At 69.5% G+C, this 55,160-nt stretch carries 59 protein-coding genes and 1 pseudogene (2 of these 60 cut by a window edge); 27 read left to right on the top strand and 33 right to left on the bottom strand.

What is annotated here, in order from left to right; all coding sequences use genetic code 11:
* The 3 genes in view from FG385_RS07305 to FG385_RS07295 are tightly spaced (at most 33 nt apart) and all read right to left on the bottom strand, a layout consistent with a single transcriptional unit that may run on beyond the window.
* Positions 1–654, bottom strand: the 5' portion of a protein-coding gene (locus tag FG385_RS07305) for a metal-dependent transcriptional regulator (protein WP_139095837.1). The gene continues 33 nt to the left of window position 1, outside the view; only the first 654 of its 687 coding nucleotides appear in the window; its start codon is at positions 652–654; its stop codon lies off the left edge, out of view.
* Between the two features lie 33 nt (positions 655–687).
* The gene (locus FG385_RS07300) at positions 688–1,137 is read right to left on the bottom strand and encodes a GNAT family N-acetyltransferase (RefSeq protein WP_139095836.1); all 450 of its coding nucleotides are present in this window, start codon (positions 1,135–1,137) and stop codon (positions 688–690) included.
* Positions 1,124–2,725: an amidohydrolase gene (locus FG385_RS07295; protein ID WP_139095835.1), complete on the bottom strand. Its 1,602-nt coding sequence runs from the start codon at positions 2,723–2,725 to the stop codon at positions 1,124–1,126. Before FG385_RS07295 ends, FG385_RS07300 begins: the two co-directional genes overlap by 14 nt.
* Positions 2,726–2,771: 46 nt before the next feature.
* Between FG385_RS07295 and FG385_RS07290 the strand changes: the two genes are divergently transcribed.
* From FG385_RS07290 to FG385_RS07270, 5 genes are all read left to right on the top strand, one after another.
* Complete coding sequence (locus FG385_RS07290) at positions 2,772–3,503, top strand: enoyl-CoA hydratase/isomerase family protein (protein ID WP_139095834.1); 732 nt, start codon at positions 2,772–2,774, stop codon at positions 3,501–3,503.
* On the top strand, positions 3,500–5,026 hold the full coding sequence (locus FG385_RS07285) for an AMP-binding protein (protein WP_139095833.1): 1,527 nt from the start codon (positions 3,500–3,502) through the stop codon (positions 5,024–5,026). Before FG385_RS07290 ends, FG385_RS07285 begins: the two co-directional genes overlap by 4 nt.
* The gene (locus FG385_RS07280; RefSeq protein WP_139095832.1) at positions 5,017–5,658 is read left to right on the top strand and encodes a TetR/AcrR family transcriptional regulator; all 642 of its coding nucleotides are present in this window, start codon (positions 5,017–5,019) and stop codon (positions 5,656–5,658) included. Before FG385_RS07285 ends, FG385_RS07280 begins: the two co-directional genes overlap by 10 nt.
* A gap of 57 nt (positions 5,659–5,715) precedes the next feature.
* Entirely contained in the window at positions 5,716–6,039 is a 324-nt protein-coding gene (locus tag FG385_RS07275) for a hypothetical protein (protein WP_139095831.1), read from the top strand.
* Positions 6,040–6,197: 158 nt separating this feature from the next.
* Entirely contained in the window at positions 6,198–8,372 is a 2,175-nt protein-coding gene (locus FG385_RS07270) for a hypothetical protein (protein WP_139095830.1), read from the top strand.
* Between the two features lie 306 nt (positions 8,373–8,678).
* Here the strand turns inward: FG385_RS07270 and FG385_RS07265 are convergent, their stop codons facing one another.
* Positions 8,679–9,848 (bottom strand): acyl-CoA dehydrogenase family protein, encoded by a 1,170-nt coding sequence (locus FG385_RS07265; protein ID WP_139095829.1) that lies wholly within the window; start codon positions 9,846–9,848, stop codon positions 8,679–8,681.
* A gap of 85 nt (positions 9,849–9,933) precedes the next feature.
* Here FG385_RS07265 and FG385_RS07260 point away from each other — a divergent pair, with 85 nt between their 5' ends.
* Positions 9,934–10,623: a 4'-phosphopantetheinyl transferase family protein gene (locus FG385_RS07260; protein ID WP_139095828.1), complete on the top strand. Its 690-nt coding sequence runs from the start codon at positions 9,934–9,936 to the stop codon at positions 10,621–10,623.
* A 200-nt stretch (positions 10,624–10,823) separates the two neighbouring features.
* Here FG385_RS07260 and FG385_RS07255 read toward each other — a convergent pair whose 3' ends face one another.
* Positions 10,824–11,933 carry an isochorismate synthase gene (locus FG385_RS07255; protein WP_139095827.1) on the bottom strand — a complete coding sequence of 370 codons (1,110 nt, stop codon included), beginning with the start codon at positions 11,931–11,933 and terminating at the stop codon, positions 10,824–10,826.
* Positions 11,934–11,998: 65 nt separating this feature from the next.
* Positions 11,999–12,310 carry an integration host factor, actinobacterial type gene (mihF, locus tag FG385_RS07250; RefSeq protein WP_154759096.1) on the bottom strand — a complete coding sequence of 104 codons (312 nt, stop codon included), beginning with the start codon at positions 12,308–12,310 and terminating at the stop codon, positions 11,999–12,001.
* Positions 12,311–12,573: 263 nt separating this feature from the next.
* On the opposite strand from mihF, the gene FG385_RS07245 reads away from it, so the two are divergent.
* From FG385_RS07245 to FG385_RS35280, 4 genes are all read left to right on the top strand, one after another.
* A complete protein-coding gene (locus FG385_RS07245) occupies positions 12,574–14,202 on the top strand; it encodes a long-chain fatty acid--CoA ligase (protein WP_139095826.1) in 1,629 nt (542 codons plus the stop codon).
* Positions 14,203–14,305: 103 nt separating this feature from the next.
* Positions 14,306–15,982, top strand: a complete 1,677-nt coding sequence (locus FG385_RS07240; protein ID WP_139095901.1) for a TIGR03767 family metallophosphoesterase — start codon at positions 14,306–14,308, stop codon at positions 15,980–15,982.
* A gap of 4 nt (positions 15,983–15,986) precedes the next feature.
* A complete protein-coding gene (locus tag FG385_RS07235) occupies positions 15,987–16,385 on the top strand; it encodes a PaaI family thioesterase (RefSeq protein WP_139095825.1) in 399 nt (132 codons plus the stop codon).
* Between the two features lie 5 nt (positions 16,386–16,390).
* Positions 16,391–16,525 carry a hypothetical protein gene (locus tag FG385_RS35280; protein ID WP_268815907.1) on the top strand — a complete coding sequence of 45 codons (135 nt, stop codon included), beginning with the start codon at positions 16,391–16,393 and terminating at the stop codon, positions 16,523–16,525.
* A 2-nt stretch (positions 16,526–16,527) separates the two neighbouring features.
* Here the strand turns inward: FG385_RS35280 and FG385_RS07230 are convergent, their stop codons facing one another.
* The gene (locus FG385_RS07230) at positions 16,528–17,007 is read right to left on the bottom strand and encodes a DinB family protein (RefSeq protein WP_139095824.1); all 480 of its coding nucleotides are present in this window, start codon (positions 17,005–17,007) and stop codon (positions 16,528–16,530) included.
* A gap of 96 nt (positions 17,008–17,103) precedes the next feature.
* Here FG385_RS07230 and FG385_RS07225 point away from each other — a divergent pair, with 96 nt between their 5' ends.
* The 6 genes from FG385_RS07225 to FG385_RS07200 all read left to right on the top strand — a co-directional run bounded on the left by FG385_RS07225 (position 17,104) and on the right by FG385_RS07200 (position 22,947).
* On the top strand, positions 17,104–18,258 hold the full coding sequence (locus FG385_RS07225; RefSeq protein ID WP_139095823.1) for a peptidase C39 family protein: 1,155 nt from the start codon (positions 17,104–17,106) through the stop codon (positions 18,256–18,258).
* 99 nt (positions 18,259–18,357) lie between these two features.
* The gene (locus tag FG385_RS07220; protein ID WP_139095822.1) at positions 18,358–19,458 is read left to right on the top strand and encodes an S-(hydroxymethyl)mycothiol dehydrogenase; all 1,101 of its coding nucleotides are present in this window, start codon (positions 18,358–18,360) and stop codon (positions 19,456–19,458) included.
* Positions 19,459–19,583: 125 nt separating this feature from the next.
* A complete protein-coding gene (locus tag FG385_RS07215; RefSeq protein ID WP_456061868.1) occupies positions 19,584–20,054 on the top strand; it encodes a gamma-glutamylcyclotransferase in 471 nt (156 codons plus the stop codon).
* Positions 20,055–20,092: 38 nt separating this feature from the next.
* Complete coding sequence (locus FG385_RS07210) at positions 20,093–20,788, top strand: TetR/AcrR family transcriptional regulator (RefSeq protein ID WP_139095821.1); 696 nt, start codon at positions 20,093–20,095, stop codon at positions 20,786–20,788.
* Positions 20,789–20,860: 72 nt separating this feature from the next.
* Positions 20,861–21,763 (top strand): ABC transporter ATP-binding protein, encoded by a 903-nt coding sequence (locus FG385_RS07205; RefSeq protein WP_139095820.1) that lies wholly within the window; start codon positions 20,861–20,863, stop codon positions 21,761–21,763.
* The gene (locus FG385_RS07200; protein WP_139095819.1) at positions 21,760–22,947 is read left to right on the top strand and encodes an ABC transporter permease; all 1,188 of its coding nucleotides are present in this window, start codon (positions 21,760–21,762) and stop codon (positions 22,945–22,947) included. Before FG385_RS07205 ends, FG385_RS07200 begins: the two co-directional genes overlap by 4 nt.
* Positions 22,948–22,988: 41 nt before the next feature.
* Here the strand turns inward: FG385_RS07200 and FG385_RS07195 are convergent, their stop codons facing one another.
* From FG385_RS07195 to FG385_RS07185, 3 genes are all read right to left on the bottom strand, one after another.
* Entirely contained in the window at positions 22,989–24,299 is a 1,311-nt protein-coding gene (locus tag FG385_RS07195) for a citrate synthase (RefSeq protein ID WP_139095818.1), read from the bottom strand.
* A gap of 191 nt (positions 24,300–24,490) precedes the next feature.
* Positions 24,491–25,411 (bottom strand): carbohydrate kinase family protein, encoded by a 921-nt coding sequence (locus tag FG385_RS07190; protein WP_139095817.1) that lies wholly within the window; start codon positions 25,409–25,411, stop codon positions 24,491–24,493.
* Between the two features lie 9 nt (positions 25,412–25,420).
* Entirely contained in the window at positions 25,421–26,023 is a 603-nt protein-coding gene (locus FG385_RS07185) for a TetR/AcrR family transcriptional regulator (RefSeq protein WP_139095816.1), read from the bottom strand.
* A gap of 70 nt (positions 26,024–26,093) precedes the next feature.
* Between FG385_RS07185 and FG385_RS07180 the strand changes: the two genes are divergently transcribed.
* A complete protein-coding gene (locus tag FG385_RS07180; protein WP_139095815.1) occupies positions 26,094–27,239 on the top strand; it encodes an acyl-CoA dehydrogenase family protein in 1,146 nt (381 codons plus the stop codon).
* Positions 27,240–27,296: 57 nt separating this feature from the next.
* Here FG385_RS07180 and FG385_RS07175 read toward each other — a convergent pair whose 3' ends face one another.
* Genes FG385_RS07175 through FG385_RS07165 form a run of 3 tightly spaced genes read right to left on the bottom strand, consistent with a single transcriptional unit; the run spans position 27,297 to position 29,912 of the window.
* Complete coding sequence (locus tag FG385_RS07175; protein ID WP_139095814.1) at positions 27,297–28,508, bottom strand: amidohydrolase; 1,212 nt, start codon at positions 28,506–28,508, stop codon at positions 27,297–27,299.
* Between the two features lie 11 nt (positions 28,509–28,519).
* Complete coding sequence (locus FG385_RS07170; protein ID WP_139095813.1) at positions 28,520–29,017, bottom strand: GNAT family N-acetyltransferase; 498 nt, start codon at positions 29,015–29,017, stop codon at positions 28,520–28,522.
* Positions 29,004–29,912 (bottom strand): aldose 1-epimerase family protein, encoded by a 909-nt coding sequence (locus tag FG385_RS07165; protein ID WP_139095812.1) that lies wholly within the window; start codon positions 29,910–29,912, stop codon positions 29,004–29,006. The genes FG385_RS07170 and FG385_RS07165 overlap by 14 nt, the downstream gene beginning before the upstream one ends.
* A 57-nt stretch (positions 29,913–29,969) precedes the next feature.
* Between FG385_RS07165 and FG385_RS07160 the strand changes: the two genes are divergently transcribed.
* Together FG385_RS07160 and FG385_RS07155 are read left to right on the top strand one after the other, a co-directional pair.
* Positions 29,970–30,545, top strand: coding sequence for a TetR/AcrR family transcriptional regulator (locus tag FG385_RS07160; protein WP_139095811.1), 576 nt, complete (start codon positions 29,970–29,972; stop codon positions 30,543–30,545).
* Entirely contained in the window at positions 30,545–31,363 is an 819-nt protein-coding gene (locus FG385_RS07155; RefSeq protein ID WP_139095810.1) for an MBL fold metallo-hydrolase, read from the top strand. The genes FG385_RS07160 and FG385_RS07155 overlap by 1 nt, the downstream gene beginning before the upstream one ends.
* A 3-nt stretch (positions 31,364–31,366) precedes the next feature.
* Here FG385_RS07155 and FG385_RS07150 read toward each other — a convergent pair whose 3' ends face one another.
* The 14 genes from FG385_RS07150 to FG385_RS07085 form a co-directional block, all read right to left on the bottom strand.
* Entirely contained in the window at positions 31,367–31,786 is a 420-nt protein-coding gene (locus FG385_RS07150; protein ID WP_139095809.1) for a YbaB/EbfC family nucleoid-associated protein, read from the bottom strand.
* On the bottom strand, positions 31,783–32,079 hold the full coding sequence (locus FG385_RS07145; protein WP_139095808.1) for a hypothetical protein: 297 nt from the start codon (positions 32,077–32,079) through the stop codon (positions 31,783–31,785). The genes FG385_RS07150 and FG385_RS07145 overlap by 4 nt, the downstream gene beginning before the upstream one ends.
* Positions 32,076–33,146 (bottom strand): C40 family peptidase, encoded by a 1,071-nt coding sequence (locus FG385_RS07140; RefSeq protein WP_139095807.1) that lies wholly within the window; start codon positions 33,144–33,146, stop codon positions 32,076–32,078. Before FG385_RS07140 ends, FG385_RS07145 begins: the two co-directional genes overlap by 4 nt.
* A gap of 10 nt (positions 33,147–33,156) precedes the next feature.
* Positions 33,157–33,510, bottom strand: coding sequence for a hypothetical protein (locus tag FG385_RS07135; RefSeq protein ID WP_160148739.1), 354 nt, complete (start codon positions 33,508–33,510; stop codon positions 33,157–33,159).
* Positions 33,511–33,636: 126 nt separating this feature from the next.
* Complete coding sequence (locus FG385_RS07130) at positions 33,637–34,917, bottom strand: MFS transporter (protein ID WP_139095805.1); 1,281 nt, start codon at positions 34,915–34,917, stop codon at positions 33,637–33,639.
* A gap of 91 nt (positions 34,918–35,008) precedes the next feature.
* Positions 35,009–35,419 (bottom strand): type II toxin-antitoxin system VapC family toxin, encoded by a 411-nt coding sequence (locus tag FG385_RS07125; protein WP_139095804.1) that lies wholly within the window; start codon positions 35,417–35,419, stop codon positions 35,009–35,011.
* Positions 35,419–35,688: a hypothetical protein gene (locus tag FG385_RS07120; protein ID WP_139095803.1), complete on the bottom strand. Its 270-nt coding sequence runs from the start codon at positions 35,686–35,688 to the stop codon at positions 35,419–35,421. The genes FG385_RS07125 and FG385_RS07120 overlap by 1 nt, the downstream gene beginning before the upstream one ends.
* A 69-nt stretch (positions 35,689–35,757) precedes the next feature.
* Positions 35,758–36,429: a pyridoxamine 5'-phosphate oxidase gene (pdxH, locus tag FG385_RS07115; RefSeq protein WP_139095802.1), complete on the bottom strand. Its 672-nt coding sequence runs from the start codon at positions 36,427–36,429 to the stop codon at positions 35,758–35,760.
* A gap of 95 nt (positions 36,430–36,524) precedes the next feature.
* Positions 36,525–37,247 carry an urease accessory protein UreD gene (locus FG385_RS07110; protein WP_139095801.1) on the bottom strand — a complete coding sequence of 241 codons (723 nt, stop codon included), beginning with the start codon at positions 37,245–37,247 and terminating at the stop codon, positions 36,525–36,527.
* Positions 37,244–37,933 carry an urease accessory protein UreG gene (ureG, locus tag FG385_RS07105; protein WP_139095800.1) on the bottom strand — a complete coding sequence of 230 codons (690 nt, stop codon included), beginning with the start codon at positions 37,931–37,933 and terminating at the stop codon, positions 37,244–37,246. The genes FG385_RS07110 and ureG overlap by 4 nt, the downstream gene beginning before the upstream one ends.
* Entirely contained in the window at positions 37,923–38,603 is a 681-nt protein-coding gene (locus tag FG385_RS07100; protein WP_139095799.1) for an urease accessory protein UreF, read from the bottom strand. The genes ureG and FG385_RS07100 overlap by 11 nt, the downstream gene beginning before the upstream one ends.
* A complete protein-coding gene (locus tag FG385_RS07095; protein WP_139095798.1) occupies positions 38,603–40,321 on the bottom strand; it encodes an urease subunit alpha in 1,719 nt (572 codons plus the stop codon). The genes FG385_RS07100 and FG385_RS07095 overlap by 1 nt, the downstream gene beginning before the upstream one ends.
* Before the next feature lie 73 nt (positions 40,322–40,394).
* The gene (locus FG385_RS07090) at positions 40,395–40,694 is read right to left on the bottom strand and encodes an urease subunit beta (protein ID WP_139095899.1); all 300 of its coding nucleotides are present in this window, start codon (positions 40,692–40,694) and stop codon (positions 40,395–40,397) included.
* A 90-nt stretch (positions 40,695–40,784) separates the two neighbouring features.
* Entirely contained in the window at positions 40,785–41,087 is a 303-nt protein-coding gene (locus tag FG385_RS07085; protein ID WP_139095797.1) for an urease subunit gamma, read from the bottom strand.
* Between the two features lie 250 nt (positions 41,088–41,337).
* Here FG385_RS07085 and FG385_RS07080 point away from each other — a divergent pair, with 250 nt between their 5' ends.
* The 5 genes and pseudogenes from FG385_RS07080 (at position 41,338) to sepH (ending at position 46,323) form a co-directional block, all read left to right on the top strand.
* Entirely contained in the window at positions 41,338–42,471 is a 1,134-nt protein-coding gene (locus tag FG385_RS07080; protein WP_139095796.1) for a citrate synthase 2, read from the top strand.
* A gap of 234 nt (positions 42,472–42,705) precedes the next feature.
* Positions 42,706–42,818, top strand: a pseudogene (locus tag FG385_RS07075) (DNA-binding response regulator); the annotation flags it as partial.
* A 21-nt stretch (positions 42,819–42,839) separates the two neighbouring features.
* Positions 42,840–44,186 (top strand): serine hydrolase domain-containing protein, encoded by a 1,347-nt coding sequence (locus FG385_RS07070; protein WP_139095795.1) that lies wholly within the window; start codon positions 42,840–42,842, stop codon positions 44,184–44,186.
* Between the two features lie 12 nt (positions 44,187–44,198).
* The gene (serC, locus tag FG385_RS07065) at positions 44,199–45,323 is read left to right on the top strand and encodes a phosphoserine transaminase (protein ID WP_139095794.1); all 1,125 of its coding nucleotides are present in this window, start codon (positions 44,199–44,201) and stop codon (positions 45,321–45,323) included.
* Positions 45,324–45,495: 172 nt separating this feature from the next.
* Complete coding sequence (gene sepH, locus FG385_RS07060) at positions 45,496–46,323, top strand: septation protein SepH (RefSeq protein WP_139095793.1); 828 nt, start codon at positions 45,496–45,498, stop codon at positions 46,321–46,323.
* A 3-nt stretch (positions 46,324–46,326) separates the two neighbouring features.
* Here sepH and FG385_RS07055 read toward each other — a convergent pair whose 3' ends face one another.
* Together FG385_RS07055 and FG385_RS07050 are read right to left on the bottom strand one after the other, a co-directional pair.
* Entirely contained in the window at positions 46,327–46,674 is a 348-nt protein-coding gene (locus FG385_RS07055) for an MmcQ/YjbR family DNA-binding protein (RefSeq protein WP_139095792.1), read from the bottom strand.
* 19 nt (positions 46,675–46,693) lie between these two features.
* Positions 46,694–47,851 carry an NAD-dependent epimerase/dehydratase family protein gene (locus FG385_RS07050; protein WP_139095791.1) on the bottom strand — a complete coding sequence of 386 codons (1,158 nt, stop codon included), beginning with the start codon at positions 47,849–47,851 and terminating at the stop codon, positions 46,694–46,696.
* 162 nt (positions 47,852–48,013) lie between these two features.
* Here FG385_RS07050 and FG385_RS07045 point away from each other — a divergent pair, with 162 nt between their 5' ends.
* Positions 48,014–48,490, top strand: a complete 477-nt coding sequence (locus FG385_RS07045; protein ID WP_139095790.1) for a GtrA family protein — start codon at positions 48,014–48,016, stop codon at positions 48,488–48,490.
* On the opposite strand, the gene FG385_RS07040 is transcribed toward FG385_RS07045, so the two are convergent.
* The 4 genes from FG385_RS07040 to FG385_RS07025 are packed head-to-tail and all read right to left on the bottom strand — an operon-like array spanning position 48,394 to position 53,019.
* A complete protein-coding gene (locus tag FG385_RS07040; RefSeq protein WP_139095789.1) occupies positions 48,394–50,571 on the bottom strand; it encodes a glycosyltransferase family 2 protein in 2,178 nt (725 codons plus the stop codon). The genes FG385_RS07045 and FG385_RS07040 overlap by 97 nt on opposite strands.
* Positions 50,568–51,494: an NAD-dependent epimerase/dehydratase family protein gene (locus tag FG385_RS07035; RefSeq protein WP_139095788.1), complete on the bottom strand. Its 927-nt coding sequence runs from the start codon at positions 51,492–51,494 to the stop codon at positions 50,568–50,570. Before FG385_RS07035 ends, FG385_RS07040 begins: the two co-directional genes overlap by 4 nt.
* Positions 51,495–51,551: 57 nt before the next feature.
* Positions 51,552–52,175, bottom strand: coding sequence for a DUF2537 domain-containing protein (locus FG385_RS07030; RefSeq protein ID WP_139095787.1), 624 nt, complete (start codon positions 52,173–52,175; stop codon positions 51,552–51,554).
* A 40-nt stretch (positions 52,176–52,215) separates the two neighbouring features.
* Positions 52,216–53,019 (bottom strand): TrmH family RNA methyltransferase, encoded by an 804-nt coding sequence (locus tag FG385_RS07025; RefSeq protein ID WP_139095786.1) that lies wholly within the window; start codon positions 53,017–53,019, stop codon positions 52,216–52,218.
* Positions 53,020–53,226: 207 nt separating this feature from the next.
* On the opposite strand from FG385_RS07025, the gene FG385_RS07020 reads away from it, so the two are divergent.
* Positions 53,227–54,723, top strand: coding sequence for a glutamate--cysteine ligase family protein (locus FG385_RS07020; protein WP_139095785.1), 1,497 nt, complete (start codon positions 53,227–53,229; stop codon positions 54,721–54,723).
* A gap of 37 nt (positions 54,724–54,760) precedes the next feature.
* A protein-coding gene (locus FG385_RS07015) for a biliverdin-producing heme oxygenase (RefSeq protein WP_139095784.1) crosses the window boundary here: on the top strand, positions 54,761–55,160 show its 5' portion. It continues 257 nt past the right edge of the window; the window shows 400 of its 657 coding nt (coding positions 1–400); it begins with the start codon at positions 54,761–54,763; the stop codon falls past the right edge of the window.

Below are 55,160 nucleotides of genomic sequence, written 5' to 3'. Positions count from 1 at the left end.
CTCCTTGCCGAGCGCATGGGTGGTCACCTCGGGCGGCGCCCCGACCTTCACCACGAGCGGGCCCCCGAACGGCTGCCGCTCGACCACCTCGATCCGCTCGCCGAGACCGATCGCGTGCTCGGACAGGTACCGCAGCATGTTGGGGTCGGTGTCCCAGACGCGCACGATCTTCCCGACCGCGCCCGGCTCAAGCTCGTCGAGCAACCGCGTGTGCAGTTCCTCCACGCTACCGTCCGCCGCCGGGATCGGGTCGCCGTGCGGGTCACGCACCGGGTCGCCGAGCTTCGCCGAAATGCGTTCGACCAGCCGGTCCGAAACCGCGTGTTCGAGCGCGTCGGCCTCCGCGTGCACCTCGTCCCACGTGTAGCCCAGCTCCTGCACCAGGTACGTCTCGATCAGCCGGTGCCGCCTCAGCACGCCCCGCGCGAGCAGCCGGCCGGCCGGGGTCAGTTCGATGCCCCGGTACGGCACGTGCTCGACCAGCCCCTGCTGAGAAAGCTTCGTGACCATGCCCGACGCCGACGACGGGGTCACCTCGAGCCGCGCGGCCAGCGACGTGTTCGTGACCGGTTCACCACGCTCGACCAGGCCATAGATCACCCGGATGTAGTCCTCGATCGAGGACGACGACGAGCGACTCGGACTGTCCGGCATACGTCAACTCTACGACGCCGCCACTGGATCGAGTCAGGGTCGCCGTTGGTTCCATCGGTATTTGACCCAGCCTGACACCGGCTCGGCACCGAGCCGCGCGTAGAACGCGGCCGCCTTGTCGTTGCCCTCCTGCATCTCCCATTCGACCCGGCCGCTCGTGCGGGCCCGCAGCGCGGTGAGTAATTCCCCGCCGAGACCGTGCCGCCGGTACTCGGGCCGGAGGTACAGGTCGTCGAGCCAGATACCGGGCCGCGCTTCCCAGGTCGAGAAGTTCCACGAGCAGAACGCGAAGCCGGCGACGACGCCGGGCTGCCCGGGCGGTTCCGCGATGAGCACCCACGCCTTGGGTTCCGAACCGAACAGGTGCTTCGTCATTTCCGCACGGTCGAGGACGAGCGTGGTGTTGCCCTCGTATCTCGCATGTTCCTCGATCAGCGCGCAGATCTCTTCCGCATCGGCGGCTTCCGCGTCACGAACCGGCATCGGCCATCCCCTTCTCGTAGACCAGCGCGCCACCGACGACCGTCGCCAGCACGCTCGCATCGTCGAGGTCTTCAGTCGGATCCGCCGACAACGCGACGAAATCAGCCAGACATCCAACGTCCAATGTCCCAAGCTCTCGCTCTCGGAAAACCGCGTACGCCGATCCATACGTATACGCACGTAGGGCCTCCGCGGGTGTCAGCCGCTCAGCGGCGCCGAGCAGATGGCCACTGGACGTACGACGTCGTAGGAGGTCCGCTATCCCGAGCAGGGGTGCCCCGGTCACCACCGGCCGGTCCGAACTGCCGGGCAGCACGCAACCCGCGTCGAGGAACGAGCGCTGCCGGTAGCACCAATCCTCCCGCTCCGGGCCGAGCGCGGCGGCCATCCCGTCACCGATCTCGGTGATGAACCGCCCCTGCGGCACGGGCACCAGCCCCAGCGCCGCGACACGCGCGACGGTCTCCGGCGAGGTCACCGCACAGTGCTCGATGCGATGCCGGTGGTCGTCGCGCGGATGCGCCTTCAGGGCCGCCTCGTACGCGTCGAGGACAACGGAGATCGCCCGATCACCGATCGCGTGCGTCGCGATCTGCCAGCCCGCGGCATGCGCCCGGAAGATCGTGTCCGCCAGTTCGTCCTCGGGCAACTGGAAATACCCGCGGTTGCCGGGCTCGTTCGCGTAGTCGTCCCACATGGCGGCCGTCCGCCCGATCAGCGACCCGTCCGCGAACAGTTTCACCGGCCCGATCCGCAGCCAGTCGTCGCCCAATCCGGTGCGGATCCCCAGGTCGAGGCCGTACCCGGCACCGTCCGGCAGATCGTGCAGCACCGCCGAAGACACCATGAGCGTGCTCCGCACCCGCAGCAGGCCGCGCTCCCGCGCCAGCTGGTAGACGAGCACCTCCACCGGTGTCTGCCCGACGAGACCGCCGCCGACCCCGGCCTCCTGCACGCTCGTGATGCCCTCGGCGAGGTACCGCTCGCCGGCCCGGTCGATCGCGCGGACCAGGGTGTCCAGCGGGGTCGGGTAGATCAGCGGCCGCAGCAGCAGCTGAGCCTGCTCGCGCAGCAGGCCCGTCGGCGAACCGTCGGAGTCCCACACGATGTCCCCACCCGCCGGCACGTTCGCCAGATCCAGCTGATCGAGCAAGTTCGAGCTGACCACGACCATATGCCGGGAGGTGTGCTGGAGCCGCACGAGATGATCCGGCGCCGCGCGGTCGAGCCCTTGCCGGGTCGGGTGACCGCCGATCAGGCGGTTCTGGTCGTAGCCGCTGCCGACGATCCACCCGCCCTTCGGCACTTCCGCCGCGCGTTCGGCGACCGCCGCGTACACCTCGTCGACGTGCTTGCACTCGCCCAGCGGGACCTCGTCGAGCGTCATGCCGTACAGCGCCATGTGGTTGTGCGCGTCGTGGAACCCCGGCACCACGACCGCGCCGCCGAGATCGACCCGCACGGGCGTCGAGAGGGACTCGGCGTCCTCGCCGAGCGCGACGATCCGCCCGTTCAGCACGGCCACCGCCGACGTCCACGACGAGCCGGTAAGCACCCGCGCGTTCTCGTACACCGCTTCAACTCGCATCTGCCGAGGCTATCGATCGATCGATCGGCTCGCTAGGCTCTGACAGATGAGTTCCGTGGAAGTCTCGATCGAGGACGGCGTCGCACAGATCCGGCTGAACCGGCCGGAGCGGCTGAACGCCGTCGCTCCGGTGCTGGTCGACGACCTGCTCACGGCGATGGACGCCGTGGCGACATCGGATGCGCGCGCGGTCGTGCTCTCCGGCCGCGGGCGGGCCTTCTGTGCCGGGCACGACCTGAAAGAACCCGCTCCCGCAGGTGATTCCCGCGCCCGCCTGGAGCGCCTGCAGGACGTGACCCGTCGCCTCCGCGCGTTGCGCCAGCCGGTCATCGCGGCCGTGCACGGGTACGCGATCGGCGCGGGCGCGGAGTTCGCGCTGGGCTGCGACCTCATCCTGGCAGCCGAGGACGCGGTGTTCGCCTTCCCCGAAACGGGCCTCGGCCTGAGCGTCACCGGCGCGGCGTCGCGGCTGCTCCCGCGGCTGGTGGGACCGCTCAAGGCGAAAGAACTGCTGCTGCTCGGCGAAAGGATCGACGCGGCGAGCGCGCTGAAGCTGGGTCTCGTCAACGCCGTCGTGCCCGACGTCCACACCACGGCGGAAGACTGGGCGAAACGCATCGCCGAGCGCCCGCACGGCGCGGTCGCGCTGGCCAAACGCGCGCTCGACGCGAGCACCGAAATCGAGGCCGCGCTGGAACTCGAGGTCAGCCACGCCCTGGTCACGGAGCACACGCCGGAAGTCGTGCGCTCGGCCGAAGCGTTCCGGAGCCGTGGATGATCCCGCTCGACGAGGTCGACGACCTCGCCACGCTCGTCCGCCGCGCAGCCGCACTGTGGCCGGACCGTGACGCCTGGGTCTTCGACGAGACCGGGACACGCCTCACCTTCGCCGAAGTCGAGCGGCAGAGCTCCCGATATGCGCTCGCGCTGCTCGAACTGGGTCTCGAACCGGGTCAGCGGGTGGCGGTGATGCTGCGCAACCAGCCCGAGTTTCCGTTGCTGTGGCTCGCGCTGGCGAAAATCGCCGCGGTCCTGGTGCCGGTCAACGTCAGCTACCGCGAACTCGACGCGACCCACGTGCTGCGCCATTCGGGCGCCCGCTTCGCCGTCGCCGCCCCGGAATTCGCCGAACTGCTCGACCGGATCGCGCCGGACACCGCGCTCGAACGCGTGCTCAGCCCCGGTGAGCTGTGCGCGGAGTCCATCGCGGCGGCCCGGTTCGAGGTGAGCGGTGAACTACCCGCGAACATCCAGTACACCTCCGGTACCACGGGCGCCCCGAAGGGCTGCGTGCTGCCGCACCGGTACTGGCTGACCCTCGCCCGCGGCCTGGTCGCCGGCTTCCCCGCGATTTCGGACGAGGACAGGATCCTTACCGCACAGCCATTCCACTATATCGATCCACAGTGGAATGTCGCGCTCGGACTCGCCTCTGGTGCGACACTCGTCGTGCTCGACCGGTTCCACCCGTCGAGCTTCTGGACCAAGATCCGCGAACACGAGATCACCTGGTTCTACTGCCTTGGCCTGATGCCGGCTCTCCTGCTGCGGCAACCGGAATCCCCGGCGGACCGCGCCCACGGCGTCCGCGCGGTCAGCGCGTCCGCGATCCCTCGCGATCTCCACGCTCAACTCGAGGCCCGCTGGGGCGTGCCCTGGTTCGAAGCGTTCGGCATGACCGAGACCGGCGGCGACATCCGGATGTCCGAGGCCGATCACGACGAGCTCGTCGGCACCGGCTGTCTCGGCAGGCCGACCCGCGACCGTGAAGCGATGATCGTCGGCGAAGACGGGCGCCCGCTGCCCCGCGGCGAAACCGGCGAACTGGTGCTGCGCGGGATCGGCCTGATGCACGGGTATCACGAAGACCCGGAGGCGACCGCGCGCGCTTTCCGGGGCGGCTGGTTCCACACCGGCGATCTGGCCACAATGGACCACGAGGGCCAGATCTTCTACGTGGGGCGGATGAAGGACATGATCCGCCGCAGCGGCGAGAACATCTCGGCCGACGAGGTCGAACGGGCGTTGCTGCTGCATCCGGCGGTGAAGCTGGCCGCGGTGCTCGCCGTGCCCGACGAATTACGCGGCGAAGAAGTCAAAGCCTTCATCGTACTGGCGGACAACGCGACACCGGACGAACTCGCGGAGTTCTGCGCTACCAAACTCGCCTACTTCAAGGTGCCGAGGTACTGGTCGATCGCCGAATCCCTGCCGCTGACCCCGTCCGAGCGGGTGGCGAAGGGCGAGTTGCGCGACCGGCACCTGCCCACCTACGACCGGATGAGGCAGGAATGGCGCTGACCACCGAGCAACGGGTGCGCCGCGCGGCGGTGAAACTGTTCGCCAGTAAAGGTTTTCACGGTACCGGCATCCGGGATCTCGCGCAGGAGGCCGGAATCTCCTCGGCGAGCCTGTACCACTACATGGGCACCAAGGAGGAACTGCTCGCCGGTATCATGCGCGAATGCCTGGACCGGCTCCTGCTCGGCGCACGCGAGGCGACCGACGGGGTCGACGACCCCCGGCTGCGCCTCACCCACCTGGTCGCGCTGCACGTGCTGGCGCACGCGAGCCGGCCCGCGGAAACGCGGGTGGTCGACAACGAGGTGCATGCGCTTTCCGCAGCCACTCGACGACGCATAGTCGCATTACGAGACGAATATGAAAGCCTGTGGGCCGACGCGATCGACGACGGCCTCCGGCAGCGCGCCTTCGCGACCGCGGAACCGGCCGTGACCAGGCTCGCGCTGCTGGAAATGTGCAGCGGTGTCGCGCGGTGGTACTCGGCGCGTGGACCACTCGGACTGGACCGGCTGGCCGGGCATTACGCCGGCCTGGCGCTGCGGATGCTCGGCAGCACCGGCGACGTGTCGCCGAAGGCACTCGACGACGCGCTGCGGGTGGTATCAACGGTGTGGCGGAATACCCGCTAGCTGGGGATTCTCGGGCAATGCCTTGCCGAGGCGGCTCATCTGAGGGACCCTCGAACCGTGAGTGAGCAAACGATCCATCTGGAACTGAACGATTCCGGCCTCGCTCCGGGGCTACCGGTTCCGCCAAACCCTCGCGATCAGGTTCACGACGTGCCGTACCGTCCCGTCGAATTCCGTGACGACGACCTGTCTTCCGCCCTGGAACGGTGCGCCGCCTGGCTGCGAACGGCACAGGAGTGGCTGGGTGAGCCGCTCGACGTGCTGTCCATTCACCTCGACTACGACGAACGGGAAGGCGCCCCGTACTACGACGTCAAGTTGTTGTGCAACGAGGAGGACCTCGCCGGGGCGCCGCTGGCCCTGCGTACCCACTCTCAGTAGCCCGCGAACACCGAGGCCGGGGAGGAAGTGCCACACTTTCTGGGGCACTTCTCCCCGGCTGATCTTCACCTCGTAAGCTGAGCCCCCTTTCTGAACCGGTGAACACCGCACCCGGGGGGCTGTGAATGCGCGCTGCGTCATCGATTGCCTGGAGCGCCGTGCTCCTCGCGTGGCTGGGCGTGCACCTGGGCACCGGCACGCCGGCGGCCGAACTCGCCCAATGGGCCCTCGCCATCGTGCCCGGCATCCTGCTGCCCGGCTTCGCGCTCGTCCGCGCCGCCCGCGCGACCGCCGCCCCGCTGCTCGAAGATCTCGCCTGGGCCACCGTCGCCGGATGTCTCGTCGCGATGGCCGGCTGGGCGCTCGACGTCGTCCTTCCGTGGGCTCCACCGCCCTGGCTCGCCGGCCCGGGGTTCACCTTGGCGCTACTGGCCGTCCCGGCCTGCCGAAGACGGATCCTGGCCCGGCCGGCGCCGGGCTGGGGCACCACGGCGAACCTGTGGCTCGCCGGCGCGATGGCCGTCGCGGTCGCCTGGATGACGACCGACTACCTCCGGTTCAACCCGCTGGACCCGGGGCCGGGCGGACGGACCTACTACTACGACACGACGTTCCAGGTCGCGGTCTTGGGCGAACTGCGGCGCACGCTCTGGCCGGGGTACCCGCTCGCGCATGGCGATCCCTACGCCTACCACTGGTTCCTGCACGCGATCACCGCGCATCTGACCACCGGGACCGGCGTCGATCCGTTCGATTCGATGCTGCGGCTCGTGCCCACCACCGTGTTCCCGGCCGTGGTGCTGCTGGCGGCCGTGGTGGCGCGGCGGGTCGCGGGCAGCCTGCGCGCGGGCGTGGTCTGCGCGGGGCTGCTGACCGTCACCGGCGCCACGGTCGCGACCGTACGGTCCACGGACGGGCAGGCGCCGCTGACGATCCAGTCCTACTGGGCGTCCTCGCTCACCTCGGCGTTCGGCTGGCTGCCGACGGTGGCCGTCGCCGGTTGCGTGGTCGCACTGCTGCGCCGGACCGCGGCCGACCGCGCGGTGCCGGTCGCGCTGTTCGTACCACTGGTTCTCCTTGCCGCGGGGGCGAAATCGGCCGATCTGGCAGTGCTGCTCGGTGGTACGGTCCTCGCGCTGGTGGCGTTGCTGTTCGGTCGCAAGTGGATGGTCGTGCCGCGGGCGATCGCGGTGAACCTGCTCATCGGCGGGGTACTGCTGCTCGCGCGCTTCACCCTTTACCGTGGCGGCGACTACGGGTTGCGGATCTCACCGTTCGGGGCGATCCGGCAGACCGCGGGGCAGACGTTCCCGGACGCGGTGGCGCCGAGCGGCAGTGAACTGTACCTGGTGCTGCCCCATGTCCCGCTCGCACCGCTGTTCGCGGCGGCGGTGCTGTATCTCGTGCCGCTGCTACCGCGGCTCGCCGGGTTCATCCCGCTACTGCGGCGGCAACCTCTCGACCCGGCGATGTGGGTCTTCCTCGGCACCACGGTGGCGGGGTTCGGCGCGATGCTCGCGTTCCGCCAGCCCGGGAACTCGAACATCTACTTCCTCGTCGCGGCCTATCCGGTCGGGTTGATCGGCTCCGCGTGGGGTATCTCGCGGCTACGCTGGACGAAGGTCACCGTCGCGAGTGGACTCGCGATCGGTTCGGTGCTCACCCTGACCATCGCGTGCGCCGCCGGTGCTCGCCCGCCCAAGTCGATCACCGGCTGGCTGTTACCCCTGACCGTCCTCGCCGCCGCGCTCCTCCTGCTCGCGCTGGTATGGCGCCGGGCGACCGTGGTGATGTGCGCGGTGCTGGCTACGGGGCTGTTGTCGACAGGGCTGTATTTGACGCAAACCTCGGCGAGGCCCAGCTACAACCTCGGGGTCACGCATGCCGACGCCGCCTCCCTGCCAGTCACCCGTGACGAACTCGCGGCCGGACGGTGGTTGGACGAGCACGCCGGGCCCGACGACGTGCTCGCGGTGAATCGGGTGTGCACGCAGCAGTCGTCCTACGAATGCACGGCGAAGCTGTTCGACCTGGGCGCCTTCGCGCAGCGGGACGTCGATGTCGAGGGCTGGGCGTACTCGCCGCGGAATCTGGATTCGGCCTGGCACAGCACGGTCTGGTACGCCGACCAGCCGTTCTGGGATCAACGCCGGCTGAACGACGAACTCACCGCCTTCCACACCCCGACGCACGCCCTACTGGCCCGATTGTCAACAATCGGCGTCCACTGGCTGATTGCCGACACCCGCGCCCCGGTAGACGCCCACGCCCTCGACGCCCTGGCCCCACGCGCCCTCACCCTCCCGACAACCATCATCTGGCGCCTCCCGTAGTCCCCCATCGGCAAGCCGCGCCCGCCCCCTCTTCCCCACGAGTCCAGCCCTCCCCACGCCCCGCGAGTCCGGCTCCCACCGCACGCGAGTCCGGCCCCCGCCGCACGCGAGTTGGGCTCCAACGCCCCGCGAGTCAGCCCCCCACTCCACGCAAGCCCGGCCCCCACCACCCGCGAGTCGCTCCCGCACCCCACGCAAGTCCGGCTGCGACCACAAGCGAGCCGAGCCCGCACGAGTCGGCCTCCCCCAGGCGAGTCGGGCCCCACTCCGCGCAAGTCGAACCCCCGCCATCCGCGAGTCGGACCCTCAGCCGAGAGCCCCGCTCACCTTCACGTGGCCCTTCAGCAGGTTCCGCGCGATCGTCCGACGTTGGATCTCGTCGGTGCCCTCGTAGATCCGCAGCAGGCGCAGCTCCCGGTACCAGCGCTCGACAGGCAGCTCACGGGTGTAGCCCATCCCGCCGTGGATCTGCAGGACGCGGTCCACGATCTCGTTCGCCTTCTGCCCGCCGTAGAGCTTCGCGATCGACTGCGCGTGGCGCGAGTCCATACCCTGGTCGACCTGCCACGCGGCGTGCAGCACGAGCCAGCGCAGGGCCTCGAGCTCGACACCGGAATCGGCGATCATCCACTGGATCGCCTGGCGCTCGGCGATCTTCTGCCCGAACGTCTCGCGCGTGTTCGCGTGCTCGATCGCCATCTGCAGCAACCGCTCGCACGAGCCGATCGCATGCGCTGGCAGGATGTACCGGCCGCGGCCGATCCACTGCATCGCGAGCTCGAAGCCCCGGCCGACCTCGCCGAGGATCTGCGTTTCGGGCACCCGGACGTCCTGGAAGATCAGGGATGCCGGGCCCCACTCGCCCATCGTGTCGATGTACTCGGACTTCCAGCCCATCTCGCGGTCCACGAGGAAGCACGTGACGCCGCCGTTCGCGCCCTTCTCCGGGTCGGTGACGGCGAAGACCATCACGAAGTCCGCCTCGTTGCCGCCGGTGATGAAGGTCTTCTCGCCGTTGATGATCCAGTCCGCACCGTCCTTGCGGGCCGACGTGCGGATCGCCTTCGCATCGGAGCCCGCGCCAGGCTCGGTGATCGCGAAGCAGGACTTGCGGTCCCCCGAGATCGTCGGCAGCAGGTAGCGCTCTTTCTGCTCGTCGTTGGCGTAGAACAGGATGTTGTCCGCCGCGCCGCCGAAGCGGAACGGGACGAACGTGCGGCCGAGCTCCGCCTCCAGCAGCGCTGTCATCACCGCGGACAGGCCCATCCCGCCGTACTCCTCCGGCGTCTGGATGCCCCAGAATCCGGATTCCTTGGCCTTGAGCTGGAGCTCCGTCAGCTCGTCGGGCGTGATGCCGGGCTCGCCGGCCCGTTCGCGGCGGAGCACCTCCTGCTCCATCGGCATCAGCTCTCGCTGCACGAAGGTGCGCACCCAGTCGCGCACTTCGCGCTCTTCCGTGCTGAGGGTGAAGTCCATCGCTGCCTTCCTCCGGCTACTAAGCGCTCGCTTAGCGACAGGCTAGCGCAACGATGGAAGCCGGAGAAACCGGTACGTTGGGCGCGTGATCGAGTGCACGGTCTGGTGGGCGCGGCCGGTGGCCGTCGAGGCGACGTATCTGGCGCTTCTGGACGAGCCCGAACGCGGCAGGTACGAGGCGTACCGGCGCGACGCCGACCGGCGGCGGTTCCTGACCGGGCGGGTGCTCGCGAAGACCGTGTTCGGTGCCCGTCTTGGTGTCGCGCCCGGCGAAGTCCGGTTCGATGCGACATGCGAGGACTGCGGGAAGCCGCACGGGAAGCCGAGGCTGGCGGGCGTCGAGTTCTCGATCTCGCACTCGGGTGATCGGATCGGCCTGGCGGTGACGACGGTGCCGGTCGGCTTGGACGTCGAGACGGATACCCGCCGCGCCGAGGACAACCTGATCGAGTATGCCCTGAACGAAACCGAACAGGCCGCGTTGCGCGGCTTGCGCGGGGACGAGCGAGTAAGCGCTTTCTTCCAGTACTGGGCACGGAAAGAGGCCCTCATGAAGGCGACCGGCCGTGGCCTGAAGATCCCGCTGCAGAGCATCACCCTGGACGGTGCCCGCCTCGCCGCTTCCGCGGATCCGGCCCTCGACCCGGCACGGACTCAGCTGGCGGACCTGAATCCCGGGGAGGGCTACCGGGCGGCGGTGGCGCTCCTGACCATGGAGCCGGTGGCGATCGCCGAAAAACCATGGGAGGCAACGGAAGCCTCGCGGACGTCGTGACGAACTCGGCGGCGCGAACGCCGATCTCGACCTCCCGGCGGTCGAACTCACCGCCGCAATCGTCGAACTCGGCGGCACGAACGCCGAACTCGGCGCCGCAAGCGTCGAACTCGGCGCCCCAAACGCCGAACTCACCGCCGGGAGCGTCGAACTCGGCGTCCCGAACGTCGATCTCGGCGGGGTGGGGGTGGAGGTCGGGACTAGAGGTCCAGGCCCATGGCTCGGAGGAGGGTCTGGAACTTGGCCGAGGTTTCGTCCAGCTCGGCCTTCGGGTCCGACGCCGGGACGATCCCGCCGCCCGCGTACAGCCGGATGGACCGCGCGGCGACCTCGGCGCAGCGGATCGAGACCGCCCACTCGCCGTCCCCCGCCGCGTCCATCCAGCCGACCGCGCCGGCGTAGTAGCCACGGTCGAACGGCTCCAGTTCGCCCACCAACCGCCGGGCGGCCTCGGTCGGGGTGCCGCAGATCGCGGGCGTCGGGTGCAGGGCCGCGGCCAGCCGCAACGCCGTCACGTCCCGATCGACCAGGTCACCGGTGACCACCGTGCCGAGGTGCCACATCGTCGGCGTGGATACGAGCGACGGTTCGCGCGGGGCATCCAGGCGGCGGCAGAACGGGCGCAGGGTCTCGACGATCGCCTCGGTCAGCACGGCGTGCTCGACCTGGTCCTTACGCGACCCAGCCAGGGCTTCGGCGTTCTCACGATCGGTGACCGGGTCCGCCGAGCGGGGCACCGAACCCGCGTGCGGATGGGAGACGACCTGCCCGCCGACGCGGGACAGCAGCAGCTCAGGCGTCGCGCCGAGCAGCACGCGACCGTTCGGCAGACCGGCCGCGTAGGTGTACGCGCCGGCCCTGTCCTTTGCCAGATTGTTCAGGATCGCCTGCGCCGGCACGTCGAAATCGAACTCGAGATCCAGCGCGCGGGCGAGCACGACCTTGCGGAGGCCGCCGTCGCGAAGGATCTTGATCGCGCGCCCCACGGCTTCGACGTGACGCACCGGCTCGGGCACGGCGCGCACCGCGCTCGGCGCGCCGACGGCCTTCCGTTCGTCGGGCCGCGAGGGCCCGGAAGTGCGCACCGTCGAGGGCACTACCACGTGGCCCGGGGCGCCCGCGGTATCGAACGGCAGCACACCCACGGCCAGCGAAGAGCCGGTGAGCTCGGCGGACACGGCTTCGCTCAGCGACACCACATCCGTGCCGGTGAAGGTCCGGCCGGCGCCGGACCCCAGGATCGTCCGCCGGGAGGTGCCGAAGTAGAAGTCTCCGGGCGTGTAGTCCTCGAGCAGCTCCACGCCCACCATTGTGGGCGCATTTCGGTGGGCACGTGGCGCGAAGTGCCTGGCGTCACGTGCCCACCGGCGCCGGCTTACTTGAGCGCGTCGATGAGGGCTTCGCGCTGGCGCTCACCGAGCCCGGCGGCACGCCGGTCGGGGTCGATGCCCGCCTGCTCGAGCAGGGCGGCCACCTTGACGGCACCGAGGCCGGGCACGGCCTTGAGCAGCTGCGTGACCTTCGTCTTGCCGATGGTCTTGTCCTCCTTGGCCTTCAGCAGCACCTTGTCGATGCTCTGCTTGCCGGACTTGATCGACGCGAGCAGCTCGGAACGAGCCTTACGAGCCTCGGCCGCTTTGGCCAGAGCCTCCTTGCGCTGCTCCGGAGTCAACGTAGGCAGAGCCAACGTACTAGTCCTTCCTGTTTCGGATATCCGCTCTCGCGGCGACGGCCGGGCACCCAGCTGGTGCTTGCACGAGCAAGCGCTGGCCAGGCCGTCTGGTCCACGGGCCCAGTAAACGCCACCTGGGCCGATGCCGCGAAATCGACACGCGCGCACTCGCCCGGTCGGGGAGGGGGCGGGCGAGTGTGGCGAGGGGCACCGGCGACGACTTAGAGTCGCAATCAGCCCCAGTTCACCGCCGAACGAGCCGCCCCGGGAGTAGCCCCATGCTCAGCACGATGCAGGACGGACACCTCTCCATCGCCACCCTGCTGCGATACGCCAGTACGGTGCACTCAAACAGCGAAATCGTCACCTGGACCGGCACCGCGGCGCGCCGGGAAACGTTCGCCGACCTGGGTCGGAACTCGGCGAAACTGGCCAATGCGCTGCGCTCGCTCGGCATCACCGGTGATCAGCGGGTCGGCACGTTCATGTGGAACAACGCCGAACACATGGCGGCCTACTGCGCGATCCCGGCGATGGGCGCGGTCCTGCACACGCTCAACATCCGCCTGTTCCCCGAGCAGCTCGTCTTCGTCGCGAACCACGCCGAGGACCAGGTCATCATCGTCGACGGCACGCTGGTTCCGCTGCTCGCGAAACAGCTCCCCGAGATGAAGACGGTCCGTCACGTGATTGTGGCGAACGGCGACCCCGCGACGCTGCAGGCGCCCGGCGGGGTCGAGGTCCACGGGTACGACCAGCTCCTCGCGGCGCAGCCGGACACCTTCGACTGGCCCGACGTGGACGAGCGTTCGGCTGCCGCGATGTGCTACACGTCCGGCACGACGGGCGATCCGAAGGGCGTGGCCTACTCGCACCGCTCGATCTGGCTGCACTCGATGCAGGTCTGCATGTCGGACTCGATGAACCTCACCGAAAGCGACAGCGCGCTCGCGATCGTGCCGATGTTCCACGCGATGTCGTGGGGTCTGCCGTACGCCGCGCTGATGATCGGCGCTTCGGTCCTGCTGCCCGACCGGTTCCTGCAGCCGGAGCCGATCGCGCAGCTCCTGGCGGCCGAGAAGCCCACCTTCGCGGCCGCGGTACCGACCATCTGGCAGGGCCTGCTGCAGCACCTGGCCGCCCACCCACAGGACGTCAGCCACTTGCGCGAGGTCGTCGTCGGCGGTTCGGCGGCACCGCCGTCGCTGATGCACGCCTTCGAGGAGCGGCACGGCGTGCCGATCCTGCACGCGTGGGGCATGACGGAGACCTCGCCGCTGGGCAGCGTCGCGCGGCCGCCGAAGTCGGCGACGGGCGAGCAGCGGTGGGCCTACCGCTACACGCAGGGTCGCTTCCCCGCCTCGGTGAGCGCACGCCTGATCGGCGACTCCGGTGACGAACTGCCGTGGGACAACGAAGCCGTGGGCGAACTCGAGGTGCAGGGCCCGTGGATCGCGGCGTCCTACTACGGCGGGGACGCGGTGGATCCGGAGAAGTTCCACGAGGGCTGGCTGCGCACCGGGGACGTCGGCAAGATCAGCCCGGACGGGTTCCTGACGCTGACCGACCGGTCGAAGGATGTGATCAAGTCCGGCGGCGAATGGATCTCTTCGGTGGACCTGGAGAACGCGGTCATGGGGCATCCCGCCGTCGCCGAAGCCGCCGTGATCGGGGTTCCGGACGAGAAATGGGACGAGCGGCCGCTGGTCGCCGTCGTCGTCCGCGAAGGCCACACGGTGACGGCGGACGAACTGCGGGAGTTCCTCGCGGACAAGGTCGCCAAATGGCAGCTGCCGGAGCACTGGACCTTCATCGACGAGGTGCCGAAGACGAGCGTCGGCAAGTTCGACAAGAAGCGGCTGCGCGCGATGAACTCCGAGGGCCGGCTCGACGTCCGCCATTTCTGAGTAATTTTCGTATTCCGGTCGTCTGCTCGTCACCTTCTGGCTAGGGTCTGCCCGCAGGCTCTGGCCAGGAGGTGGCGACGTGGGCGTATCACGGCGAGGGTTCATGGCGGCGTCCGGCTTGGCCGGACTCGGACTGGTGGTCGCGGCTCCACCGGCCAGCGCGCGGGCGGTCCGCACCAGGGGGACGACGCTCGACACGGTGGCCACGCCGGTGACCGCGGGCACGTCGGCGTACACGAGGCTCACCGGTGGCCCCGGCTGGCCGCTGGTGGCGCGTGAGGAACTCGTCGCCGGCAGGTCCGGCCGCGACGACCGGCGGACCGGGCTCGCCGCGTTCGCGCAGTTCACCGACCTGCACGTGACCGACACCGAGAGCCCGGCGCGGTTCGAGTACCTGCACCCGTTCATCGGCTCCGCACACCGTCCACAAGAGACACTCGGCCCGGTCGCCACGGTCGCGCTCGTGCACCGGGTCAACAGCCTGCGCTCGGGCCCGTTCACCGGCCGCGCGCTCGACTTCGTGATGACCACCGGGGACAACACCGACAATCACGAACACCTGGAACTCGACTGGTTCCTGCGCATCCTCAACGGCGGCCGGGTCACCCCGTCCTCGGGCGACCCGGCGCGATACGAGGGCGTGCAGGCCTCCGGTTCACCGCTGTACTGGAACCCGGACAAGCCGCTGTCCGGCGACGACTACACGACCAAGGGCTTCCCGACGATTCCCGGCCTGCTCACCGCGGCGGGCGCGCCGTTCACCTCGCCAGGGCTCGACATCCCGTGGTATTGCACGTTCGGCAACCACGACGACAGCGTCGTCGGCTCGCTGCCGGACCTTCCGGGCATCGAGTCCTGGTACACCGGCCGCTACAAGATCATCGGCAAGGACGAGAGCACGTCGCGGAAGCTCGCCGACGCGATCAGGACCCCCGGCGCGAGCCTGCCGGTCGCCGAACTGTTCGGGGGCGGCGGCACCGTCCGCGAGGTGACCCCGGACGCACGCCGGAAGCCGTTCACCACAGCGGAATTCGTTCGGGCGCACCTCGATCCGGCCAACACCGGCCCCGGCCCGGCCGGGCACGGGTTCACCTCGGACAACGCCGACGGCCGCGACGTCTACTACACGTTCCGGATCGCGCCGGGCATCACCGGCATCAGCCTCGACACCACGACGCTCGCGGGTTTCGCGGACGGGTCGATCGGGCTTTCGCAGTATCTCTGGGTGGAGACGACGCTGACCCGCGCCAGTTCGGCGTATTACGACTTCTGGGGCAACAAGGTGACGCAGCAGGTGACCGACGAACTGTTCATCCTGTTCAGCCACCACACGTCGACGACGATGGGCAATATCCTGCCCGACTCGCGGCATCCGCTGGAGCCGCGGCTGACTGGCGAGGCGTTCGTCGATCTGCTGCACCGGTTCCCGAACGTGCTGGCCTGGGTCAACGGGCACACCCACGCGAACAAGATCACGCCGCAAACCGGCAAGACGCCCGCGCAGAGCTTCTGGGAGATCAACACCGCCTCGCATATCGACTTCCCGCAGCACGCGCGGATCATCGAGGTGGCCGACAACGCCGACGGGACGCTCTCACTGTTCACGACGCTGGTCGAGGCCGACGCACCGCACGCGGCTGCCTACGGCGACGGCTCCCCGGCCGCGCTCGCCTCCCTCTACCGGGAGTTCTCGTACAACGACATCCACATCGACCTCGGCCGCGTCGGCGAAGCGGGTGATCACAACACCGAACTGTTGATCGTCAACCCACTAAGGTGAGCGCATGGACGAAGCCGGGACAGCGCTGTTCCATCAGACCATACCGTTCACGAAACGGCTCGGCGTCGAGGTGCTGGAGCACAGTCGCGAGGTCGTGATCTCGCGACTGGCGTGGGAAGAGTCGCTGTGCACGGCGGGCGGCGTCCTGCACGGTGGCGTGCTGATGTCACTCGCGGACTCGACGGCCGCCGTCTGCGCGTTCTTGAACCTGCCCGAGGGTGCGCAGGGCACCACGACGATCGAGTCGAAGACGAACTTCCTGCGCGCGGTGCGCGAAGGCCACGCCACGGCGACCTCGCGCCCGCTGCACACCGGCCGCAAGGTGATCGTCGTGGAGACCGAGATCCGCGACGACGAAACCAAGCTGATCGCCAAGGTCACCCAAACGCAGGCCGTGCTGTAACGGCAGTGATGGTGCTGCTGAACGCGTTCGTGCAGTTCGCGCTGCTGGGCATGCTCGCCGTCAACGCGATCGGCGTCGCGGGGGTCGCGCGGGTGACCTCGCCGTCGGCCATCTCGCTGACCTTCCTGCCGGTGACGTGATCTCAGCCGGCGAGTATCTGTTCGCGCAGGATGTCGGCGTGTCCGCAATGGTGGGCCAGCTCCCGTAGAACTTGCAGGTACACCCAGCGAAGCGTGCGCGGTCCGGCCCGGTGGCCGGTCACGACGGCGTCCAGCGGGAGGTCCGCGACTACCGCGCGGGCCGTGGCGCAGGCGTCCCGGTGGGCTGCCGTGACGGCGGCGACGGTGTCTTCGGCGGCGAGCCGAAAGGATTCGTCCGGACTCCGTACCAGGCCGAGCTCCCGGCGGGACGTGCCGCCGACGCACTCCTCGAACCACACCCTCTGCATCCACGTGACGTGCTTGAGCAGCCCGAGCAACGTTGTCGCCGACGAGACGAGCCGGCGGCGGGCCTGTTCCTCGGTGAGACCGTCGAGAGTCGCCTCGATGGCGTTGCGATATTCCTCGATGAAGGCATCAAGCTGGGTGCGTTCGTCGTCCAGCACCACATCGAACGAACCCATCGGAGACTCCCTTCACGCCGCAGGCCGAGATGATACTGCCAGGTCCCAGCCGGAAAATGGTTTACACCAAATGGCAACTTGGGGAAAATCAGCCGGATGATCCGGTTGCTGACGCTGCTCGCCGTCACGATGATGGCGCACGTGAACGCCGTACCCGCCCCCGGTGAGGCGATCGACTACCACAAGTGGCCGCACCCGGTCACGCGGCGGGCCGGGCAGACCACCTACGAGGGCAAGGTCTACGACGTCGCCCGGTGGACGTCGCCGGCGTACCGGCCCGGCTTCGGCGCGACACAACTGATCGCGTCGTGGAACGCGCGGACACCGCCGCGCACATGGCTGCAGGTCGAAGCGCAGGGCGAAACGAACACAGGCGCCGAGACGGCGTGGTACGTGATGGGCCGCTGGGCGAGCGGCGACGCGGACTTCCAGCGCACCAGCGTCGACGGCCAGGACGACGCGAACGCCTCGGTGAACGTCGACACGCTGGCGATGAAGCCGGGCGTGAAACTGCGGTCGTACCGGTTGCGGCTGAGTCTTTACCGTGAACCCGGCGCGGCCTCGCCGACGGTGAGCACGATCGGCGCGATGACCTCCGACGTGCCGGACCGGTTCACGGTGCCGGTGTCCCCGCCCGGCAAGGCCACCGGCGTGGAACTGCCCGTACCGGCGTATGCCCAGAACATCCACAAAGGTCAGTTCCCCGAGTACGGCGGCGGTGGCGAGAACTGGTGCAGCCCCACCGCGACGGAAATGGTCGTCGAATACTGGGGGCGGCGGCCGAGCGAATCGCAGATGTCGTGGATTCCCGCCGCCTACGCCGACCGGACGGTGGACTACGCGGCGCGCAACACCTACGACTATTCGTACGAGGGCACCGGGAACTGGCCGTTCAACACCGCCTACGCCGCGGAATTCGGGCTGCGCGGGCACATCACGCGGCTGCACTCGCTGGCCGAACTGGAAGACTACGTCGCGCGGGGCATCCCGGTGATCACCTCGCAGTCGTTCCGGGCGGGCGAGCTGGACAACGCGGGATACGGCACGTCGGGGCATCTCATGGTCGTCGTCGGCTTCACCAAGGACGGCGACGTGATCGTGAACGACCCGGCTGCCAACAGCAATGCCGATGTGCGGACGGTGTACCGGCGCGATCAGTTCGCGAACGTCTGGCTCCGCACGAAGCGCTACACCGCGGACGGCACGGTGGCCGGCGGTTCCGGCGGCATCGCGTACGTCATCATGCCGTGAGGGGGTCCCTCACGGCACGTATGGGCATGAGGGGGTCCCTCACGGCACGGGGTTCGTGGCAAGCTGCGAGCAGGCGAACATGAGGAAGGTGGTCGCAAGATGCCGCACGAGGTACAGGGAGTCATCTCGAGGGCGAAAGGTGAACCGGTTTCGCTGGAGACCGTGCTCGTCCCGGATCCGGGTCCTGGCGAAGCGGTCGTGTCCGTCAAGGCGTGTGGCGTGTGTCACACCGATCTGCACTACCGCGACGGCGGCATCAACGACGACTACCCGTTCTTCCTCGGCCATGAGGCCGCGGGATATGTCGAGCAGGTCGGCGAGGGCGTCACCGAGGTCCAGCCCGGTGACTACGTCATCCTGAACTGGCGTGCGGTCTGCGGCACCTGCCGGGCCTGCCGGCGCGGCCGGCCGTGGTACTGCTTCACCACCCACAACGCCGCCCAGCCGATGACGCTCGCCGACGGCACGAAGCTCAGCCCGGCGCTGGGCATCGGCGCGTTCGGCGACAAGACGCTCGTGCACGCGGGCCAGTGCACCAAGGTCAGCCCCGAGGCCGAACCCGCCGTCGCCGGCCTGCTCGGCTGCGGCGTGATGGCCGGCATCGGCGCGGCGATCAACACCGGCGCGGTCGGCCGCGGGGACACCGTCGCGGTGATCGGCTGCGGTGGTGTCGGTGACGCGGCCATCGCGGGTGCCCGGCTCGCGGGCGCCGGCAAGATCATCGCCGTCGACATGGACGAGCGGAAGCTCGACTGGGCGAGGGACTTCGGCGCCACGCACACGTTCAACTCCCGCGGCAGGACCGAGGACGAGGTGGTCGAAGCCATCCAGGACCTCACCGGATCCTTCGGCGCGGACGTCGTGATCGACGCCGTCGGGCGCCCGGAGACCTGGCGGACCGCCTTCTACGGCCGGGATCTGGCCGGCACCGTGGTGCTCGTCGGCGTGCCCACCCCGGACATGCGCCTGAACGACATGCCGCTCATCGACTTCTTCGCGCGCGGTGGCTCGCTGAAGTCCTCGTGGTACGGCGACTGCCTGCCCTCGCGCGACTTCCCGATGCTGGTGGACCTGTACCTGCAGGGCCGGCTGCCGCTGGACAAGTTCGTCACCGAGCGGATCGGGGTCGACGGCGTGGAGCACGCGTTCGAGCGGATGCACAGGGGCGAAGTGCTGCGCAGCGTGGTGGAGTTCTCCTGATCTTCCGCGATCACGACTATCCGGCCGATCCCTATCCCGGGGCTCGGCCGGGCAGCTCGTTCGTACACCGTGACGGGTGCGGGTACGCGCTGCCCGGCGAACTCGACCACACCGGCCGCATCCCGGTGCTGGCCTACGGTTCCAACGCCTGCCCGTCGAAAATCACCTGGCTCCGCGAGAATCTCGGCCTGGCCGGGGATGTGCTCGTCGTGCGGGCGGAGTGCACCGGCCTGTCGGCGGTGTGGGCCGCGGGTTTCCGGGAGCGCGACGGGCAGCGGCCCGCGACACTGGCCGCGTACCCCGGAGTGGTGGAGACGCACGCGGTGTGGCTGGCCACGCCGGATCAGGTCGCGGTGCTCGACGTATGCGAAGGGCGCGGCAAGCGTTATCACCTGGCACGCCTGAAAACCGGGGTTTCGCTGTGGAACGGGATGCGGCTCACCGAGGTTTTCGCCTATGTCGGCGCGAGTCCGGAGCGGATGCCCCTGCTCGTCGATGGTGCCCCTGTGCGCATGGAAGACGTCCCGCAAGGGAAAATCCGGTCGTTGAACGGCGTTCCGGCGCCCTCGCATGGGCTGGACATCGTGATCGTCTAATATCGCCCGCCTGAAACCTGAAGAGGGCACGGTGACACATGGACGACGACGGGCACACCGCGTTCAGACCGTACCACCAGCTGTCTTCCGAATCCCGGCGCGAAAGTGCACGGTCATCTGCACGCGCATCGAGCCTGGCGAACGCACGCGCGCGGCAGGGTACGGCACGCGTCGCCGACGACCTTCTCCTCGACGCGGCAAGGCAGTGCGTACTCGCGACCGGGCTGCGGCGCGCGACGCTCGCGGAAATCGCGCGCACCGCGAAGGTCAGCCGGATGACGTTGTACCGGCGCTTTCCGGACGTGCGCAGCGTGCTTTCGGCCCTGATGACGCGCGAATTCGGCGCGTTGCTGCACCGGGCGAGCGCCGAGGCGGCGAGCGCGGGCACCGCGCGGCAACGGCTCGTGCGCAGCGCGGTCGCCGCGGTACACCTGCTCAACGGCGACGATCTCGTGCGCACGCTGATCGACGTGGACACCGAACTCCTGTTGCCGTACCTCGTCGAGCGTCTCGGCGGCACGCAGCGGGTCGGCGAGCAACTGGTCCTGAGCTACCTCGAAGCGGGCCGCGCCGACGGCTCGATCCGCGACGGCGAACTGCACGTGCAGGCGCGCGCCGTGGTGCTGGTGGTCCAGTCCTTCGTGTTGTCGTTCCGTGCGGCCACCCGTGACGTCGAGAAGAGCGCGTTACTCGGCCAACTGGCACATCACCTGGACTCGGCGCTGCGCCCCTAGACTTGCCAGATCATTCGGTTTTTGCAACATTGGCTTGCATGAGCCCGGTGAAACGTGGCGAGGGGGACTCAATTGCCGGATCTGGAAATCGACCGGGTGTCCAAACGCTACGGTGACGTGGTCGCGCTCGACTCGGTGTCCTTCACCGTGCGCTCCGGGGAGCTGTTCGGGTTCGTCGGCAGCAACGGCGCCGGGAAGACCACCGCGATGCGGATCGCGCTCGGCGTGCTCGCGGCGGATTCCGGCCAGGTGCGGTTCGGCGGCGAACCGGTGACGCACGAGACCCGCACCAGGTTCGGTTACATGCCCGAGGAACGCGGCCTGTACCCGAAGATGAAGGTGCTGCCCCAGCTCGTGTACCTGGCCGAACTGCACGGCCTGAGCACGAACGAGGCGCATCGCAGCGCGGAGAACTGGATCGCCAGGCTCGGGCTCGCCGAACGCCGGCTCGACGAGGTGCAGAAGCTCAGCCTCGGCAACCAGCAACGCGTCCAGCTCGCCGCCGCCCTCGTGCACGATCCGTCCGTGCTGGTCCTCGACGAACCGTTCTCGGGGCTCGATCCGATCGCCGTGGACGTGATGAGCGACGTGCTGCGGGAGAAGGCGGCGCGCGGGGTGCCGGTCGTGTTCTCCAGCCACCAGCTCGACCTCGTCGAGCGGCTGTGCGACCGGATCGGCATCATCCGAAGTGGACGGCTGGTCGCCTGCGGCAGCGTGGCGGAGCTGACGGGCGGTGCCGGCACCCAGCTGGTCGTGCACGCCCCGGCCGCGAGTCCGGGGTGGGCCAAGCGGATTCCGGGCGTGCGCGTGGTGAGCGAGGAGCCTGGGGGCACCGTGCTCGACCTCGAACCGGAGGTGGACGACCAGACCGTGCTGGCGGCGGCCCTCGCGACCGGTCCGGTGCGCGAATTCGGGCGGCGGCGGCCGACGCTGGCCGAGCTGTTCCGTCATGTCGTCACGGGGGGAGAACGATGACGGTTTCACCGTGGAAGGCGATCACGCTGGTCGCCAAGCGCGAGCTGAACACCAGGCTGCGCACCCGGTCGTTCGTCGTCGGCACCGTCGTCATCCTCGTCGCGCTGGGCGGATACCTCCTGTTGCAGGCCAACCTGTTCGGCGGCACCAACAAGGCGAAGGTCGGCTTCACCGGCCAGACGACCGCGATCGCCGGGCAACTGCGGACCGCCGCCGCACAGGTCGGCAAGGAGGTTCAGACCAGTGTGGTGCCGGGCCAGGGGCAGGGCCAGGCGGAGGTGGCGAGCGGTGACCTCGACGTGCTGGTTTCCGGGAACGCGGCCGATCTGCACGTGCTGGTGAAGTCCGATCTGGACCCGCAGTTGCGCGCGCTGCTGAACGGGATCTCGCGGCAGCAGGTGCTCAACGCGAAGCTGCTGGAGGGCGACCTCGATCCGGCGCAGGTGATGCGCGAGGTGGACAGCGCACAGGTCACCGTGTCCACGGTCGAACCACCCGACCCCGGCCGTGGCCAGCGGCTCGCGATCGGGCTGATCACCGTGTTCCTGCTGTTCTTCGGCATCCAGACCTACGGCGCGTTCGTCGCGCAGGGCGTGGTCGAGGAGAAGGCGAGCCGGGTGGTGGAGTTGCTGCTCTCGACCGTGCGGCCGTGGCAACTGATGCTGGGCAAGGTGCTCGGCCTCGGGCTGGTCGGCCTGGTGCAGATCGTGATCCTGGCCGCCGTCGGGCTCACGATGGCCCGTTCGACGGGCGTGCTCACGCTGTCCGGGGTCGCGACCGGGACCGTGCTGTGGGGCGTGGTCTGGTATGTGCTGGGCTTCTTCCTCTACGCCACGGTGTATGCGGCGGCCGGTTCCCTGGTGTCGCGGCAGGAGGACGCCGCGTCCGTCATCACCCCGGTCACGATGGTGCTCACCATGGGTTTCGTGGTGGGATTCAACGTCATGGTGCAGAACCCCGACGGCGGCACGACGCGCGTGCTTTCGCTGATCCCGCTGTTCTCCCCGATCCTGATGCCGGGCCGGATGGCACTCGGCAACGCGGCGGGCTGGGAGGTCGTGGCGTCACTGGCCCTGACTCTCGCGCTGGGTTCGCTGCTGACGTGGGTGGGCAGCCGGATCTACCGGAATGCCGTGCTGCATACGGGAAGCCGCCTCAAGCTCGCCGCCGCGCTGCGCGGCTGAACCGCCCTCCCGAACGCGGGAGGGCGGTGTCGTAAGTGGACTCAGCGCTCGCTGATGGCGAGGTAGTCGCGCTGCTTCTCGCCGGTGTAGATCTGCCGCGGGCGACCGATCTTCGTGGCCGGGTCCTGGATCATCTCCCGCCAGTGCGCGATCCAGCCGGGAAGCCGGCCGAGCGCGAACAGCACGGTGAAGAACTTCGTCGGGAACCCCAGCGCCCGGTAGATCAGGCCGGTGTAGAAGTCGACGTTCGGGTACAGCTTCCGCTCCACGAAGTAGTCGTCGGAAAGCGCTGTCTCCTCGAGCGTCTTGGCGATGTCGAGCAGATGGTCGTTGACGCCCAGCTTGTTCAGGATCTGGTCGGCCGTCGTCTTGATGATCTTCGCGCGCGGGTCGTAGTTCTTGTAGACCCGGTGCCCGAAGCCCATCAGGCGGACGCCCTGCTCCTTGTTCTTCACGCGGTTGACGAACTGCGCCACATCACCGCCGTCGGCCTTGATGCCCTGCAGCATCTCCAGCACCGCGCTGTTCGCGCCGCCGTGCAGCGGGCCGAACAGGGCCATGATCCCGGCCGAGATGCTGGCGAACAGGTTCGCCTCCGACGAGCCGACGAGCCGGACCGTCGAGGTCGAACAGTTCTGCTCGTGGTCGGCGTGCAGGATGAACAGCAGGTCGAGTGCCTTGGCGATGTCCGGGTCGACCTCGTACGGTTCGGCCGGCAGACCGAAGGTCATCCGGAGGAAGTTCTCCACCAGCCCGAGCGAATTGTCCGGGTAGAGGAACGGCTGCCCGACCGACTTCTTGTAGGCGTACGCCGCCAGCGTCGGCACCTTGGCCAGCAGGCGGACGGTCGACAGCTCGACATTGGGCTCGTCGAACGGGTTGAGCGAATCCTGGTAGAAGGTGGACAGCGCGGAAACCGCGCTCGAAAGCACCGGCATCGGATGCGCGTCACGCGGGAAGCCGTCGAAGAAGCGCTTCAGATCCTCGTGCAGCAGGGTGTGCCGGTTGATCTTCTGGGTGAAGTCTTCGAGTTGCTCCTGGGTCGGTAGCTCACCGTAGATAAGCAAATAGGAGACCTCGAGGAAAGACGAGTTCTCCGCAAGCTGCTCGATGGGGTAGCCGCGATAGCGCAGAATGCCCGCGTCGCCGTCGATGTAGGTAATGGCGGAGGACGTGGACCCGGTGTTGACGAATCCCGGGTCGTAGGTGATGTACCCCGTCGACGCCAGCAGCTTGCCCAGTTCGATACCGGGAGCGCCCTCGACGGCGTTGACCACCTTAAGTTCGTGCTCGCCGGTCGGCAGGCGCAGCGATACCGTGCTGCCGCCGGACGCCGCAGTCGCGTCGGACATGCAAGTCCCTCTCACGGTCACACGGGCCGGCGGCGCCTGCAGGTCGCACAGGCGGCCCTTCGTGCGTGACACTCAATCCGGGCCTCGCCGCACACCGCCCCGCTGGGGTATGAATTCGCCTCTTACGCTAGTCGAACGAGACGGCCTCGCGCAGCCGTTGTGTTACCCAGAGCAAACCGTTGGGATCAGATTCACACCATCTCCTCAGCTTCCGGCGGCTCCGCCCCGCTGCGCGAAACCGTGATCGCCGCCGCGGCGGCCGCGTAGCCCAGTGCCGCCCGCCAGTCGTCCGCGCCCAATTGCGTGACCGCGCGCACATCCCGCTGATGCAGCCACGCCAGCAACGCGCCCTGCACGGTGTCACCCGCGCCGATCGTGTCAACCAGTCGCACGGGCACGGACGGGACGGAAACCTCGCCGGAAGCGGTGTGCACCGCGACCCCGTCGGCACCCTGCGTGAGCACGACGGCGTCCACTCCGGCGTCGAGCCAGGTTTTCGCGGCTGTCGCCGGATCGGCTCCGCCGGCGAGCCACGCGGCGTCGTCATCGGACAGTTTCAGCAGGCGGACGTCCGGCAGCCAGGAACGGAACCGGGCGCGGTACGCCCCGGGGTCGGCGATGAGATCCGCGCGGATGTTCGGGTCGAGCGAGGTGAGCACACCGCGGGCGGCCTCGCGGCGCAGCATCGTCTCGTAGGTCGTGGCGCCGGGCTCGAGGACCATGCCCAGCGTGCCGAGGCACAGGGTCGTCACGTCGCCGGGCAGCGGGCCCGGGTCCGCGACCAGGCGGTCGGCGGTGCCCTCGGTGTAGAACGTGTAACTCGCCGAACCGCCCTCGTCCAGCGCGACGACCGCGAGGGTCGTGGGTTCCGGACCGGACTGCACCATCGATACATCGACACCCGATGCGGTCAGCCGCTCGCGGAGCGCCTGCCCGAACCGGTCCGACGAAATCCGCGACAAGAACGCCGTCGGCGCGCCCAGCCGCGAGGCGGCGAGCGCCACGTTGTACGGCCCGCCACCGAGCCGCGGCAGCAGCGACGTCAGACCATGGTCCACTTTGGATTCACCGGGCACCAGGTCGACCAGCGCCTCACCACCAACTACCAGCACGTTGGCAGCTTACTTGCTCGCCAGACCCCCCAGAAGCAGCTCCGCCAGCGCGGTGAAGGCCTCGGCGTCGGACACCCCGGTGCGAGCGCCGACGACCCCGGTCTGGATGCCCTCGATGAGCACTCCGGCCATCTCCGCGATGAGCGTCGCGTGCACGTCGCGGAACACGCCGTCCTCGACGCCCCGAGCGATGAACGACCGGATGCGCCCGGCCGCGGCGCGGCTGTTCAGCTCGTACGCCGCGCGAGCGGGCGCGAAGTCGTTGATGTCACGCATGAACGAGGGCGACGCCCGATGAAGGTACTCGGCGATCCCGTCGAGATAGGCGCCGATGATCTCGCGGGCGTCGCTGAGTTCCGCGATCCGCTTCTCCATCACGTCGACCGCGCCGCGGAAGAAATGCGCGACGACGCGGACCGCGAGCTGCTCCTTGCTCGGCGCCAGCGCGTACAGCGTCGACTTCGAGCAGTGCATCTTCGCCGCGAGGTCGTCGAGCGTGAAATGGACGAACCCCTCGGCCAGGAACAGTTCCTCTAGCTCGGCGAGCAACACCCGCTGCCGGGCGGTCAGCTGCCTGCCACCCGGTGCGCGCAACGGGATGCGATCTGCCATCCGGACACCGTATGTGCTGTACTGTGGTCGATTACAGAGTACTGTTGAGAGTACGCTCCCGGAGGCCGCGATGCCCGTCGAACGCCTGTTGCCGGACCGTGAGTCCGAGGACCTGCTCGCGCTGGCGATCGAACTCGCGCGCGAGGAACTCAAACCGCATGCCGCGGCGTACGAGGAGGCCGAGCGCTTTCCGCGCGAGCAGTTCCGGACGCTGGGCAAGTCGGGACTGCTGGGGTTGCCGTACCCGGAGCGCTGGGGCGGCGGCGAGGTGCCGTACGAGGTGTACCTGCAGGTGCTCGAGGAGGTCGCCGCCGCGTGGATGTCGATCGGCGTCGGGCTGTCGGTGCACACGATGTCGTGCTTCGCGCTCGCGCACCACGGGACGGACGGGCAGCGTGACCGCTGGTTGCCGGCGATGCTGGAAGGCGAACTGCTGGGCGCGTACGCGCTGTCGGAGCCGCACGCCGGTTCGGACGCCGCCTCGCTGTCCACCCGCGCGACGCTCGACGGCGACGCGTACGTCGTCAACGGGACCAAGGCGTGGATCACACATGGCGGGCAGGCGGACTTCTACACGACGATGGTCCGCACCGGCCCGGACGGGATCTCGTGCCTGCTCGTCGACGGGAAGACGCCCGGCCTGGCCGCGGCCGCACCCGAACGCAAGATGGGGCTCACCGGGTCCACGACCACCCAGATGATCTTCACCGGCGCACGCGTGGACGCGGACCGCCTGATCGGCGCCGAGGGCACCGGCCTGCGGATCGCGCTGTCCTCATTGGACTCCGGCCGGCTTGGGATCGCCTCGTGCGCGGTGGGTCTGGCACAAGCGGCGCTCGACGAGGCGGTGGCGTATGCCAAGGGCCGCAGCCAGTTCGGGAAGCCGATCATCGAGTTCCAGGGCCTGGAATTCCTGCTCGCCGACATGGCCGCGGCCGTCGATTCGGCCCGCGCCACCTACCTCGACGCCGCCCGGCGCCGGGACCGAGGCCTGCCCTTCCGCCGGCAGGCCTCGATCGCAAAGCTCGTCGCGACCGATGCGGCGATGAAGGTGACCACCGACGCCGTCCAGGTCCTCGGCGGGGCCGGGTACACGCGCGACTTCCCGGTGGAACGGTACCTGCGCGAGGCGAAGGTGCCGCAGATCTTCGAGGGCACGAACCAGATCCAGCGGATGGTCATCGCCAGGGACCTGAAGAGCGTCCGGTTGCCGTGAGGGACCCCCTCATGCCCTTTTCGGCCGTGAGGGACCCCCTCACGGCAACGGAGGTGATCACTCCCGGTACTGGCGATCCACGACCACGCCCTCACCGCGCGCCTCGTCGAACGTGTACACCTCACGCCCGCGGACGAACACGCGCAGCGCCCGGTTCATGACGTCCAGAGGGTCCCCGGACCAGATGACCACATCCGCGTCCAGTCCGGGTTTGAGGGCACCGACCTTGCCGTCCAGCCCGAGCATGCGCGCCGGGTTCACGGTCAGCGCGTGCAGCGCGGCGTCCGGGTCCAGACCATCCTTCACGGCGAGCGCCGCCTGGTACACAAGGAAGTTGATCGGCACGACCGGATGGTCCGTGGTGATCGCCAGCTGCACCCCGGCCCTGGCCAGGACACCGGCGGAGCGCAGCGTCCGGTTGCGCAGTTCGACCTTCGAGCGCGTGGTGAACAGCGGTCCGAGGATCACCGGAATCCCCTTCTCCGCCAGCACATCCGCGATCAGATGCCCTTCGGTGCCGTGGTTGACGACCAGCCGGTAGCCGAACTCCTCGGACAGCCGGATCGCGGTGATGATGTCGTCCGCGCGGTGGGTGTGCTGGTCCCAGTAGAGCTCCCCGGCGAGTACCTCGGCGAGGGTCTCCAGCGTCAGGTCGGTGTCGAACGGCTTGCCTTCCGACCTCGCGTGCTCGCGCTGGGCGGCGTAGTTCCGCGCCTTCGTGAACGCCTCGCGGATGATCGCCGCGACGCCGAGGCGGGTCGATGGCGTCACCTTCTTGTCCCCGTAGACGCGCTTCGGGTTCTCGCCGAGCGCGCTCTTCACGCTCACGTTCTCGGCGAAGACCATGTCCAGCGTGGTGCGGCCCCAGGTCTTCACCGCGATGGTCCGGCCGCCGATCGGGTTGCCCGAACCCGGCTTGACCACGACGCTCGTCACCCCGCCGGACAGCGCGTCGTCGAACCCGACGTCCGACGGGTCGATGCCGTCGATCGCGCGGAACCGGGCGCCGTTCGGGTCGGTCATCTCGTTGGTGTCGTTACCCGACCAGCCTTCGCCCTCCTCGTGCACCCCGAGATGAACGTGCGCGTCGAGAAACCCGGGCAGCACCCAGGACCCCGCCGCGTCGATGAGCTCCGCTTCGTCGGGAATGTCGACGTCGGCATCCGTGCCGACGGCGACGATCTTCCCGTCCTCGATGAGGACCGTGCCCCCGTCGATCGGCTCACCGTCGACCGGCACCACGTAACCGCCCACAATCGCGCTCGCCATGGTTCGACACGCTAACGAACCGCGTTCACCGGCGTGCTCCGAGGGCGGGCCTTCTCCAGGTGGACCAGCTCATAGCCGGCTTCCGGGGTGCGGTGGGTCTCGGTGTAGCCGAGCGACGCGTAGAGCGCGAGCGGGCCTGCCGAATGCTGGCCGGTGAACAGGAGCAGCGTGGTGACCTCGGGCGGGAGCAGGACTTCGACCGCGAGCATGAGCGACCGGCCGAGCCCGCGGCGCTGCTGGTCCGGGGCGACCACGAGCCGCCCTACTTCGCCGATCTCACCGCGCACGCGCGCCCGGACGCTCGCGACCAGCCGCCCGGAATCCCTGATGCCCCAAGCGAGAAGCGCGGGATCGCGGAGAGCCGCGCGCACGTCTTCGAGCGTGTCGAGCAGCGGCACCAGGTCCACGTTCCGATGCGCCCGTGCCTCCTGCACGTAGGCGGCGAGCTGGAGCGTGAGCAACTCGCCCGCGTCGGGCTCGCCGAGCCTGAGGGGATCAGCCGTGGACACGGATACCCCAGCTGCCGGTCCACGACGTGCCCGGTTCGAGCTCGACGAGGTCGGTGCCCGAGTTGAGCGCGTCCGCGGGACAGGTCATCGGCTCGATCGCGATCGCGCGGCCCCGGCCGACGAGGTCGGCCGGGGTGAACACCTGCACCCACTTGAAGTCGGGCCCGGTCCACACGTCGAGGCGCTTGTCCCCGCTCGCGAGCACGTGGTGGTGCAGCCCGTCCTCGCTCAGGGTCAGCCCGCCGAACGCGGTATCGAGATCCATGCGGCTGACCGGAGTGCCCGCGCTGAAGTCGTATTCGGTGCCCTCGACGTCCCGTTCCGGGGCGTACGGCAACTGCTCGTCGGCCTCGTAGGGGCGGACCCGCGTCGCGGAGAGCGTCAGGGTGAGCTCGTCGGTGGGCACGTCGCCGATGCGGAAGTACGGGTGTGTGCCGACCCCGACACCGATCTCGGACTCGCCCTCGTTGCGGATCTCGTGCGTGACGGTCAGCTCGCGGGGCGCGAGCGCGTAGGTGATGCGGGCACGCAACGGCACCGGCCAGCCCGGTTGAGCCTCGACGTCGATCTCGAACGTGATCGAGGATTCGGCGTGCTCGACGAGCGTCCACTCGCGGTGCCTGGCCAACCCGTGGATGGCGTTGCCACGCGCCTGTTCGGTGACCTCCAGTTGTTGCTTCTCCCCGTGGAAGGTCCACTGCCCGGCCTTCGTGCGGTTCGGCCACGGCAGCAGCACTTGGCCGGCGCCCTTCGGCGGTTCGGCGTCGGCGTCGAAGGTCTCGAGGTAGGGCACGCCGTTGATCTCGAATGCCCGCAGCCCGGCGCCGATCTCGGTGATCACGGCGCGAGCGGAGCCGCGAGCGATCTCGAACTGCTGTCCCGTGGGGTTGGCCATGGCGCCGACTTTAGCGATCTCTTGACTAACTAGACCGGTCGTCATAGTCTCAAGCCCATGGTTCGCCGCACCGATACCCGCCAGCGGATGCTGGAGTCCGCCGCCGATCTCTTCCACACGCAGGGCTACCACGCGACCGGGCTCAACCAGCTGGTGACCGCGGGTGGCGCCCCGAAGGGCTCGCTGTACTTCCACTTTCCCGGTGGCAAGGAGCAACTGGCCGCGGAAGCCGTCGCGGTCTCGGGCGCACGCCTGGCCACGACGCTGCGGGACCTACTCGACGCCGCGCCCGACCCCGAATCAGCGATCACCACCGTCATCGACACGCTGGCGACAACCCTGGAAGAGTCCGAATTCCAGCGCGCGTGTCCAATAGCGACAGTCGCGATGGACGTCGGCGCGGAAAGTGAGCGGATCCGCGAAGCCTGCGCCGACGGCTACTCATCCTGGCAACGGATCATCACCGATTATTTTGTGCGGCAAGGATTCGACGTCGAGCGCGCGGAATCGCTGAGCCTGTTCGCGCTCAGCTCGATCGAGGGCGCGCTCATGCTCGCGAAGGTCAAGCGGCACGCCGGTCCGCTCCGGGCCGTCGCCAATCACCTGCGGCTCTTCCTCCAGAAGGAGAACTGATGCGCGTCCACCATTTCAACGCGGGCACCATGCGACCGGCCGGCGGCCGGCTCATCGACGGGCGCGGCGGTCTCGGGCACCGGGCCGAGCTGATCTGCCATTGCCTGCTGGTCGAAGCCGGTTCCGAACTGGTGCTCGTCGAGACCGGAATGGGCACCCCCAGCGTGCGGCGGCCGGGCGAGTGGCTGGGGAACGCGTTCGTCCAGCTGGTCGGCGCCCGTCCCTCGCTCGCGGAAACGGCCGTGGAGCAAGTGAAACGGCTCGGGTACGCGGTCGAGGACGTCCGCCATGTCGTACTCACGCATCTCGATCTGGACCACGCGGGCGGGCTGGTCGACTTCCCGGAGGCGACCGTGCATGTGTACGAGGAGGAGCTGCGGACGCTGCGGTCACCGGCGAGCGCAGCCGAACGCTGGCGGTACCGGGGGGTGCAGTTCGAGCATGGTCCTAAGTGGATGTCCTATGCGGACCTCGGCGAAGAATGGTTCGGCTTCGGGGCGGTGCGGGAGCTGAAAGGCCTGCCGCCGGACATCCTGCTGGTTCCGCTGGCCGGGCACACGCGCGGGCATGCGGGCGTCGCGGTGTTGAGTGACGACGGCTGGCAGCTCAACGCCGGTGACGCGTACTTCTTCCACGACGAGATCGATCCGGTGCGGCCGTACTGCCCGCCCGGACTCGCATTGTTCGAGCGGAAGGTGCAGATGGTTCCCGCGCAACGGCGGGAAAACCAGCGCCGGCTGCGAGAGTTGCGACGGGACCACCGCGAGGTGACCGTGTTCTCCGCGCATGACCCGGTGGAACTGCGGCGGCTGAGCTGACCGTCACCGGGCCGGCGGGATGACCTCCCACCGGCCCGCGTTCGGATCCACGCCCGGGGTGTACGGCACCACCTCGGCGTCCGGATCCGTTGCCAGGCCGGCCGACCGCATCATGTCCAGCGCGGCCGCGTCCCCGAGCGCGTCCCCCAGGACGTTCACCCCTTCGGCCAACGCGGCCTGCTGGGCCCGGTGCGACAACTCCACGATCTGCGCGCCCAGCTCCTCCGCGCCCAGCCGCAGCGCGGACTCGTCGAGCTTCAAGTCCTTCAGCGCGCCGTGCACATCGACCGTCACGCGAACGTCGTCCGCGCCGTTGTAGGCCCAGCCGCGCAGTTCCGCGAGCCGTGCGGGCAGCTCCGCGGTCAGCCTCAACCGCTCGTCGGCGTCGGCGACGAGGCGTTCCGCCGTGCGTCTGTCGTTCATCCTCGGGTCCAGTCGCGTTCGAAGTCGTCGTCGGAGGCCAGCTCCGGGTCGAAACCGAGGCCGAGCTTCTCGCCGACCTGCTCCGCTTCCCGGCCCAGCAGCTGCGCGAAGCGCTGGTTCGCTTTCGCCGTCGCATGCGCGGCGACGGAAACCACGGTTTCCGCAAGGTACGGCGCGCCGTACCGCATCGCTTGCGGGCTCAGCTTCACCGACCGCAACCGCCCGCCGATGCCGACCTCGACGGTCACCCCGTCCGCACTCGCCTTGCCCACTATCGCCGCGAAATCGTTCATGCCGAAGGCCTGAACACACCCAGCAGCGGCTCGCCCGCGTTGCTCGTGCGCAGCGGGACGACATGGCACACGTCACCGGTGTGCGGCTCCTCGACCATCTGCCCGTTGCCGATGTACATCGCGACGTGCCCGCTCCAGATGACCAGGTCACCGGGCTGGATGTCGTGGATGTCGACCTTCTGCCCGATGGTCTGCGTCGCGGCCGTGCGCGGGATCTTGATCCCCGCCTGGCCGTACGCCCACTGCGTCAGCCCGCTGCAGTCCATCCCGCGATTCGGATCCGTTCCGCCCCAGACGTAGGGCAGCCCGAGCCTGGACAGCGCCGCGCGCACGGCGATCGCGGCCCGCTCGTTCGGCGCGTTCACTGTCTGGCCGCCGGGGAGCTTGATCTGCGGCCCGCTGCCGTACTGGTCCGAGGGCGGGAAGGTCATGGCGTGCCCGCTCGACGGGGCACTCCCGCCGCCGCTGTACTCACCGCCGCCTCCGCCACCGCCGCTGCTGACGCCGCTCGTGCGCGAGCCGAGCGGGCCGGCCGGCGGAGCCGACGCGGGCGCGGTGGCGTTCATGCCGCTCATCAGGTCCTGCAAGCGGCCCTTGGCGGCGTTGACGATGTCCGCGGCTTCCTTCGCGTACTTCGCCGACATACCCGCGATCACCGCGCGGGCCTGCATCTCGGCGCCGGGATCCTTGCTGCTCGCGGCCGCTTCCGCGAGCGTGCGGGCGTCGGCGTCGAATTCCCTGAGCAGCGCCTGGCACTGCTGCTGCGCGTCCTTGACCAGGCTCGTCGCGTCACCGATGGTCCGCGCCGTCGACGACGCCCAGTTCGACGCGTCGTCGAGGGCCTGCGTATGTTCCTTGGCCTTCACGCCGAACAGGTCACCGCGGTCGCCGACCCAGTTGCCCCGCAGCTTGCCCGCCTCGGTCTGGTGCCGCGTGCCGTAGTCGGCCAGGGATTTGGACAGCGCGTGCAGGTCCGCCTGCGCCTTGTCGGACGCGCCGGTGTCCCCTTCGAGCTTGTCCGCCGCCTCCTTGATCGGCGCCTCGTAGGGCGCCAGGTCGATCGCCACGCGGGCCCCCTCAGCCGAGTATCCGGCGGAACGTTTCGCCGAATTCGTGCTCGTCGTACTCGTAGTCGTTCTTCGCGGTGGCTACGGACTGGCCGAGGTCGTGCACGCTGCCCGCCACGGAGTGCACGTGGGTGTGCATCCGGTCGAGATGGTCCGCGAGCGAATCGTGCAGGCCGCTTTCGCGCCCGAGGTCGCCGAACAGGTTGCCGGGCAGCGACAGGTTGCCCGCGAGGTGCGTCTTCGCGGCGCCCACGATGTCGCCCGAGAGTGTCCCGGCGTGCGAGTCGTATCGCGCCAGGTCAGCGGGGTCGACGGAGATCCCGGCTGGAGGCTGCCTGGGCGACGACGGCGAAGCCCCGCTCATGCCAGCCGACCGGGGTGGGCCCACGCTGTGGCGTGCTTTTTCGCCACCGCAGGGGACGGTGTCCCGCGAGATTCAGCCATGCCGGATATGGTGCCCCATCGGGCGGCCACGCGCGGGTGAAACCGCCTATTCGACCACCGCGCCGGCCCGGTACCGCCAGAACGCGGGCAGCAGCGCGATGGCGACCGCGATCAGCACGATGACCAGCAGTCCGCCGCTTGTCGACGCGGCCGCGGTGCCGAGCCCGGCCCCGGCCCAGCCATGCGTGACGTCCGCGATCCGCGGCCCACCCGCGACGACGACCGTGAAGGCGCCCTGCATGCGGCCACGCATCTCATCGGTCGCGGCGGCCTGCAGGATGGACTGGCGGTAGATGGCGCTGACCATGTCGGCCGCCCCGCCGATGACTAGGAAGGCGATCGCGAGCCACAGCGCGTGCGCCAGCCCGAAGCCGGCGATCGCCGCGCCCCACGCGCAGATCGCGACCACGACCGCGACGCCCTGGCGGCGGACCCGGCCGAGCCAGCCCGACAGCAGCCCGATCAGCACCGAGCCGATCGGGATCGCGGCGTACAGCCAGCCCAGCGCGAGCCCGCCGCCCGCCGGGTCGCCGAAGGTCCGCTCGGCCATCTCGGGGAACAGCGCCCGCGGCATCCCGGCGACCATCGCGATGATGTCCACGACGAAGCTCGCGAGCAGCACCTTCTGGGTGCCCATGTAGCGGAAGCCGTCGATCACGTCCCGCAACCCGGCGCGGCGCACCTGGCCGGACAGCGGCGGGAGCGCGGGCAGGCGCCACACCGTGTACAGCGTGAGCACCAGCGCGATCGTGTCGAGGAGGTAGAGCGTCGGCAGGCCCAGCACCGGCATCAGGGCACCGGCCGCCATCGGGCCGAAGATCGTGCCGAACATGTTCATCGTGCCGGACAGCGCGGTCGCGGCCGGTAGCAACTCCGGCGCGACCAGTCGGGCCACGATCGCGCTCCGGGTCGGCATGTTGATCGCGAAGAACGCCTGGTTGAGGGCGAGAAGCGCGAGCACCAGCCAGACGGAGCCGATGTTCAGCCAGGCCTGGAGCCACAAGAGCGCGGAGATGACGGCGATACCGGCGTTGCCGAACAGCAGCAGCTTCCGGCGGTCGACGGTGTCGGCGATCGCGCCGCCCCACAGGCCGAACACGAGCAGCGGCACGAGCGCCACGGCGCCGGTGAGACCGACCCAGCCCGAGGAGCCGGTGAGGTCGAAGACCTGCTTCGGCACGGCGACGGTGGTCAACTGGCTGCCGATGGCGGTGACCGCGGTGCCGATCCAGAGCCGCCGGAAGGCCGGTACCTGCAGCGGCTTCGTGTCGATGACGATGTTCCCGAACCGCCTGCGCTTACTCCCGGCCCCCGCCTCGACACTCACAAAACACCAGGTTAGCGGAGCTAAGGAGTTGAGCCGATGTGATTTTCCGTGGAGTGGGAGGGCTCAGCGAGAAGGAGGCAGTGCGGCGCCATTATCGACCGGGCGCGGCACAGCGCAGTCCGTTCTGTTCTCCTGCGTCGGCCATCCGATCGTCATAGGTGATCACCAGGTCCGCATCGAGCAACATGGCGGACGCGACATGGATCACGTCGAGTGAGCGGAAACGGTTCGGGTTCAGGCGTTGGCTGAGACTGACGACCTCGTCGCCGACCGAGTACTCGGCGACGCCGGACATGGCGTCGTCAACGAAGTCCGCCGCAGCGGCGTAACCGGTGGCGAACCGCGCGCGGATGGCCCGGCTCACCTCGATCGACGCCAACCGAGACGACACCAGGGCCGCGTGCTGGTCGACGTGGTCGCGCAGCGCGACCCTCAGGTACTCGGACTCCGGCTCATCGATGACCCGCTTGAGCAATGCGCTGCTGTCGAGGTAGACGCGCATCAGGTGCGGTCGTCGCGATCGAGCAAGTCCAGGCTGCTCTCACCCTGCTCCAGGTGTAGCCGCGGCCGTACATCGCGGAACGGGACACGCGGTGGCGCGACCTTGCCACGGGCGATCAATGGATCGACATGGTCAGCCTGGCTCGGGATCAGCCCGAGGTACTTCCCGACTGCTTCACGCAGGATATGCTGCTGCGAACGCCCGGTGCGCTCGGCCTCAGCCCGCAAGGCTGCCTCCGCCTCGCCACCCAGCCGCAAGTTGGTCGCCATACAAAGGTGGTACCGATCCAACACCACGCGCGGTACCGCCTCGTACTGGTTGGTGTGGAGCCCGCCAACCTAGGGCGCCACCCGCTGCACGATCCAGCCGTCGTGGGTGCGGACGTAGCGCAGCCTGTCGTGCAGGCGGTTCTCCTGCCCCTGCCAGAACTCCACCGTGTCCGGCTTGATCCGCCAGCCGCCCCAGTGCGGCGGGAACGGGATCTCCTCGACGTCGGCGAACCGGCGCTCGATCGAGTTCAGCGCGTTGTCCAGCTCGCGCCTGCTGCGGACCACCTGCGACTGCGGCGAAGCCCACGCACCCAGCTGCGAACCACGCGGCCGCGAGGCCCAGTACGCGGCCGTCTCCTTGATGTCCACCTTCTCGACCTCACCCCGCACGGTCACCTGCCGGTGCAGCGCGTACCACGGGAAGGTCACCGACGCGTACCGCGTCACGGTCAGATCGTGGCTCTTCGACGAGGTGTAGTTCGTGTAGAACACCACCCCGCGTTCGTCCAGCCCCTTGCACAGCACCGTTCGCGAGGACGGGCGCCCTTCGGCGTCCGCGGTGGCCAGTACCATCGCGTTCGGTTCGGCGACACCCGCGGCGACGGCCCGGTTCAGCCAGCTCTGCAGCTGTTCCGTCCAGGTATCCGCCAGATCGTTCTCGTCCAGCGAGTCCCCCTCGTAGGCGACCCGCATCCCCGGCAGACGTACCGCCGCGTCGTCGATGTCACCGACCTCCGGCATCTGGAACCTCCGCGCCCGCGCGTGCGTGAGACAAGTGGATGAAGGATGACGTTAGGGCCTGCGACCTCCGGGCGGAACCCGCCGAACGGTGACGCCTACCACGACGCTTTGCCCAGCGCCGCTCTGGCTCGATCAAGATCCCGCCCCGCCGTCACCGCGTCGAGTGCCAGCGCCGTGATGAGCACACCGCCGGCCGCGAGCGGGGTCAACGACCACCATTCACCGCCGGCAGGCTTGGTCGCCTCCTCGCCGCCGACCAGCAACTCCGTTGCCAGCACCCGCCATCCCGCGAGATGCGCCAGGCTGTCCAGAGATCCAACGTCCAACGTCTGGTGAAGGACCGGCAGCCCGGCACGTTCGATCCGCTGAGTGCTTCGCAGCAGACCGGCCCGTTCGCCCTCGCGGCCGAGGACGAGGACCTCCCGCGTGTGCAGCTTCGCCCCGTCCTCCAGCGTCGCGAACAGTTCCGCGGTGTGCCGGGCCCGCGAGGTCACGACCGTGGGCTCCGGCAGGTACTCGAGCACCCCGCCCCGCTCGACCTCCACGCGCACCGTGAACCGGCTCCTGCCGCCGCCCTGCCCCGGCAGCGCGAGCGTCGCCGCGACCCCCGACAGGCGCAGCCGCGCCCCGGGCCCGACCCGCACCGACAACCGCAGCTCATCCCCGCCGAGCGGCGAGCTCGCGGAGTTGACCAGGTGCACGATCGCGTCGCCGCTGGTGCGTTTCGGGATCAGCATGAGCGGCGACATCGATTTCAGCTCCGGCAGCACGGTGCGCCCGTCGCGGTACTCGGCCACCAGCCGGGCGTCGGCCCTCATCCCAGCTGCTTACGAACCCAGTCGACGACCTCGGGCGCGTCCGGAGTGTCCACAAGGGACTGGGTGATGACCGGCAGCGCACCGCGCATCCGGTGCGCGTCGGAGGTCATCACGTCCAGGTCCGCGCCGACGAGATGGGCGATATCGATCTTGTTGATCACCAGCAGATCCGCGGTCGTGACTCCGGGACCGCCCTTACGCGGCACCTTGTCCCCGCCCGCGACGTCCACCACGAACACCTGGCTGTCCGCGAGACCGCGGCTGAACACCGCCGTCAGGTTGTCACCGCCGCTTTCGATGATCACCAGCTCGAGGCCGGGAAAGCGCTCTTCGAGTCGCTCGACGGCGTCGAGGTTCGCGGTGATGTCGTCGCGGATCGCGGTGTGCGGGCACGCACCGGTCTGCACGGCCTCGATGCGCTCGACGTCGAGCACGCCCGCATGGCGCAGGAAGTCCGCGTCCTCGGTCGTGTAGATGTCGTTGGTGACCACGGCGAGGTTCAACTCGTCGCCCAGTGCCCGGCACAGCGCGGCGACCAGTGCGGTCTTCCCGCTGCCGACCGGACCGCCGATGCCGATCCGGAACGCGCGGCCGTGCTTCGGCGCGGCCTCGTGGTGATCGGGTTCGGCGACCGTGGGATCGAAGTTCACGGCGTGGAAATGACCATGCCCGTGCTCAGCTGGCAAAGAGACGCACCTCTTCCTTGTGATGCCGAAGATGCGCTTCGGCGAGCAGATCCAGCGCCGGGGCGCTGGACGCGGGCAGCTCCGCGGGTTCGGCGCCCGCGGTGGCGGCGGCTTCGTCGGCGACGGCTTCCAGCGCCGGCGCCGATCGTGCCACGATCGCGTTGACCCGCAACGGGTCGAACCCGAGCAGCCGCACCGCCGCGCTCGCCGGACCGGAGACCGACAGGTACGCGACGGCCAGCGCCGCCTCGCGCGGCAGGCCGCCACCGGCCCCCACGAGCGCCCCGGTGATGATCGGATGGTGCGGCCGCGGCGTCACGGCGAGCAACTCCCCGACCGCGGGCCAGGCGATCCGCCCCGCCCGTGCGGTGCCCCGCCCCTGCGCGCGCGAAGCCTCGCGCTGCGCGAGCGAAGGCGTGCGCGCGTCGAACTCCGCGTCGAGCCGCACCCAGTGTCCACTATGGACGCGGCGGCGGGCCGCGTGTGCCGCGGCGGCGGCGAACGCGGCGCCCACCAGCCCCACGGTCCACAAGCGACCGTGCAGGAACGCGGGCAGCTCCTCCTCGGCGGTCACGAGCCCGCGCGCGACGACCTCCTCGAGGCCGCCCGAGTGGACATGCCCGCCGCCGGGGAAGCGGGAGTCGGCCAGCAGCAGTGCGGTGACGTCCATCAGAAAAGAAAGTACCGCTGCGCCATCGGGAGTTCTTCCACCGGCCGCGGCTCGATCAGTTCGCCGTCGACGTGCACGGAGAAACTGTCCGGGTCCACCCGCACGTCGGGCATCGCATCGTTGAGCACCATGTCCGCCTTGCCGACCGCACGGGTGTCCTCGATCGCCACCAGCCGCCGCCGGAGCCCGAACGTGCCGGCCAGATCGGCCTTGATCGCCGCCTCGGTGACGAAGTGCAGGCTGGTCTCCGCCGCGACGGGCGTCTGCGCGCCGAACATCGGGCGCGCGAGCACCGGCTGCGGGGTCGGGATCGACGCGTTCGCGTCGCCCATCGCCGCCCACGCGCCGAACCCGCCCTTGAGCACGACATGCGGTTTCACACCGAAGAACTTCGGCTCCCACAGCACAAGGTCGGCGAGCTTGCCGACCTCGACCGAGCCGATCTCGTGCGCCATCCCGTGCGCGATCGCCGGGTTGATCGTGTACTTGGCGACGTACCGGCGGGCACGCAGGTTGTCCGCCGCCCCGTCACCGGGCAGCGAACCGCGGCGGCGCTTCATCGCGTGCGCGGTCTGCCAGGTCCGGATGATCACCTCACCGATCCGGCCCATCGCCTGCGAGTCCGAACTGATCATCGAGATCGCACCCAGATCGTGCAGCACGTCCTCGGCCGCCATCGTCGTGGGCCGGATCCGGCTTTCCGCGAACGCGAGATCCTCCGGCACCGACGGGTTGAGATGGTGGCACACCATCAGCATGTCGAGATGCTCTTCGAGCGTGTTGACCGTATGCGGCCTGGTCGGGTTCGTCGAGGAAGGTAGGACGTTGGACAACGACACGACCTTGATGATGTCCGGCGCGTGCCCACCACCGGCGCCCTCGGTGTGGTAGGCGTTGATCGACCGCCCGGCGATGGCGTCCACAGTGGACTCGATGAACCCAGCCTCGTTCAGCGTGTCCGTGTGGATGGCCACCTGCGCGCCGTACTCGCCGGCCACGGCCAGCGCGGCGTCGATCGCCGCCGGGGTCGAACCCCAGTCCTCGTGCAGTTTGAGCCCGCCCGCACCGGCCTCCAACTGCTCACGCAACGCCTCATGCCGGACGGTGTTTCCCTTTCCCAGCAACATGACGTTGACCGGCATACCGTCCATCGAGCGCAGCATCCGGCCCAGGTTCCACGCGCCGGGCGTGACGGTGGTGGCCTTGCTGCCCTCCACCGGCCCCGTACCACCGCCGACGAGCGTGGTCAGCCCGGCCGCGAGCGCGGTGTCCACAAGCTGTGGACAGATGAAATGGACATGGCAGTCGATCCCGCCCGCGGTGAGGATCTTTCCGTTGCCCGCCAGCACTTCCGTCGACGGCCCGATGACGAGCGCCGGGTCCACCCCGTCCATCGTGTCGGGGTTGCCCGCCTTGCCGATCCCGGCGATCCGGCCGTCGCGGATGCCCACGTCGGCCTTGACGACACCCCAGTGGTCGAGGATCACCGCGCCGGTGATCACCAGGTCCGGGGCGCCCTCCGCGCGGGTGGCCATGCCCTGGCCCATCGACTCGCGGATGACCTTGCCGCCGCCGAACATCACCTCGTCCCCGGCGCCGGGGCCCATGCTGCGGTCCTCGGTGACCTCGATGAGCAGGTCGGTGTCGGCGAGCCGCACTCGGTCGCCGACCGTCGGCCCGAAAAGCTCGACGTACCGCCCACGCTCGACGCCGCTCATGCGCGCACCTCGCTGGCGCTCGGTGCGGCATTCGCCGGGGGCGCAGTGCTGAATGATTCGCTCGCAAGCTCGCTCATGCGAGACCTTTCCGCTGCAACCCGGGGACCAGTTGCTTGCCCGCCAGCGGAACCAGGTCCACCTCGCGGTCCACCCCCGGCTCGAACCGGACGGACGTGCCGGCCGGGACGTCGAGCCGGTGCCCCCGCGCGGCGTCGCGGTCGAAGTCCAGGGCCGCGTTGGTCTCCGCGAAGTGGAAATGCGAGCCGACCTGCACGGGCCGGTCGCCGGTGTTGACCACGCGCAGCGTGATCCGCGGCCGGCCGGGGTTCAACTCGACCGGATCATCCGCCGGGATGATCTCTCCTGGGCGCATGCGAGCCCGGTGCTGATGCGGGAGATCCCGCGCCCCGCCGGTCCTCTGCCGCAGCGCTCCTGCGTCGCGCTCGCTCATGCGGTGCCTCCATCAGACGATCGGGTCGTGCACGGTCACGAGCTTCGTGCCGTCCGGGAACGTGGCTTCGACCTGCACGGCGTCGACCATCTCGGGGATTCCGGGCTGCACCTGGTCCCGCGAGAGAACATGGCGCCCGCCCGCGACGAGATCGGTGACGCTCGCCCCGTCGCGCGCGCCCTCGAGCACGTAGTCGGTGATCAGCGCGACCGCCTCGGGGTAGTTGAGCTTCACCCCGCGCTCGAGCCGGCGCCGCGCCACGTCGGCGGCGACGTGGACGAGCAGTTTGTCCCGTTCTTGAGGGCTGAGGTGCATGCGCTAGGTCTATCACCGCTCGCCCGCGCACGCGCCCCGCAGAAACACAGGATTTACACGCGAGAGGCCGTCCAGACTGAATCGTTCTCGTAATCGTGACCGAAACCACCGCTTCTTTCGATTGCGACCCGCGACGGGTAGGTGCATCGTTTGGTGATCCGTGCGACGAAGCGCGTACCCCGCGTGTCGCTCGCGCGAGTCGTGAACTTGAAGCATCTGTCGGGGAACGCGCGTCGAAAGGTCTCTTACCGTGACTACCTCAGCGCCTGCTGTCACCAACCAGGAAGACGGGTTCAGGCCCGGCTTGGAGGGCGTGGTCGCCTTCCGCACCGAAATCGCCGAACCCGACCGCAACGGGGGCGCTCTGCGCTACCGCGGTGTCGACATCGAGGACCTTGCCGGCAAGGTCAGCTTCGGTGACGTGTGGGGCCTGCTGGTCGATGCGAAGTTCGGCCATCCCCTCCCGCCCGCCGAGCCGTTCCCGCTGCCCGTGCACAGCGGGGACGTGCGGGTAGACGTGCAGGCCGCGCTCGCGATGGTCGCGCCGATCTGGGGTTTCCAGCCGCTGCTGGACGTCAGCGACGCCGAAGCCCGCGACAACCTGGCCCGCGCGTCGGTGATGGCACTGTCCTACGTCGCGCAGTCCGCGCGCGGTATCGGGGTCCCAGCCGTGCCGCAGGCGAGGGTCGACGAGGCGAAGACGATCACCGAGCGGTTCATGGTCCGCTGGCGTGGCGAGCCGGACCCGGCGCACGTCAAGGCCGTCGACGCGTACTGGGTGTCCGCCGCCGAGCACGGGCTCAACGCCTCCACGTTCACCGCCCGCGTGATCGCCTCCACCGGCGCCGACGTCGCCGCCGCCCTGTCCGGGGCGATCGGCGCGATGTCCGGCCCGCTGCACGGCGGCGCCCCCGCGCGGGTGCTGCCGATGATCGAAGAGGTCGAGCGCATCGGGGACGCGCGCAAGCTGGTGAAGACCATCCTCGACCGCAAGGAGCGGTTGATGGGCTTCGGCCACCGCGTCTACCGCGCGGAGGATCCGCGGGCCCGGGTGCTCCGCCGTACCTGCAAGGAACTGGGTGCCGAGCGGTACGAGGTCGCCCAAGCGCTCGAGCAGGCCGCGCTGGCGGAACTGCGCGAGCGGCGCCCCGACCGTCCTATCGAGACGAACGTCGAGTTCTGGGCCGCGGTGATCCTGGACTTCGCGAAGGTGCCGCCGCACATGATGCCCGCGATGTTCACCTCGGCCCGCACCGCGGGCTGGGCCGCGCACATCCTCGAGCAGAAGCGCACCGGCCGCCTGGTCCGCCCGTCGGCCGGTTACGTCGGCCCCGGCCCGCGGCAGCCACGGGAGGTCGAAGGCTGGGACAAGGTCAGCGGCTGACGTCCACCGAACGGTGGATCTGAGGTTCCACGGCTCGGGCGTCCCGCGGCGGGGCACCCGAGCCGCGTGCTCTGGGCATGACGGTCAGCGTGCGCGGCCTGCGCAAGGAGTACCCGGGGCAGGTCGCGGTCGACGGCATCGTCCTGCAGACCGCGAACGACGTGAGGCGGCCGACCGCCGGCGAGACGGTCCGGCATTTCGCCCGCTTCGATCCGGCTCCCCGCGCTCCCGCCGCACATCGGCGAGGCGACGGTGAAGACCCACCTGCTGCGCGTGTTCGGGAAGCTCGACGTTCCGACCGGACCGCGGCGGTGACCACCGCGACGGCCCGGGGGTTGCCGGGCTGATCCGGCGGGCAGAATATCGGCATGCTGCCCAGCACCGAGTTCTCCCTGCTCCGCCGCCTGGCCACGGAACAGTCCGCCGCGCGCGTGCCGTCGATCGTCGCCGCCGTGGTGCGGGACGGCGCGCTGCTGTGGTCGGGCGAACGAGGGTTCGTCGGGGACACGCCGCCCGACGACGACACGCAGTACCGGCTGGGCTCGATCACCAAGACCTTCGTCGCGGTGCTCGTCATGCGGCTGCGTGACGAGGGCAGGCTCGACCTCAACGACCCGCTCGACAAGCACGTGTCCGGTACCAGCTTCGGATCGTCGACAATCGCACAACTGTTGTCACACACCGGCGGGCTCACCTCCGAGTCACCCGGTTCCTGGTGGGAGCGCAGCGCCGGCGGTGACTGGGCGGCTTTGGCGGCAAGCCTCGCGCAGGACGCGGTGAAGAACCGGCCCGGCAGCCGGTTCCACTACTCCAACGTCGGGTACGGCGTGCTCGGCGAACTGGTGGCGCGCCACCGCGGGATGAGCTGGCTCGACGCGGCGCGAGCGGAGATCCTCGCCCCGCTCGGCATGTCACGCACCTCGCCACATCCCGAAGGCAGGCACGCGAGCGGGTACGCAGTGCACCCCTACGCCGATCTGCTGCTGCCCGAGCCCGCCCCCGACGCGGGCGCGATGGCACCGGCCGGTCAGCTGTGGTCCACCGTCACCGACCTCGCCCGCTGGACGGCGTTCGTCGGCGGGGACACGGCGGACGTCCTACGTCCGGAGACGATCGCGGAGATGCGCGCGGTCGCGACCGTCGACGACGGCGACTCGTGGACCGCAGGCTACGGCCTCGGCCTCCAGCTCGTGCGCCATCAGGGCCGGCGGCTGGCCGGGCACACCGGTTCCATGCCTGGCTTCCTGGCGACCTCGATGATCGACCCGACCACCGGCACCGGGGCCCTCGCGATGGCCAACACGACCTCGGGTCCCGCGCTGCTGTCGCTGGTCATCGACCTGATCGCGACGGCGGATGAGCAGGAGCCGAAGCTGCCGTCGCCGTGGCGGCCGTCCGAGGTCGACCGGTCCCTGCTCGCGCTGACCGGGCTGTGGCATTGGGGTCCGACGTCCTACCTCCTACGGCTGATCCCCGGCGGGATGTTCGACCTCCGCCCCGTGGCCAGCGGCCGCGCGTCCCGGTTCCGCCCCGTCGGACCGGACGAGTGGCTCGGACTCGACGGGTACTACGCGGGCGAAACCCTGCGGATCGGCCGCACCGCCGACGGCACCCCCAACCACCTGGACCTCGCCACCTTCATCTTCACCCGCACGCCGTACGACCCGGCCGCCCCGATCCCCGGCGGTGTCGACGAGCACGGCTGGCGCCCATGACAGACTGGGCGCATGACCGAGTTGACGATCCCCGCTGAACTCAAGCCCCGCGACGGGCGCTTCGGCTGCGGGCCCTCGAAGGTCCGGGCGGAGCAGCTCGCCAACCTCGCCTCCGAGGGGGCGAAGTACCTGGGCACATCCCACCGGCAGAAGCCGGTGAAGTCCCTGGTCGGGCGGGTACGCGCGGGATTGTCCGAGCTGTTCTCCCTGCCGGAGGGCTACGAGGTCGTGCTCGGCAACGGCGGCACCACGGCGTTCTGGGACGCCGCGGCGTTCGGCCTGGTGCGCGAGCGCGCGCAGCACTTCACGTACGGCGAGTTCTCCTCGAAGTTCGCCGCGGTGACCAAGGGCGCCCCGTTCCTGGCTGACTCGATCGTGGTCAAGTCGGAGCCGGGCAGCGCCCCCGAGATCGCCTACGAGCCGGGCGCGGACCTGGTCGGCTGGGCGCACAACGAGACCTCGACCGGCGTCGCCGTGCCGGTCCGGCGGCCCGCGGGCAGCGAGGGCGCGCTCGTCGCGATCGACGCGACCTCGGGCGCGGGTGGCCTGCCGGTCAAGGCCGAGGACTTCGACGTCTACTACTTCGCGCCCCAGAAGTCGTTCGCCTCGGACGGCGGCCTGTGGCTCGCGCTCATGTCCCCGGCGGCGATCGAGCGGGTCCGCGAAATCGGCGCGAGCGACCGGTGGATCCCGGAGTTCCTGTCGCTGACCACGGCGCTGGACAACTCGCGCAAGGACCAGACGTACAACACCCCCGCCGTCGCGACGCTGTTCCTGCTCGCCGACCAGATCGAGTGGATGCTCGGCAACGGCGGCCTCGAGTGGACCGTGGCGCGCACCAAGGACTCCTCGGACCGGCTGTACGAATGGGCCGAGCAGACCAGCTACACGGTGCCGTTCGTGAAGGACCCGGCGCTGCGCTCGCAGGTCGTCGGCACGGTCGACTTCATCGACGAGGTCGATGCCGCTGAGGTCGCGAAGGTGTTGCGCGCCAACGGCATCGTCGACGTGGAGCCGTACCGCAAGCTGGGCCGCAACCAGCTACGCGTCGGCATGTTCCCGGCGATCGAGCCCGGTGACATCACCGCGCTGATCAGCTGCATCGAGTTCGTGGTCGAGCGGCTTTCCGAGAAGTAGCAGCAGCGCCAGGCCCGGCGGGTCGCTCTCGGCGAGTGGGCAGAACTCCCTTGCCCGGGACCGGGGTGAGGCCCGGCAATTGGATGACGAAGTCTCGGCGCGCCTGCACCGTCAAGGCGACGCGCCGTCCTACCGTTGGCACTGGAAAGGTGAAGCCTGGAGGAGGCGGCTGATGCGTGCGCTGAGGGTTGTCGGGATACACGAGGACGGGAAGTCCATCGTGTGCGAAGACCCGGCGCGCCGCGAACGTTTTCTGCTTCCGGCCGATGAAAGACTGCGGGCGGCCGCGAGGGGGGACATCACCCGGCTCGGTCAGATCGAAATCGAGTTGGAGAGTCAGATGCGACCACGTGAGATCCAGGCCCGGATCCGGGCCGGCGAATCCGTGCAGCAGGTGGCGGCCTCCGCGGGCGTGCCCGAACAGCGCGTGGAACGGTTCGCGTATCCGGTGCTCCTCGAACGCTCGCGCATCGCGGAACTCGCGCAGAGCGCGCACCCGATCCGCGAGGACGGGCCGGACGTGCGAACTCTCGGCGAGGTCGTGGCGTACGCGTTCGGCGTGCGCGGCCAGGACTACGCGCACGCGGAATGGGACGCCTGGAAGGGCGACGACGGCAAGTGGGTCGTCGCGCTGGGCTGGCAGACCGGGCGCTCCGACATGCGCGCGCACTGGTCGTTCGCGCCGGGCGCGCACGGCGGCACGGTCACCGCGCTCGACGAGCACGCCGAGGACCTCCTCGATCCGCACCGCGCGCCACGCACCCTTCGCGCGGTCGAACCCGAGCCCTTGCCGGTCGCCGAGCCGGAGCAGCCCGAGTTGACCAGCGAGAAGCCCGAAGAGCCTGAGGCCGTCGCGCCGGAGCCGCCCGCCGAGCCCAAGCCCGAGCCGGAGCAGGCGTCGAAGCCCGCCCCGCCGGCAAAGCCGAAGGCCAAGAAGAACCATCCGGCCGTCCCGGCGTGGGAGGACGTCCTGCTCGGCGTCCGCTCGCAGCGCGGCTGACGCTCACAGCCCTTCGGCGAGCTTCTTCGGCGCGATCACGCGGTAGGCCTCGGTCACGATGGACTGGATCTCGGTCCAGTCCACGGGCACGTCGAGCCAAACCCCGAGCCAGCCGCGATGCCCGACGTACGGCGGCCGGAAGAACCGGTCCGGTTCCTGCGCGACGAGTTCCTCCTGCACGCCCGGCGGTGCGGCACACCAGAACGCCAGGCGCTCGTCGTGGTGATGGTTCGCGTACATGACGAAGGTCTTCTTGCCGCGGACGAACCAGGTCGGCTCGCCGTGGCTCAGTCGCTCCGTCGTCTCCGGCAGGGCCAGGCACAGCTTCCGCAACGAAACGAGCGGGTCCATGCGAGGATTGTCGCTCCGGTCAGCCCTGGTCCACAGGTGCGCGCCAGCGGATCTGTGGTTGCAGCGCCTCCGACTCGACGCGGTTCTTGTGGGTGGCGACGATGTCGAACAGGGACTCGAGCAGGGTGTCGCCGAGCAGGTGTGGCTGGAGACCGAGTTCGACCAGCCCGGTGTGCTTGACGTTGTAGTAATGCTCGGGCGCTTCGACACGGGGGTTGTCGAGGTGGTCGATGTGGACCGGCCCCGGGAAGGCTTCGGCGACGACGTCGGCGATCTGCGCGACGGACATGGCCTCCGTCATCTGGTTGAACACCCGGAACTCGCCGCGGGCGGCGGGGTGTTCGACGGCGAGGCGGATACATTCGACGGTGTCGCGGATGTCGATCAGACCGCGGGTCTGCCCGCCGCCGCCGTAGACGGTCAGCGGCTGGCCGAGGACGGCCTGGATGACGAAGCGGTTGAGCACGGTCCCGAACACGGCGTCGTAGTCCAGGCGGGTGGCGAGCCGTTCGTCGCGCGCGGTCTGCGGGGTCTGCTGCCCGTACACGACACCCTGGTTGAGGTCGGTGGCGCGCAGGCTCCAGACGCGGCAGGTGAACTCGATGTTGTGCGAGTCGTGCACCTTGCTCAGGTGGTAGAACGAGCCCGGTCGTTTCGGATAGAGCATCCGGTCGCGGCGGCCGTTGTGCTCGATCTCGAGCCAGCCTTCTTCGATGTCGATGTCCGGGGTGCCGTACTCACCCATCGTGCCCAGCTTGACCAGGTGAATGTCCGGGTCGGTCTCGGCGATCGCGAACAGCAGGTTCAGCGTGCCGATGACGTTGTTGTGCTGGGTGTAGACCGCATGGGCCCGGTCGATCATGGAATACGGCGCGGCGCGCTGCTCGGCGAAATGCACGATCGCCCCGGGCGCGAACTCCCGCACCGTGTCCAGGACGAACTCGGCGTCGAGCAGGTCTCCGACGTAGCACGCGAGCCGCCGGCCCGACACCTGTTCCCACGCGGTGACACGGGTTTCGAGATCGGCGATGGGAACCAGACTGTCGACGCCGAGCTCCTCGTCGTAGCCGCGACGGGCCAGGTTGTCCAGCACCGCGACGTCGTATCCCGCATCAGAGAGATGCAACGCGGTTGGCCAGCCGAGGTACCCGTCTCCGCCCAAGACCAGAACCCGCATAGAACCGTCCGCCTCCCCCTGTTCGGAATTTCCGTTCTGTCCGCGTGACTTTACCGAACGTGAACTTGACGTTTGTTAAGAGAAAGCCAAGAAGTTCCTGAGATCATTTTGAGAAAGCAACCCCGCCCGCCGCCGAGCCGGGGCGCGGGGAAAGATGAGCGCATGGCCACGGTTCTGCACGACGGCGGCCCACGAGTGCTGGGGCGGATCACGAGGGCACTGGCGAGTTCCGTACTGGCGACGGGGGTGTCCCAGATAACACTGCTCGCCCTGCTCGGCTGGGGGCATGCGAGCCCGGCACTGGCGAGCACGCTGGCCTTCCTCGCGGGCGCGGTGCCGAATTATCTGCTGAGCCGCCGCTGGGCGTGGGGACGCCGGGGCCGGCCCCGGATGGTCGGGGAGACGCTGCCGTATGTGGCGGTGATCGCCGCCGGCGGCCTCGCTTCGGTCGGCCTGACCACGTTCACCGGATGGCTGATCGGTCCGCTCGCGCTGCCGCACGTCTGGTCGGTCGTGGTGCTCGACGCCGCGTACCTTGCCAGCTACGTGGTGATCTTCGCGGTGAAGTTCGCGCTGCTGGACCGGGTGGTCTTCCGGATGTGGTCGCGCCACCAGGTGGAGAGCATGACCCGCGCGTAGTTCGCACCGTAGGCGACGTTGCGGCCCTTCTTGCTCTTGCCGGCCTTCCGCAGCCGCATCGTCATCGGCAGCTCCACCACCCGCGCGCCGCGGGCGAGCACCCCGAGCAGCAGTTCGGAGGACTGGTACTGGGGTTCGGCGAGGGTGACGTCGCGGGCGAGATCGGCGTGCATCGCGCGGAACCCGAACGAGGTGTCGGTCAGGTGGCGCCGGGTGAGGATCGACGCCAGCAGCGCGAACACCCGCACCCCCAGCCAGCGCAACCGGCTGTCGGCGTCCTCGTGGCCGAGGCGGCGAGAGCCCGTGACGAAGTCCGCAGTGCCCTCGAGCAGTGGCGCCAGCAGCGTGGGAAGCTCGCTGTTGTCATACTGGCCGTCGGCGTCGGTGGTGACCACGTACCGGGCCCCGAGCTCGGAAGCAAGCTGGTAGCCCAGCCGCAGCGCGGCGCCCTGCCCCCGGTTGCGCGGTGCGGCGCATACGTACGCGCCGTGCTCGGCGACGGCGGCGGTCGCGTCGGTGGCACCGTCCACCACGACGAGCACGTCCACGTCCATGCCGTGACTGGTGCGAGGCATGGCGTCCAGCACCGGCCCGAGCCCGTTCTCCTCGTTGTAGGCGGCGATCACGACGGTCACCTCCGCCAGCCGGGGTGTCCCGTACCGCTGGTGGAATGCCGCCAGGGACGCGCTGTCCACCGCATCCGGGAACGGATCGAGCTTCGGGTAGCGGGTGAGCGCGGTGAACCCGATCGCCCCGGCCAGCGGCAGCAGCACCAGGCCCGGTAGCTGGTAACGCCAGGAGAACTCGAACACCGCCGCGCCACCCAGCAGGACCAGCGCGCTGCCGGTGGTCAGCAGCGCCGCCCCGCGCAACCTTCCGCGGCGGCGCGCGAGCCCGGCGAGCCCGAGCAGCCCCGCGGCGGCCAGCAGCGGGCCCGGCGTGTAGCCGACGCTGAGCTGGTAACCGCGCAGGAAGCCCGCCAGCGCGGGATCGACGGAGGGATCGACACCGTCCAGCGGCCGGGTGACGCTGGACGCGTCGGTGAAGTCGAACGTCGGGTACGTCGTCTGGAACTGCCAGCGCTCCACCGGCACGTCATTGGGCGACGTGGTCTTCGACCAGGCGAACCCCTTCGCGAAGTCGCCCAGCACCTCCCGCGCGAAGTCCCAGGGCTGCGCGCGCACCACCGCCATCCCGAACTCGTGCATCAGCTGCTGCGACGTCTCCCCCGGGGGAACCGGCACCGGAGGCCATCCGGGCACCGTGTCGAGGTGCGCGTAGTAGTCGACTCCCTGACGCTGGCCGAGCGGTTCCGCCGGGCATAGCGCCCGCAGCGTGTCGTCCAGCTTCAACTCGCCGCAGTCGGCCACCACGGCGGCGCGGCCGTAGAGCACGTTGCCCGACGAGGTCGAGACCCCCCAGGACCCGGTCACCGAAGCGAAATACGCGGCGTAGCCGCCCACCACGAGCGCGCAACCGACCAGTCCCGCCGTGGTTCGTGCGGCGATGCGCCGCCAGCCCACCCGCAAGCCGCCGGCCAGCAGCAGGTACACGGCGAACGGCACGACCAGGGTGATCCCGATCAGCCGCACCAGCACCGCGAATCCCACCAGGAGCCCGGCCACACCGGCGCTCCGCCAGCCCGGCACACCGCGAGCGAGCAACAGCCACAGCACGGCGACGAGCAGCGCGTCGAACCACACCTCGGCCATGATGTTCTGCTCGATCTGCAGCTGGTAACCGTCCAGCAGCACCGGGACCGCGACCAGCGCCGCGACCCACGCCCTCGCGCCCAGCCGGCGGGCGAGGGCATACAGGGCCACTCCCAGCGCCAGCCCCAGCACATGCTGAACCGCGGCCACGAACGCCAGGTCACCCACCGCGAGCAGTGGCCGCAGGATCAGGTCGTAGCCGATCGGGTTGAGCTGATCGGGCCGCATCGCCGTCAGGTTTTCCAGGTAGCGAAACGAGTCGATGTACAGCAGTGCCGGTTGATAAGCCAGCCACACCAGCACTCGCAGCACGAGCCCGGCCACCAGCAGAACGGTGATGAGCCAGTGCCGCCGCAACGACGCCGTCATGCCGGTCCCGTTTCCCGGAAGTACTGCCAGGTGCTCGCCAGCCCGTCGGTCAGCCCGACCCGGGACCGGTAGCCGAGCGCCTCGGCGGCGCGGGAGGTATCCACGATCACGGCGGGCATCTCGCCCGCCGGCGCCTCGACGTGGTCGACCGGCAGCGGGCACGCGGTCGCCTCTCGCGCGGCCGCCACCAGTTCCAGCACGGACACCGACCGGCCCGACCCCACGATCGCCGTGCCGCTGTAGTCGGTCTCGACCGCGGCCAGCATCGCGGCGACCACGTCGTCGACGTGCACCAGATCGCGCCGCTGCCGGCCGTCCCCGTAAATCCGTACCCGGTCGCCGGACAGCGCGGCGCGCATCAGCCGCGGCACGAAACTGTCCTTATGCGACATTCCCGGGCCGTAGACGTTGGTCAACCGCAACGCGCACGTGCCCAGCCCGTACGCGCCCGCGTACCCGGACATGAGCATTTCGCATGCCGCCTTCGTCGCCCCGTACGGGGTAAGCGGCCGCAACGGCAGCTGTTCGTAGATCGTGCTCGTACCCACGTTGCCGGTCACCGCGTTCGTCGACGCGAGCACGAACCGCGCTACCGCCCGCTCCCGCGCCAGCTCGAGCAACCCCTGTGTCACCGCCACGTTGTCGTCGAAGGTGCGTACTGGGGCGTCCACCGACCCCAGCACCGACGTCACCGCCGCGAGATGCACGATCGCCGTCGTGCCGGGTGCCACGGCCTCGCGCCGCACCTCGGGGTCGGTGAGATCGCCGGCCACCGATCGCACGCCGGGAGTGTCGGGAAACGGCTCGCGGTCGGCCACCGTCACCGCCGCCCCGCGCTCGCACAGCGCGGCCACCACCGCACGGCCGATGAACCCGCTGCCACCGGTCACCACGACCCGGCGACCGAACCAGTCATCCGACATGCCCAGCAACCTAACCACCCACTCTGAGCACGCCCTCACCGGGACTTGTTCTGCGTTCTACAAGGCGTAGGCGAGGACCCCGAACCACGCGAGCACGCAGCCGGCCGCGGCGCCGAGGGCAAGCCAGCGCACGATCGGCAGGCGCCGCGCCAGCCACAGCGAAGGCGCCAGGCCCGCCGTGACCACGACCGCCGCCAGCAGCACCACCCAGCCCGCGGTCTCCTCCGCCAGCGCGGCGGCGAGCGCGAGCATCGCGGTGATCACCACGGTCGCGACGAACCCGGCGACCACGAGACCGGTACCCCAGGGGGTCGGCTCGTTCCCGATCTCCACTGGTCCGAACAACCGCCGGGCCAGCGTGGGTTCCGCCTGCTCCGCGGCGGCCGGCGGGACCACGACCACCTCGTCGGTCACCGGGTCGACGAAGTGGACCGGCGTGCCCATCACCGTCGCGACACGTCCGGCGAGTTGCTGACCGCGCCGCGAGACGACCGGTGCGGCTTCCCCCTGCTGCCCGCCCTTTTCGGCCGCGCGGCGGACGGCGGCGGCGACCCTCGCCCATTCGTGCAAGGCGTCGGCGAGTTCGGCACCGAGTGCGAGGCTGTGCGGATCGATCTCGCGCGCGTTCGCCCCACCGTGCCCTCTCAGCACGGCCCGCTCCCCGCGGATCCGCAGCTCCACGCGTGTGCCTCCCCATCCGGCCCGTTCGAATGCCAGTAACTTACCGCTCGGCGAACTCGTAGAACGCGACCGCGGCCGCGGTGGCGACGTTGAGCGAGTCCACCCCGTCGGCCATCGGGATCCGGACCGCCACGTCGGCCGCGGAAAGCGCTTCCTCGGACAGCCCGGGACCTTCCGAACCCAGGAGCAACGCGACCTTCCCACCGGCCGCGGCAAGATCACGCAGCCGCACGGAATCCGCCCTCGGCGTCAGGGCCGCCACGCGGAAACCGTTGCTCTTCACCAGTGCGAGCCCATCCGGCCACGGTTCGAGCGGCGCGAACGGGACCCGGAGGACGTTGCCCATCGACACCCGGACGCTCCGGCGGTACAGCGGATCGGAACAGCCGGGGCCGAGCACGACGCCGCCGACACCGAGCGCGGCCGCGTTGCGGAACAGCGCGCCCAGGTTCTCGTGGTCGCCGACCCCTTCGAGCACCGCTATGACGTTGGATGTCCTCAGCAGGTCCGCGACGGCGGGCCGTGGCGCCCGGTCGGCCACCGCGAGCACACCCCGGTTGAGGTGAAAGCCGACGATCTCGGCCATCACCTCGGCGGAACTGATGTACGCGGGCACGTCGACCCCGGCCAGATCCGGGGCCAGCTCGTCGATCCGGCGCTCGACGCCTAACAGTGACCGGACCGGGTAACCGGACGCGAGCAGGCGCCGGACGACGACCGTACCCTCGGCAATGACGAACCCGCGACCGCCGGGCCGGTCCGGCCGCCGGTCGGCTGTCGACAATTCACGAAAATCGTCGACACGCGGATCGCCGGCCTGCTCGACATGGATGCGTTGCGCCACAGGAACGAGTCTGGCCCCGGGGCGGTTGGACCGAACGAGGTGGGTACCGCTACGACGAACGGAGCATGATCTGCACGTGCGGAGCCCACCAACCGCCACAGCACCAGTTTGGCCGATAGCCCCCGCAGCCTTGTTGTGTAACTGTTGTCCGCCGGGCCAAACACCGCCCAAACCCCGCGATGGACCCGGACGAAAGAAGCAGGAGGCATGGGCCAGGATCTCTCGGCTGACGGCTTCACCCCACGCGACCGGGCCAAGTACCGTCGCAAGGTCCAACGGTGCCTCGACACGCTGGGCCGAATGCTCACCGACGGCGGATTCTCCTTTCCGCGAAGACACATCGGCCTCGAAGTCGAACTGAACCTCGTCGACGACGCGATGCGCCCGTCGATGACCAACCAGGAGGTCCTGGACGCACTGGACAATCCCTCGTTCACGACCGAACTCTCCCAGCACAACATCGAACTCAACGTGCCGCCGAGGCCGCTGGCCGGCGACTCGGCGATCGCGCTCGAACGCGATCTGCGCGACTACCTCGCCTCGGCCGCGGAGAAGGCCCGCGCGTCCAACGCGCGGCTGGCGATGATCGGAATCCTGCCGACACTCACCCACGACCATTTCGATCAGAAGTGGCTCACCAACAGCACCCGCTACACGATGCTCAACGACCAGATCTTCGCCGCCCGCGGGGAAGACGTGACGCTGTCCCTCGACGGCGCCGAGCTGGCGGGGCACGCGCCGGAACGGCTCCGCACCCATTCGGAGTCGATCCTGCCGGAGGCCGCCTGTACCTCGCTCCAGCTGCACCTCCAGGTCGCGCCGGAGGAGTTCGCCGCGCACTGGAACGCGGCGCAGTGCCTGGCGGGCGTGCAGGTGGCGATCGGCGCGAACTCGCCGTTCCTGCTCGGCAAGGCGCTGTGGCACGAAACGCGGATCCCGCTGTTCCTGCAGGCCACCGACACGCGCCCGGAGGAGCTCAAGAACCAGGGTGTGCGGCCGCGGGTGTGGTTCGGCGAGCGCTGGATCACGTCGATCTTCGATCTGTTCGAGGAGAACGTCCGCTACTTCCCCGGCCTGCTGCCCGAGACCGACGAAGAGGATCCGGTCGACACCCTCGATTCCGGGCAGGCGCCGAAGCTCGCCGAACTGCGGCTGCACAACGGAACCGTGTGGCGCTGGAACCGCCCGGTCTACGACCTGGTGGCCGGGAAACCGCATCTGCGCATCGAGAACCGCGTGCTGCCGGCCGGCCCGACGGTGCTCGACATGATGGCGAACGCCGCGTTCTTCTACGGCGCCCAGCGCGCGCTCGCCGAAGCCGAACGTCCTCTTTGGACACGAATGTCGTTCCAGGCGGCCGAGGAGAACCTGTACGCGGGCGCGCGCAACGGGTTCGACGCGCAGCTGTACTGGCCGGGCATCGGCTGGATCCCGCCCGACGAACTGACCCTGCGCGTGCTGCTGCCGCTGGCGTACGGGGGCCTGCGCACCGCGGACGTGTCCGAGGAGTCCATCAACCGGTATCTGGGCGTGATCGAGCAGCGTTGCCTCGCCAAACGCAACGGCGCTTCATGGCAGCGAGAGGCGGTGGAACTCGCGCAGCGGCACGGCTGCGACCGCGACGCGGCCCTCGCCCGGATGTTCTCCCGCTATCTCACACTTGCCGCCACCGAGCAACCCGTACACACCTGGCCGGTTGATTAGGCTAGCCTAACCGCGGGTACTCCCTTACGCTCGGATCATGGCGGCTCCCGTGACAGCGGCGTACACCCCGTTTTCCACGAAACTGCGCGAGTCCACTCGGGACGTGCACGAACGCGCGCACAACTCGGCGTTCATGGACGCGTTGTTCGGCAGCAGGCTCGCGCTGCCGGCGTACGCCAGCCTCGTGGCCCAGTACCACTTCATCTACCAGGCGATCGAAGAAGCCTCCGACGCCCATGCTGGCGACCCGGTCGGCGGCGCGTTCGTGTTCGACGAGTTGCGGCGCGTCCCCGCGCTCGCCGCGGATCTGGAGTTCTTCCTCGGGCCGGGCTGGGCCGGGCGGATCGAGCCGGTCCCGGCGACGCTGGACTACGTCCGTCGCATCCGAACGGTCGCGTTCGACTGGCCCGGCGGTTACGTAGCGCATCACTACACCC

It is taken from the genome of Amycolatopsis alkalitolerans, from assembly GCF_006152065.1.
GTDB classification, from domain to species: domain Bacteria; phylum Actinomycetota; class Actinomycetes; order Mycobacteriales; family Pseudonocardiaceae; genus Amycolatopsis_E; species Amycolatopsis_E alkalitolerans.
Note: the sequence above shows the minus strand (reverse complement) of the source record. Positions and strands in the feature narration are given on the sequence as shown.

What these genes read in the sequence shown, in the direction of transcription:
- FG385_RS07300 (WP_139095836.1), bottom strand. Translation starts at nt 1,137, where the DNA reads ATGCCGGTTCGTGACGCGGAAGCCGCCGATGCGGAAGAGATCTGCGCG.
- FG385_RS07295 (WP_139095835.1), bottom strand. Translation starts at nt 2,725, where the DNA reads ATGCGAGTTGAAGCGGTGTACGAGAACGCGCGGGTGCTTACCGGCTCG.
- FG385_RS07290 (WP_139095834.1), top strand. Translation starts at nt 2,772, where the DNA reads ATGAGTTCCGTGGAAGTCTCGATCGAGGACGGCGTCGCACAGATCCGG.
- FG385_RS07285 (WP_139095833.1), top strand. Translation starts at nt 3,500, where the DNA reads ATGATCCCGCTCGACGAGGTCGACGACCTCGCCACGCTCGTCCGCCGC.
- FG385_RS07280 (WP_139095832.1), top strand. Translation starts at nt 5,017, where the DNA reads ATGGCGCTGACCACCGAGCAACGGGTGCGCCGCGCGGCGGTGAAACTG.
- FG385_RS07265 (WP_139095829.1), bottom strand. Translation starts at nt 9,848, where the DNA reads ATGGACTTCACCCTCAGCACGGAAGAGCGCGAAGTGCGCGACTGGGTG.
- FG385_RS07255 (WP_139095827.1), bottom strand. Translation starts at nt 11,933, where the DNA reads ATGGTGGGCGTGGAGCTGCTCGAGGACTACACGCCCGGAGACTTCTAC.
- FG385_RS07245 (WP_139095826.1), top strand. Translation starts at nt 12,574, where the DNA reads ATGCTCAGCACGATGCAGGACGGACACCTCTCCATCGCCACCCTGCTG.
- FG385_RS07240 (WP_139095901.1), top strand. Translation starts at nt 14,306, where the DNA reads ATGGCGGCGTCCGGCTTGGCCGGACTCGGACTGGTGGTCGCGGCTCCA.
- FG385_RS07235 (WP_139095825.1), top strand. Translation starts at nt 15,987, where the DNA reads ATGGACGAAGCCGGGACAGCGCTGTTCCATCAGACCATACCGTTCACG.
- FG385_RS07230 (WP_139095824.1), bottom strand. Translation starts at nt 17,007, where the DNA reads ATGGGTTCGTTCGATGTGGTGCTGGACGACGAACGCACCCAGCTTGAT.
- FG385_RS07225 (WP_139095823.1), top strand. Translation starts at nt 17,104, where the DNA reads ATGATCCGGTTGCTGACGCTGCTCGCCGTCACGATGATGGCGCACGTG.
- FG385_RS07220 (WP_139095822.1), top strand. Translation starts at nt 18,358, where the DNA reads ATGCCGCACGAGGTACAGGGAGTCATCTCGAGGGCGAAAGGTGAACCG.
- FG385_RS07210 (WP_139095821.1), top strand. Translation starts at nt 20,093, where the DNA reads ATGGACGACGACGGGCACACCGCGTTCAGACCGTACCACCAGCTGTCT.
- FG385_RS07200 (WP_139095819.1), top strand. Translation starts at nt 21,760, where the DNA reads ATGACGGTTTCACCGTGGAAGGCGATCACGCTGGTCGCCAAGCGCGAG.
- FG385_RS07195 (WP_139095818.1), bottom strand. Translation starts at nt 24,299, where the DNA reads ATGTCCGACGCGACTGCGGCGTCCGGCGGCAGCACGGTATCGCTGCGC.
- FG385_RS07185 (WP_139095816.1), bottom strand. Translation starts at nt 26,023, where the DNA reads ATGGCAGATCGCATCCCGTTGCGCGCACCGGGTGGCAGGCAGCTGACC.
- FG385_RS07180 (WP_139095815.1), top strand. Translation starts at nt 26,094, where the DNA reads ATGCCCGTCGAACGCCTGTTGCCGGACCGTGAGTCCGAGGACCTGCTC.
- FG385_RS07175 (WP_139095814.1), bottom strand. Translation starts at nt 28,508, where the DNA reads ATGGCGAGCGCGATTGTGGGCGGTTACGTGGTGCCGGTCGACGGTGAG.
- FG385_RS07165 (WP_139095812.1), bottom strand. Translation starts at nt 29,912, where the DNA reads ATGGCCAACCCCACGGGACAGCAGTTCGAGATCGCTCGCGGCTCCGCT.
- FG385_RS07160 (WP_139095811.1), top strand. Translation starts at nt 29,970, where the DNA reads ATGGTTCGCCGCACCGATACCCGCCAGCGGATGCTGGAGTCCGCCGCC.
- FG385_RS07155 (WP_139095810.1), top strand. Translation starts at nt 30,545, where the DNA reads ATGCGCGTCCACCATTTCAACGCGGGCACCATGCGACCGGCCGGCGGC.
- FG385_RS07150 (WP_139095809.1), bottom strand. Translation starts at nt 31,786, where the DNA reads ATGAACGACAGACGCACGGCGGAACGCCTCGTCGCCGACGCCGACGAG.
- FG385_RS07145 (WP_139095808.1), bottom strand. Translation starts at nt 32,079, where the DNA reads ATGAACGATTTCGCGGCGATAGTGGGCAAGGCGAGTGCGGACGGGGTG.
- FG385_RS07135 (WP_160148739.1), bottom strand. Translation starts at nt 33,510, where the DNA reads ATGAGCGGGGCTTCGCCGTCGTCGCCCAGGCAGCCTCCAGCCGGGATC.
- FG385_RS07125 (WP_139095804.1), bottom strand. Translation starts at nt 35,419, where the DNA reads ATGCGCGTCTACCTCGACAGCAGCGCATTGCTCAAGCGGGTCATCGAT.
- FG385_RS07120 (WP_139095803.1), bottom strand. Translation starts at nt 35,688, where the DNA reads ATGGCGACCAACTTGCGGCTGGGTGGCGAGGCGGAGGCAGCCTTGCGG.
- pdxH (WP_139095802.1), bottom strand. Translation starts at nt 36,429, where the DNA reads ATGCCGGAGGTCGGTGACATCGACGACGCGGCGGTACGTCTGCCGGGG.
- FG385_RS07110 (WP_139095801.1), bottom strand. Translation starts at nt 37,247, where the DNA reads ATGAGGGCCGACGCCCGGCTGGTGGCCGAGTACCGCGACGGGCGCACC.
- FG385_RS07100 (WP_139095799.1), bottom strand. Translation starts at nt 38,603, where the DNA reads ATGGACGTCACCGCACTGCTGCTGGCCGACTCCCGCTTCCCCGGCGGC.
- FG385_RS07095 (WP_139095798.1), bottom strand. Translation starts at nt 40,321, where the DNA reads ATGAGCGGCGTCGAGCGTGGGCGGTACGTCGAGCTTTTCGGGCCGACG.
- FG385_RS07090 (WP_139095899.1), bottom strand. Translation starts at nt 40,694, where the DNA reads ATGCGCCCAGGAGAGATCATCCCGGCGGATGATCCGGTCGAGTTGAAC.
- FG385_RS07085 (WP_139095797.1), bottom strand. Translation starts at nt 41,087, where the DNA reads ATGCACCTCAGCCCTCAAGAACGGGACAAACTGCTCGTCCACGTCGCC.
- FG385_RS07070 (WP_139095795.1), top strand. Translation starts at nt 42,840, where the DNA reads ATGCTGCCCAGCACCGAGTTCTCCCTGCTCCGCCGCCTGGCCACGGAA.
- serC (WP_139095794.1), top strand. Translation starts at nt 44,199, where the DNA reads ATGACCGAGTTGACGATCCCCGCTGAACTCAAGCCCCGCGACGGGCGC.
- sepH (WP_139095793.1), top strand. Translation starts at nt 45,496, where the DNA reads ATGCGTGCGCTGAGGGTTGTCGGGATACACGAGGACGGGAAGTCCATC.
- FG385_RS07055 (WP_139095792.1), bottom strand. Translation starts at nt 46,674, where the DNA reads ATGGACCCGCTCGTTTCGTTGCGGAAGCTGTGCCTGGCCCTGCCGGAG.
- FG385_RS07050 (WP_139095791.1), bottom strand. Translation starts at nt 47,851, where the DNA reads ATGCGGGTTCTGGTCTTGGGCGGAGACGGGTACCTCGGCTGGCCAACC.
- FG385_RS07045 (WP_139095790.1), top strand. Translation starts at nt 48,014, where the DNA reads ATGGCCACGGTTCTGCACGACGGCGGCCCACGAGTGCTGGGGCGGATC.
- FG385_RS07040 (WP_139095789.1), bottom strand. Translation starts at nt 50,571, where the DNA reads ATGACGGCGTCGTTGCGGCGGCACTGGCTCATCACCGTTCTGCTGGTG.
- FG385_RS07035 (WP_139095788.1), bottom strand. Translation starts at nt 51,494, where the DNA reads ATGTCGGATGACTGGTTCGGTCGCCGGGTCGTGGTGACCGGTGGCAGC.
- FG385_RS07020 (WP_139095785.1), top strand. Translation starts at nt 53,227, where the DNA reads ATGGGCCAGGATCTCTCGGCTGACGGCTTCACCCCACGCGACCGGGCC.